The 57,671-nt window shown below is 60.6% G+C and carries 45 protein-coding genes, 1 tRNA gene, 2 rRNA genes and 2 pseudogenes (2 of these 50 cut by a window edge); 30 read left to right on the top strand and 20 right to left on the bottom strand.

Annotation, left to right across the window (positions count from 1 at the left end; genetic code table 11):
- The 5 genes from KSAC_RS11505 to KSAC_RS11525 all read left to right on the top strand — a co-directional run.
- Positions 1 to 1,568: ribosomal RNA gene (locus KSAC_RS11505) — 23S ribosomal RNA — on the top strand; it begins 1,171 nt to the left of the window's first position.
- 113 nt (positions 1,569 to 1,681) lie between these two features.
- Positions 1,682 to 1,797 (top strand): 5S ribosomal RNA (rrf, locus tag KSAC_RS11510).
- A 21-nt stretch (positions 1,798 to 1,818) separates the two neighbouring features.
- Positions 1,819 to 1,895: transfer RNA gene (locus KSAC_RS11515), tRNA-Met, on the top strand.
- A gap of 414 nt (positions 1,896 to 2,309) precedes the next feature.
- Positions 2,310 to 4,718, top strand: a complete 2,409-nt coding sequence (locus tag KSAC_RS11520; protein ID WP_132305473.1) for a recombinase — start codon at positions 2,310 to 2,312, stop codon at positions 4,716 to 4,718.
- A gap of 234 nt (positions 4,719 to 4,952) precedes the next feature.
- Positions 4,953 to 5,738: a siderophore-interacting protein gene (locus tag KSAC_RS11525; protein ID WP_132305475.1), complete on the top strand. Its 786-nt coding sequence runs from the start codon at positions 4,953 to 4,955 to the stop codon at positions 5,736 to 5,738.
- A 97-nt stretch (positions 5,739 to 5,835) separates the two neighbouring features.
- Here the strand turns inward: KSAC_RS11525 and KSAC_RS11530 are convergent, their stop codons facing one another.
- Positions 5,836 to 6,729, bottom strand: coding sequence for a LysR substrate-binding domain-containing protein (locus KSAC_RS11530; RefSeq protein ID WP_082084895.1), 894 nt, complete (start codon positions 6,727 to 6,729; stop codon positions 5,836 to 5,838).
- A 92-nt stretch (positions 6,730 to 6,821) separates the two neighbouring features.
- Here KSAC_RS11530 and KSAC_RS11535 point away from each other — a divergent pair, with 92 nt between their 5' ends.
- The 5 genes from KSAC_RS11535 to KSAC_RS11555 all read left to right on the top strand — a co-directional run bounded on the left by KSAC_RS11535 (position 6,822) and on the right by KSAC_RS11555 (position 12,105).
- The gene (locus tag KSAC_RS11535) at positions 6,822 to 8,330 is read left to right on the top strand and encodes a UbiD family decarboxylase (RefSeq protein WP_132305477.1); all 1,509 of its coding nucleotides are present in this window, start codon (positions 6,822 to 6,824) and stop codon (positions 8,328 to 8,330) included.
- 99 nt (positions 8,331 to 8,429) lie between these two features.
- Positions 8,430 to 9,020, top strand: coding sequence for a UbiX family flavin prenyltransferase (locus KSAC_RS11540; protein ID WP_132305479.1), 591 nt, complete (start codon positions 8,430 to 8,432; stop codon positions 9,018 to 9,020).
- 10 nt (positions 9,021 to 9,030) lie between these two features.
- The gene (locus KSAC_RS11545; protein ID WP_132305481.1) at positions 9,031 to 9,750 is read left to right on the top strand and encodes a DUF554 domain-containing protein; all 720 of its coding nucleotides are present in this window, start codon (positions 9,031 to 9,033) and stop codon (positions 9,748 to 9,750) included.
- Positions 9,747 to 10,175: a PNPOx family protein gene (locus KSAC_RS11550; protein WP_110548304.1), complete on the top strand. Its 429-nt coding sequence runs from the start codon at positions 9,747 to 9,749 to the stop codon at positions 10,173 to 10,175. Before KSAC_RS11545 ends, KSAC_RS11550 begins: the two co-directional genes overlap by 4 nt.
- Positions 10,176 to 10,371: 196 nt before the next feature.
- The gene (locus tag KSAC_RS11555; protein ID WP_243705213.1) at positions 10,372 to 12,105 is read left to right on the top strand and encodes a tannase/feruloyl esterase family alpha/beta hydrolase; all 1,734 of its coding nucleotides are present in this window, start codon (positions 10,372 to 10,374) and stop codon (positions 12,103 to 12,105) included.
- Positions 12,106 to 12,169: 64 nt separating this feature from the next.
- On the opposite strand, the gene KSAC_RS11560 is transcribed toward KSAC_RS11555, so the two are convergent.
- Entirely contained in the window at positions 12,170 to 12,544 is a 375-nt protein-coding gene (locus tag KSAC_RS11560) for a VOC family protein (RefSeq protein ID WP_132305485.1), read from the bottom strand.
- Positions 12,545 to 13,233: 689 nt separating this feature from the next.
- On the opposite strand from KSAC_RS11560, the gene KSAC_RS11565 reads away from it, so the two are divergent.
- The 3 genes from KSAC_RS11565 to KSAC_RS11575 all read left to right on the top strand — a co-directional run bounded on the left by KSAC_RS11565 (position 13,234) and on the right by KSAC_RS11575 (position 15,663).
- Positions 13,234 to 13,875, top strand: a complete 642-nt coding sequence (locus KSAC_RS11565) for a TetR family transcriptional regulator (RefSeq protein WP_132305487.1) — start codon at positions 13,234 to 13,236, stop codon at positions 13,873 to 13,875.
- Positions 13,876 to 14,083: 208 nt separating this feature from the next.
- Complete coding sequence (locus KSAC_RS11570; protein ID WP_102324417.1) at positions 14,084 to 14,767, top strand: O-methyltransferase; 684 nt, start codon at positions 14,084 to 14,086, stop codon at positions 14,765 to 14,767.
- A gap of 32 nt (positions 14,768 to 14,799) precedes the next feature.
- On the top strand, positions 14,800 to 15,663 hold the full coding sequence (locus KSAC_RS11575) for an SDR family oxidoreductase (RefSeq protein WP_132305489.1): 864 nt from the start codon (positions 14,800 to 14,802) through the stop codon (positions 15,661 to 15,663).
- A gap of 189 nt (positions 15,664 to 15,852) precedes the next feature.
- Here the strand turns inward: KSAC_RS11575 and KSAC_RS11580 are convergent, their stop codons facing one another.
- The gene (locus KSAC_RS11580; protein WP_132305491.1) at positions 15,853 to 16,767 is read right to left on the bottom strand and encodes an SDR family oxidoreductase; all 915 of its coding nucleotides are present in this window, start codon (positions 16,765 to 16,767) and stop codon (positions 15,853 to 15,855) included.
- 221 nt (positions 16,768 to 16,988) lie between these two features.
- Here KSAC_RS11580 and KSAC_RS11585 point away from each other — a divergent pair, with 221 nt between their 5' ends.
- Positions 16,989 to 17,885, top strand: a complete 897-nt coding sequence (locus KSAC_RS11585; RefSeq protein ID WP_132305493.1) for an AraC family transcriptional regulator — start codon at positions 16,989 to 16,991, stop codon at positions 17,883 to 17,885.
- Positions 17,886 to 18,297: 412 nt separating this feature from the next.
- On the opposite strand, the gene KSAC_RS11590 is transcribed toward KSAC_RS11585, so the two are convergent.
- Positions 18,298 to 19,572, bottom strand: a complete 1,275-nt coding sequence (locus KSAC_RS11590) for an MFS transporter (RefSeq protein WP_207918686.1) — start codon at positions 19,570 to 19,572, stop codon at positions 18,298 to 18,300.
- A gap of 72 nt (positions 19,573 to 19,644) precedes the next feature.
- On the opposite strand from KSAC_RS11590, the gene KSAC_RS11595 reads away from it, so the two are divergent.
- The 3 genes and pseudogenes from KSAC_RS11595 to KSAC_RS11605 all read left to right on the top strand — a co-directional run bounded on the left by KSAC_RS11595 (position 19,645) and on the right by KSAC_RS11605 (position 22,717).
- Positions 19,645 to 20,214, top strand: a complete 570-nt coding sequence (locus tag KSAC_RS11595) for a TetR/AcrR family transcriptional regulator (protein ID WP_132305497.1) — start codon at positions 19,645 to 19,647, stop codon at positions 20,212 to 20,214.
- Positions 20,215 to 20,460: 246 nt separating this feature from the next.
- A pseudogene (locus KSAC_RS11600) lies at positions 20,461 to 21,804 on the top strand (IS1182 family transposase).
- A gap of 100 nt (positions 21,805 to 21,904) precedes the next feature.
- Positions 21,905 to 22,717, top strand: coding sequence for an IS5 family transposase (locus KSAC_RS11605; protein WP_132303502.1), 813 nt, complete (start codon positions 21,905 to 21,907; stop codon positions 22,715 to 22,717).
- Here KSAC_RS11605 and KSAC_RS11610 read toward each other — a convergent pair.
- Together KSAC_RS11610 and KSAC_RS11615 are read right to left on the bottom strand one after the other, a co-directional pair.
- A pseudogene (locus tag KSAC_RS11610) lies at positions 22,680 to 23,553 on the bottom strand (integrase core domain-containing protein). The gene KSAC_RS11605 and the pseudogene KSAC_RS11610 sit on opposite strands and share 38 nt — an antisense overlap.
- Before the next feature lie 366 nt (positions 23,554 to 23,919).
- Complete coding sequence (locus tag KSAC_RS11615) at positions 23,920 to 24,621, bottom strand: TetR/AcrR family transcriptional regulator (protein ID WP_243705214.1); 702 nt, start codon at positions 24,619 to 24,621, stop codon at positions 23,920 to 23,922.
- Positions 24,622 to 24,811: 190 nt separating this feature from the next.
- Between KSAC_RS11615 and KSAC_RS11620 the strand changes: the two genes are divergently transcribed.
- From KSAC_RS11620 to KSAC_RS11635, 4 genes are all read left to right on the top strand, one after another.
- Positions 24,812 to 25,954: an efflux RND transporter periplasmic adaptor subunit gene (locus KSAC_RS11620; protein ID WP_102324772.1), complete on the top strand. Its 1,143-nt coding sequence runs from the start codon at positions 24,812 to 24,814 to the stop codon at positions 25,952 to 25,954.
- Positions 25,955 to 25,960: 6 nt separating this feature from the next.
- Positions 25,961 to 29,086, top strand: coding sequence for an efflux RND transporter permease subunit (locus KSAC_RS11625; protein ID WP_102324771.1), 3,126 nt, complete (start codon positions 25,961 to 25,963; stop codon positions 29,084 to 29,086).
- A 4-nt stretch (positions 29,087 to 29,090) separates the two neighbouring features.
- A complete protein-coding gene (locus KSAC_RS11630; protein ID WP_102324770.1) occupies positions 29,091 to 30,587 on the top strand; it encodes an efflux transporter outer membrane subunit in 1,497 nt (498 codons plus the stop codon).
- 399 nt (positions 30,588 to 30,986) lie between these two features.
- Positions 30,987 to 31,652 (top strand): HAD family hydrolase, encoded by a 666-nt coding sequence (locus tag KSAC_RS11635; protein ID WP_102324865.1) that lies wholly within the window; start codon positions 30,987 to 30,989, stop codon positions 31,650 to 31,652.
- Positions 31,653 to 31,673: 21 nt separating this feature from the next.
- On the opposite strand, the gene arfB is transcribed toward KSAC_RS11635, so the two are convergent.
- Positions 31,674 to 32,081, bottom strand: coding sequence for an alternative ribosome rescue aminoacyl-tRNA hydrolase ArfB (gene arfB / locus KSAC_RS11640; protein WP_110548319.1), 408 nt, complete (start codon positions 32,079 to 32,081; stop codon positions 31,674 to 31,676).
- Between the two features lie 133 nt (positions 32,082 to 32,214).
- On the opposite strand from arfB, the gene KSAC_RS11645 reads away from it, so the two are divergent.
- From KSAC_RS11645 to KSAC_RS11650, 3 genes are read left to right on the top strand one after another with little or no spacing between them, the layout of a single operon-like run.
- Positions 32,215 to 32,499: a hypothetical protein gene (locus KSAC_RS11645; protein ID WP_102324768.1), complete on the top strand. Its 285-nt coding sequence runs from the start codon at positions 32,215 to 32,217 to the stop codon at positions 32,497 to 32,499.
- Positions 32,500 to 32,520: 21 nt separating this feature from the next.
- A complete protein-coding gene (locus KSAC_RS17330) occupies positions 32,521 to 32,676 on the top strand; it encodes a hypothetical protein (protein ID WP_162900393.1) in 156 nt (51 codons plus the stop codon).
- A 28-nt stretch (positions 32,677 to 32,704) separates the two neighbouring features.
- Positions 32,705 to 32,977 carry a hypothetical protein gene (locus KSAC_RS11650; protein ID WP_118962527.1) on the top strand — a complete coding sequence of 91 codons (273 nt, stop codon included), beginning with the start codon at positions 32,705 to 32,707 and terminating at the stop codon, positions 32,975 to 32,977.
- On the opposite strand, the gene KSAC_RS11655 is transcribed toward KSAC_RS11650, so the two are convergent.
- Positions 32,954 to 33,904: a glycosyltransferase family protein gene (locus tag KSAC_RS11655; protein WP_132305499.1), complete on the bottom strand. Its 951-nt coding sequence runs from the start codon at positions 33,902 to 33,904 to the stop codon at positions 32,954 to 32,956. The two genes, KSAC_RS11650 and KSAC_RS11655, sit on opposite strands and share 24 nt — an antisense overlap.
- Positions 33,905 to 34,101: 197 nt before the next feature.
- On the opposite strand from KSAC_RS11655, the gene KSAC_RS11660 reads away from it, so the two are divergent.
- The gene (locus KSAC_RS11660; RefSeq protein WP_132305501.1) at positions 34,102 to 35,454 is read left to right on the top strand and encodes a site-specific DNA-methyltransferase; all 1,353 of its coding nucleotides are present in this window, start codon (positions 34,102 to 34,104) and stop codon (positions 35,452 to 35,454) included.
- A 9-nt stretch (positions 35,455 to 35,463) separates the two neighbouring features.
- Here the strand turns inward: KSAC_RS11660 and KSAC_RS11665 are convergent, their stop codons facing one another.
- Positions 35,464 to 36,735, bottom strand: coding sequence for a histidine-type phosphatase (locus tag KSAC_RS11665; protein WP_132305503.1), 1,272 nt, complete (start codon positions 36,733 to 36,735; stop codon positions 35,464 to 35,466).
- Between the two features lie 182 nt (positions 36,736 to 36,917).
- On the opposite strand from KSAC_RS11665, the gene KSAC_RS11670 reads away from it, so the two are divergent.
- The 4 genes from KSAC_RS11670 (at position 36,918) to KSAC_RS11685 (ending at position 42,196) form a co-directional block, all read left to right on the top strand.
- Positions 36,918 to 37,586, top strand: a complete 669-nt coding sequence (locus tag KSAC_RS11670) for a hypothetical protein (RefSeq protein WP_132305505.1) — start codon at positions 36,918 to 36,920, stop codon at positions 37,584 to 37,586.
- 63 nt (positions 37,587 to 37,649) lie between these two features.
- Positions 37,650 to 39,107 (top strand): mannose-1-phosphate guanylyltransferase/mannose-6-phosphate isomerase, encoded by a 1,458-nt coding sequence (locus KSAC_RS11675; protein ID WP_132305507.1) that lies wholly within the window; start codon positions 37,650 to 37,652, stop codon positions 39,105 to 39,107.
- 243 nt (positions 39,108 to 39,350) lie between these two features.
- On the top strand, positions 39,351 to 40,361 hold the full coding sequence (gene pstS / locus KSAC_RS11680) for a phosphate ABC transporter substrate-binding protein PstS (RefSeq protein ID WP_165927348.1): 1,011 nt from the start codon (positions 39,351 to 39,353) through the stop codon (positions 40,359 to 40,361).
- Between the two features lie 167 nt (positions 40,362 to 40,528).
- Complete coding sequence (locus KSAC_RS11685) at positions 40,529 to 42,196, top strand: OprO/OprP family phosphate-selective porin (protein WP_132305509.1); 1,668 nt, start codon at positions 40,529 to 40,531, stop codon at positions 42,194 to 42,196.
- Positions 42,197 to 42,718: 522 nt separating this feature from the next.
- Here the strand turns inward: KSAC_RS11685 and KSAC_RS11690 are convergent.
- The 5 genes from KSAC_RS11690 to KSAC_RS11715 form a co-directional block, all read right to left on the bottom strand.
- Positions 42,719 to 43,261: a hypothetical protein gene (locus KSAC_RS11690; protein ID WP_132305511.1), complete on the bottom strand. Its 543-nt coding sequence runs from the start codon at positions 43,259 to 43,261 to the stop codon at positions 42,719 to 42,721.
- 582 nt (positions 43,262 to 43,843) lie between these two features.
- A complete protein-coding gene (gene holA, locus KSAC_RS11700) occupies positions 43,844 to 44,863 on the bottom strand; it encodes a DNA polymerase III subunit delta (protein WP_132305515.1) in 1,020 nt (339 codons plus the stop codon).
- Positions 44,860 to 45,696, bottom strand: coding sequence for an LPS assembly lipoprotein LptE (locus KSAC_RS11705; RefSeq protein ID WP_132305517.1), 837 nt, complete (start codon positions 45,694 to 45,696; stop codon positions 44,860 to 44,862). Before KSAC_RS11705 ends, holA begins: the two co-directional genes overlap by 4 nt.
- 2 nt (positions 45,697 to 45,698) lie before the next feature.
- A complete protein-coding gene (gene leuS / locus KSAC_RS11710) occupies positions 45,699 to 48,332 on the bottom strand; it encodes a leucine--tRNA ligase (RefSeq protein WP_132305519.1) in 2,634 nt (877 codons plus the stop codon).
- 107 nt (positions 48,333 to 48,439) lie between these two features.
- A complete protein-coding gene (locus KSAC_RS11715) occupies positions 48,440 to 48,973 on the bottom strand; it encodes a DUF3576 domain-containing protein (protein WP_102324862.1) in 534 nt (177 codons plus the stop codon).
- 297 nt (positions 48,974 to 49,270) lie between these two features.
- Here KSAC_RS11715 and KSAC_RS11720 point away from each other — a divergent pair, with 297 nt between their 5' ends.
- Positions 49,271 to 51,220: a glycoside hydrolase family 3 protein gene (locus tag KSAC_RS11720; RefSeq protein WP_243705216.1), complete on the top strand. Its 1,950-nt coding sequence runs from the start codon at positions 49,271 to 49,273 to the stop codon at positions 51,218 to 51,220.
- Between the two features lie 14 nt (positions 51,221 to 51,234).
- On the opposite strand, the gene KSAC_RS11725 is transcribed toward KSAC_RS11720, so the two are convergent.
- From KSAC_RS11725 to KSAC_RS11750, 6 genes are all read right to left on the bottom strand, one after another.
- Entirely contained in the window at positions 51,235 to 52,251 is a 1,017-nt protein-coding gene (locus KSAC_RS11725; RefSeq protein ID WP_174234134.1) for a transglycosylase SLT domain-containing protein, read from the bottom strand.
- 71 nt (positions 52,252 to 52,322) lie between these two features.
- Positions 52,323 to 52,766, bottom strand: a complete 444-nt coding sequence (locus KSAC_RS11730; protein WP_110546969.1) for a DUF1489 family protein — start codon at positions 52,764 to 52,766, stop codon at positions 52,323 to 52,325.
- A gap of 19 nt (positions 52,767 to 52,785) precedes the next feature.
- Positions 52,786 to 53,907, bottom strand: a complete 1,122-nt coding sequence (locus KSAC_RS11735; RefSeq protein WP_408884730.1) for a nucleoside hydrolase — start codon at positions 53,905 to 53,907, stop codon at positions 52,786 to 52,788.
- 52 nt (positions 53,908 to 53,959) lie between these two features.
- Positions 53,960 to 55,147 carry a radical SAM family heme chaperone HemW gene (gene hemW, locus KSAC_RS11740; RefSeq protein WP_207918688.1) on the bottom strand — a complete coding sequence of 396 codons (1,188 nt, stop codon included), beginning with the start codon at positions 55,145 to 55,147 and terminating at the stop codon, positions 53,960 to 53,962.
- 5 nt (positions 55,148 to 55,152) lie between these two features.
- Positions 55,153 to 57,153 (bottom strand): potassium transporter Kup, encoded by a 2,001-nt coding sequence (locus KSAC_RS11745; protein WP_102324754.1) that lies wholly within the window; start codon positions 57,151 to 57,153, stop codon positions 55,153 to 55,155.
- A gap of 124 nt (positions 57,154 to 57,277) precedes the next feature.
- Positions 57,278 to 57,671, bottom strand: the 3' portion of a protein-coding gene (locus KSAC_RS11750) for a YggS family pyridoxal phosphate-dependent enzyme (RefSeq protein ID WP_132305525.1). 293 nt of this gene lie beyond the right edge of the window; 394 of the gene's 687 nt are visible here — the last part of the coding sequence; its start codon lies beyond the right edge, outside the window; the stop codon is at positions 57,278 to 57,280.

Below are 57,671 nucleotides of genomic sequence, written 5' to 3' on the forward strand. Positions count from 1 at the left end.
GCGGAGCGTTCCGTAGGTCTGTGAAGGAGACGGGGTGACCCTCTCTGGAGATATCGGAAGTGCGAATGCTGACATGAGTAGCGACAAACAGTGCGAGAAACACTGTCGCCGAAAGTCCAAGGGTTCCTGCGCAAGGTTAATCCGCGCAGGGTGAGCCGGCCCCTAAGGCGAGGGCGAAAGCCGTAGTCGATGGAAACCGGGCAAATATTCCCGGGCCTGCCAGAAGTGACGAATACAATATGTTGTCGGGTCTTATCGGATTGATCCGGCTTTTGGAGTATTCCAGGAAATAGCTCTGGCATATAGACCGTACCCGAAACCGACACAGGTGGACTGGTAGAGAATACCAAGGCGCTTGAGAGAACGATGCTGAAGGAACTAGGCAAATTACTTGCGTAACTTCGGGATAAGCAAGACCCGTCAGTGGGCAACCATCGGCGGGTGGCACAGACCAGGGGGTAGCGACTGTTTAGTAAAAACACAGGGCTGTGCGAAGTCGAGAGACGACGTATACGGCCTGACGCCTGCCCGGTGCCGGAAGGTTAAGAGGAGGTGTGCAAGCACCGAATTGAAGCCCCGGTAAACGGCGGCCGTAACTATAACGGTCCTAAGGTAGCGAAATTCCTTGTCGGGTAAGTTCCGACCTGCACGAATGGCGTAACGACTTCCCCGCTGTCTCCAGCATCGGCTCAGCGAAATTGAATTCCCCGTGAAGATGCGGGGTACCCGCGGTCAGACGGAAAGACCCTATGAACCTTTACTGCAGCTTTGCAGTGGCATCAGAGACATTCTGTGTAGGATAGGTGGGAGGCTTTGAAACCGGGGCGCCAGTTCCGGTGGAGCCATCCTTGAAATACCACCCTGACTGTTTCTGATGTCTAACCGAGGCCTGTTAGCCAGGTCCGGGACCCTGCATGGTGGGCAGTTTGACTGGGGCGGTCGCCTCCCAAAGTGTAACGGAGGCGCGCGATGGTGGGCTCAGGCCGGTCGGAAACCGGCTGTCGAGTGCAATGGCATAAGCCCGCCTGACTGTGAGAGTGACAGCTCGATCAGAGACGAAAGTCGGCCATAGTGATCCGGTGGTCCCGCGTGGAAGGGCCATCGCTCAACGGATAAAAGGTACTCTAGGGATAACAGGCTGATCTCCCCCAAGAGTCCACATCGACGGGGAGGTTTGGCACCTCGATGTCGGCTCATCACATCCTGGGGCTGGAGCAGGTCCCAAGGGTTCGGCTGTTCGCCGATTAAAGTGGTACGTGAGCTGGGTTTAGAACGTCGTGAGACAGTTCGGTCCCTATCTGCCGTGGGTGTTGGAGACTTGAGAGGATTTGTCCCTAGTACGAGAGGACCGGGATGAACATACCTCTGGTGCACCGGTTGTCGCGCCAGCGGCACAGCCGGGTAGCTAAGTGTGGACGGGATAACCGCTGAAAGCATCTAAGCGGGAAACCCACCTCAAAACAAGGTCTCCCCAAGGGCCGTGATAGACCATCACGTCAATAGGCCAGGTGTGGAAGCGCAGTAATGCGTGCAGCTAACTGGTCCTAATCGCCCAATAGGCTCATTCCATCGCCCCCTCAAAAGGGCAACACACATGCACAGCAGTCATCCACTCTTCAACACAATAACAAAAACGCACCAACCCATCACATCCTCTCCCCATACCGGGGAGACTGGATGACCTGGTGGCTATGGCGGGGAATGATCCACCCGATCCCATCCCGAACTCGGCCGTGAAATGCCCCAGCGCCTATGATACTGTGCCTTAAGGCACGGGAAAGTCGGTCGCCGCCAGGTCTTCCAGTCTCCCCAAACAACCGCGGGGTGGAGCAGCCCGGTAGCTCGTCAGGCTCATAACCTGAAGGTCATAGGTTCAAATCCTATCCCCGCAACCATACGTATCCGTCTGAAAAGACTAAAGAAAAGCCACCCTTACGGGTGGCTTTTTTTGTGCCTGAATCACTCCGCAGGATGCACATAGGATGCAAATGGGAGTGAAAGCGCAGCGTAGGTTGGGCTGATTTCACGTGTGCGTGAGTATTTTTACAGACCTTCCCGGTGGCGATGACGTCGCGGCTATTGGCGTTCGAAGCGACCGACATGATTCTCCTAGCAGGCCGTCCAGCAGGAACCAAAAAAATCTGATCGTATATCAAGGAAAACTGCGGGTGACAGCGATCAGAAAAGTGCGACCCGCTATTTTGTTCGTGCAAGACACAACATCTGGTGTCACCATATCCATACACATACAATATGAGCGACTATGACCCCGAAGACGGGCCATACTCCCCGCAGAATGGAGCCGGTGCATGGATGGAGAATTTTCGCTGTTTACGGATGGGCAGGGCGGACGCGAAGCTGTTCGCAACCCGTTTGAAGAGGCTTTCGGAACCCGTCCGGTCCCCGCACGTCCACTGGATCGCGGTATGGGAGAGGCGGTCGGTCGCCGGACCGTGTTCCGGCCTTCCGACCGCGAAGATTTTGGGCGCGTGGCTGATCGTGTGGCCGCAGGCAATGCCGGGCTGCTGAATACGGTCGGTGATGCGGAGATCATGCAGCTTCGTAACGCCATCGCCACAGGGGCGCTGCTCACATCGGGCCGCCATCTGCAGCATGGCGACAGCACGCAGCCGGATCGCAACATGGAAATGTTCACCAACTGCGCCACGGCCATCTGCTCTTTTGCGAAATTCTACCTGTTGCTCAATGGCTCCGGCGTCGGGCGGGCCTATGACGACGAACTCTGCGTGGTGGACTGGGGGCAGGCCCCGGATCTGAAATTCGTCCTGTCGCCTGACCATCCGGACTATCCGCATGATCGTGCCAGCCTGTTGCGGTTCGGCCTTGAGATGCAGATACTGCCCTGGGGCACGGCGCAGGAAGCCTTCGATGCGGAGATGGAGGCACAGGTCCGTGCCTTTCTGGAAAGAACCTTGCTCGCCCGTGCTCCCGAAGGTGATGAACTTCTCCATGTCATCGAGGACAGCCGTGAAGGCTGGGGCAAAGCGGTCGAGACCATTGAGGCGATGGCCTTCCGTGGTGAACGCAGCCGCACGCTGGTGCTGGATTTCAGCGCCATCCGCTGCGCGGGCAGTCCAATTGCAGGCATGCAGGGGCGGCCAGCTTCGGGACCGGTCTCGTTGCTGCGCGGGCTGCTCAATGTGCGAGAGCATGTGATTGAGGCCGCGCGCGCAGGCGACATGCCGCTATGGGAACAGGCGCTACGGGTGGATCATTATCTGTCCGTCGAGGTGCAGGTTGGGGGTGCCCGTCGGGCCGCACGCATGGCGACCAAATCATGGCGGGATGCGGATGTGCTGCGCTTCATTCGCGCCAAGGAAGAAGGCGGGCTATGGACCGCCAACCACTCCGTCATGGTGGACGCCGAATTCTGGGATTACGTGAACGATCCGGCAAAGACCGGCTCGTTGGTCGACCATGCCCGCACGGTGTTTGCCGAGGCCACGCGGTGCGCGTGGATCAATGGCGAGCCCGGTTTTATCAACGGTGACCGGCTGGAAGATAACCGCACCGGCAGCGCACGGCTCAAACAGGTGCATGCGGATGGACGGGACTTCCGTTCGCACCGCTATCAGGCCACCGAGGGGGCAGCCCTGCTGGCGGATTTGGCACAGCGCGCCACCTCGGCACATTTCCCGGTCACGACCAACCCGTGTGGCGAGATCACGCTGCATGTTACAGGCGGCTATTGTGTGATTGGTGATTTTGCTCCGCTGCTGGCCTGCCCCGTGGCGCTGGAAGACGTGACGCCCGGTCAGGTGCCGCCTGCGACGGTGGCAGTATGGGATGCCCGCGTGCGGGATTCCGTGCGGCTGGGTGTGCGCTTCCTGCTGCGTGCCAACCGCATGGACGCGTTGTATGGCGAGGAGGTGCGGCGGACCAACCGTATCGGCATCGGCCCGACCGGCCTTCATGAATGGGCATGGGTGCGCTTTGGCCTCGACTTCCGCGATCTACTGGATGAGGAACGCGCAGCTCCTTTCTGGAACGCTGTGAGGGAACTCTCCACCATCGCCAAAAGCGAGGCGGATGCCTATGCGCACGAGACCGGCACCGCCCGACCGATTGCGGTTACAACCGTCAAGCCCGCGGGCACCACATCCAAGTTGTTCGGTCTGACCGAAGGAGCGCATCTGCCCGCACGGCGGCAGTATCTTCGCTGGGTGCAGTTCAAGGGCGTGCGGCGCGAGGACGGCACATGGGAGGCAGGAACCGATCCGCTGTTGCCCACCTATGAGCGCAAGGGCTATCCCGTGCGTTCGCTGCGCAGTTTTCCCGGCATGAGCATTGTGGGCTTTCCGACCGTGCCGCTTATCCAACGTCTCGGCATGGGCGAGCGTGTGGTGACAGCACCCGAAGCCTCGCCGGAGGAACAGTATCGCTGGCTGGAACTGCTGGAGAAATACTGGATCGGGGCGGAGCAGGGCAATCAGGTGTCCTACACGCTCAAGGTCTATACCGACCGGCATAGTCTGGACAGTTTCCGCGCCATGGTGGCGGCCAACCAGCCGCATGTACGCTGCTGCGCCGTGCTGCCGAGCCGCCCGGATTCCGGTCTTGGTTATGAATACCTGCCGGAAGAGGAAGTCTCGGCAGGAAAATTTACTGCCATTACCGCCATGATTCAGGATGACGAGGTGCGCGAAGTGGTGGACTGGGCGCATCTTCAATGCGCCAGTGGCGTCTGTCCGATCTGAGGATGCTGTGGTCAGGCATTTGGATAGGAGGGCAACAGGAGGATACTGAGAAACCCGTTGACAGACTCTGCCTCCGAAAGCTTTGATCATGACAGCTAGTGCGGTCTTCGCTGATCGTACTTTCGTATGCGTTAACGTGAAACAACGCACAGAAACTGACAGCAAAATGCTGGCAGCCTGTGCGTCTGTGTATCCACAGTCACCGGTCTGTCGGCACGACAAGGATACACAGTCATGAAACTCTTCCAGTCCTTTTTAAATCGGGGTGATGGTCCCGAGGTCCGACGCGTAAGGCACGAACTTGTCAGACGCAGTCTTGAGGTCCGCGCCGTTGAGCGCCTGACTCCGCACATGATCCGCATCACGCTGGGCGGACCCGAACTGGCCGGTTTCACCAGCCCAGCGCCGGATGACCACATCAAGATCTTCATTCCCGGTCTGGACGGCACACCAACCCGCCGTGATTACACGCCGCGCCGCTATGACCCGCAGAACGGTACGCTGCTTCTGGATTTCGTCAATCATCATGGTGGACCAGCGGCTGCGTGGGCAAGGGCCGCCAGACCGGGAGATCGGCTGGAAATCGGCGGTCCACGTGGATCGCAGATCATTGCCGGACCGATTGACCAGTGGCTTCTGATTGGCGATGAAACGGCGTTACCCGCGATCGGTCGTCGCGTGGAGGAACTGCCAGCCGACACGCCTGTCACAACGCTCGTGGCTGTGCCGGGACCAGAAGATGAGCAGGTCTTCGCCACGGTCGCGCGCCATGCTGCCCGCTGGGTTCATCGTTCCATGGATCAGGCGGATGAAGCCACGGGCATTCTTGCTGTTCTGAAAAATCTGGAGATCCCTGACCGTACTTTCGTCTGGGTCGGTGCTGAGGCCCGCGTGGCGAAGGCCGTGCGTCAGTATCTTCTGGATGAGCGTAAGGTTCCGGCCCAATGGGTCAAGGCATCCGGCTACTGGGTGAAGGGACAGGCCGATGCTTCCGTCAGGGATGTCGGAGATGTGCGCTGAACGAGATGAAGATGACTGGTTATTTATGCTTTTCAGTAATGAGGTGATTCGAGTGACCTAATTTAGCGATGTCCGGTTCACAGATTATGGAGGCATTTCAGGAAAGCTCAATGAACTTCTGTAATGCTGGCGAGACCTGCTCTCTGTTCCACAATAGAAACAGGGTTGATTCTGCGTCAGGTTCACTCAGGGGGAGGGCGCTCAGACCGGCAGGCAGAAGTGCTGTCACACTCTCGGCAACGATTGACAGGCCAAAACCTGCGTGAACCATTCCGAAAATGCTGCCGATATTGGTAACTTTCCATGATGGCTCAAGGGAGAGGCCGTTTTTTTCGGCTATTTGTTGCACAATACGTGCGATGCCGACTTCGTCCGGATCCTGAAAACCAATCAGGGGAGTGGCATGGATTGCCCGTATGGAAAGGTCGGTTCGGGATGCAAGGGGATGGTTTTCCGGAAGTAGAACAAATAGCTTTTCCGTTATGTATCGTCGTGTGCTGCAGATGGAAGGAACAGTTTCAAGATCTCGTACCAGAGCAACATCGATGTCCTTTTTTGTGACAGCAGTGACAAGATCCGAGATGGATTTTTCAGCCAACGTGATCTGCACTTCAGGGAAGTGCTGTTTCATTCTCTGTAGATGGTTGGGGAAAATCCGCCCCGCCAGGGCCGATCCGACATGCCCCAGAACAAGCTGGCCCATCTCACCACGGGCAATGCTTCGCACCCCGTCGATCAGGTTGTGATGGCTCTTTAGGAGGTGCTGTGCCGCCTCCCGGCAGGCATGGCCAGCACTGGTCAGGTCAATGCCCCGCTTGCGACGATGGAACAGCTGGGCACCAAGAGCCTCTTCCAGAGCCTTGATCTGCTGGCTGAGCGCAGGCTGTGCGATGTCGAGCTTTTCAGCCGCACGAGCGACGTGGAGGGTTTCGCACACAGTGAGAAAGACAGCCAGCCGGCGTAGAGAAACAGACGTCAGATGTTCATCCATAATATTTGACTTATCAATAATGCCGTATAGTGAATATGGAACATATTATGGTGGCCGGATAGCCTTCCTTTTGCGACAGGAAGGACAATGTCATGGACAGGACGGATCACACAGCCAGCCCACCGGTCATCGACCTACGCTCCGCTCTGGTTAGACTTGAGCAGTCTCCAGATGAACTGATTTCAACAGACCATGAGATCGACCCACGTTCCGAACTGGCGGGTGTTTATAAACGTGTCGGGGCTGGGGGTACCGTCATGCGTCCGACCAGAACTGGTCCGGCGATGATGTTCGAGAATGTGAAAGGCTACCCCGGTGCACGCGTATTGGTTGGCCTTATGGCGAAACGCGAGCGCGTAGCCTTACTGCTTGACAGCAGACCCGAAGAACTTGGGCGGCGGATGGGCGAGGCGGTCCTTAACGGGATTGCTCCGGTCGTCCTCAAGGGGCAGTCCGCTCCGTGTCAGGAACAGGTCTTTCGGGCTGATGACCCGCACTTTGACCTGCGTAAGCTTCTCCCGGCCCCAACCAATACGGAAGAGGATGCTGGTCCCTATTTCTGCCTCGGCCTGCTACTGGGTAGCGATCCGGATAACGGCCATACGGACGTGACCATCCATCGTCTGTGCGTGCAGGGGCGCGATGAACTCTCGGTCTTTTTCGCGCCTGGCCGCCATATCGATGCCTTTCGTGCCAAGGCGGAAGAGCGGGGCGAGGCATTGCCCATTACCATCAATATGGGTCTGGATCCTGCCATCCCGATCGGGGCGTGTTTCGAGGCCCCCACCACACCTCTGGGCTTTGATGAACTGACCGTAGCTGGCGGTCTGCGTGGTAGAGCGGTTGAACTCGTAGATGCTGTGACGGTGAAAGAGCGCTCCATCGCCAGGGCCGAAATCGTGATTGAAGGCGAGATCCTGCCGGAACGTCGGATACGGGAGGATGTCAACACCAATACGGGCCATGCGATGCCCGAATTTCCCGGTTATAACGGTCCTGCCAATCCGTCCCTGCCGGTGATCAAGGTCAAGGCCGTGACCATGCGGAAGAACGCTATTTTGCAGACATTGGTCGGGCCGGGTGAAGAGCATGTGAATCTGGCAGGCATTCCAACGGAAGCCAGTATTTTCAACGCCTGTGACAAGGCGCTGCCGGGGTTTGTAAAAAACGTTTATGCGCATAGCGCGGGTGGAGGAAAGCTGCTGGCGATCCTTCAGGTCTGCCAGCGTAGTGCGGGCGATGCGGGTAAGGCGCGTCAGGCCGCGCTGATTGCGCTGGCAGTTTATCGTGAACTCAAGAACGTCATCATCGTGGATGATGATGTCGATCTGTTTGACAGTAACGATGTGCTCTGGGCCATGCAGACCCGGTATCAGGGCAATGTGGATACCATGTTTCTGCCCGGGGTGACGGGCCATGTGCTCGATCCCTCGCAGGTGCCGGAGTACGATCCCTCAATCCCTGCAAAAGGCGTGTCGTGTAAGACGATCTTTGACTGCACCTATCCGTGGAAACTGAAAGAGCATTTTGTGCGTGCGCAGTTCCGCGCAGTCGATCCGCATCCGTTCGCACCTTCGATCTTTCCCAAAGCGGGCATGTAATGCCGCAGGAACCTGTCTGCCGGTCCGTCATCCCGCGCAGGCAGACAGGTTCTGTACTTCTGCCGTCATCAGGAAATATCTTCAGAACGGGAGCGTTCCATGGTCCAAAAACGGATTGTCGTAGGCATTACGGGGGCATCGGGCTTCCAGTATGGAGTTGATGTCTTGCGTCTATTACGGGAAGCGGAGATCGAGACGCATCTCGTCATGTCCCGTGGTGCGCAACTGACGCGTGAGCATGAAACAGATCTGTCGGCTGAGGACGTGTACGCCCTTGCCACCCATATCCACTCACCAGGCGCGCTAGGCGCGCCCATTTCAAGTGGGTCTTTTCGTACCGAAGGCATGATTATCGCCCCGTGCTCCATGCATACGCTTGGTGCAATTGCATCGGGAGTGACGGATAATCTTGTCACGCGCGCGGCCGATGTCGCGCTCAAGGAAAGACGGCGTCTGGTGCTGATGACGCGTGAGGCGCCACTTCATCTGGGTCATCTGCGTAACATGCTGGCCGTAACCGAATATGGCGGTATCATTTTCCCGCCTGTTCCCGCCATTTACGCGGCGCCGCGCACAAGTGCTGATATCATCCGCCATAGTGCCGCGCGCGCCCTGTCCCTGCTGGGCGTGGAAGTGCCTGACATGCCCCGGTGGGGCGAAACACTGTCTGCCGTCTCAGCGGAAAAATAGGAAAACAGCCATGCTGATCGGCTCATATACAGATGCAGGCGTGGTGCTGACGGGCGGCATCCTCGGCGCGGCCCTGAGTGGGCATATTCCACAACGCCTGAAAGATGGTCTGCCTATGATGTTTGGTCTGGCATCCATGGGAATGGGTGTTTCGCTGATTGTCCACGGCCATGCCGTTGCCGTGATGGTCTTATCCCTGCTGCTTGGTGTCATCATAGGGGAAAGTTGCGCTTTGGAGACTCATCTGGGCGCGGTTTCCACATGGGGGAACCGCTTGGTGGGACGCTTTGTGCCTATGCCTGCAGATCTGATGCCAGAGGTATTTCTCGAACGCTTCGTTGCCCTTACCGTTCTCTTCTGCGCAAGCGGAACTGGCATATTCGGTGCCATTCATGAAGGTATGACGGGAGATCCCTCCATCCTGCTGGCCAAATCTGTTCTGGACTTCCTGACCGCCGCCATTTTTGCAACAACGCTCGGCTTTGCCGTTGCGGCCATATGCATTCCTCAACTGGCAGTTCTGCTGGCCCTTGCGACAGGTGCGACTTACCTTGCCCCGCTGACAACCCCGTTAATGAATGACAATTTTGCAGCCGTAGGGGGTGTGTTGATGCTGGCAACCGGCTTCCGGATATGCGGCATTGTCAAATTCCCGGTTGGTAACATGCTGCCCGCACTGGTGCTGGCCATGCCCATGACCACCATATGGTTAAGGTTTGTCGGACCATGACCATATTTACCCCCCGGATTGATGCCCTAGTAGCAGAATTCCATGTCATGTCTCTGGCGGTTTGCGCCGGGCATCAGCACTGGGCAGCGCCTATATTCTATGTTTTTGACCCACTACGCGCACGTCTGCTGTTTGTGACAGACCCTTCGACCCGCCACGGCATTCTGCTGGGGCAGGCAGGGCGAGGGGTAGCAACAGTCAGTGGTCAGGACAGCTCCATTCCTCTCCTGCGTGGATTGCAGATGGAGGGGCCTGTGCGGAGGCTGTGCATTGAGGACCGGGAACTGGCAGCAAATCTTTATATGGCCCGGTTTTCTATTCCAGCCCATCTTCAGCCTGTCTACTGGGCGTTTACGCCGCTTTACATCAAGGCGACCGATAACAGGAACGGGTTTGGCTACAAGGAAGAATGGAGGGCGGAGTAACGGGTTGCGGGGGGCTTTGAATAGTTGCCTTTATTACAAATCCATACATTCTGTTCGACGCGCCATCGCGTGAATCCGGTTAATGAACCGCATCGAACGATTGACTGAACGGGGCATCTTACCTGCGATGAAAAGAATACTTCTAAAGCTGACCGTCTTTTTGTGGATTGTGGGGCCGGCAATCAGCCTCCTCTCTGTGTTCTCGAACCCGGCGCGGGCCTCGGATATCGCCAGCCTGTCGGAGGTAAAGCCCGTTACCTCCTGTGAGGCGCTAGGCAATGTCGATCTTGCGCCCGCCGTGGGCGCTGCCGTTCACGGCCAGAAAGCGGCTGTGCTGGACACTCCAAAGGGTAAATTCTGCAAGGTCACGGGGCAGATCGCGCCTGCGATTTCCTTTGAAGTCGATCTGCCCATGGAGCACTGGACCCAACGCTTTCTGCTCGGCGGTTGCGGTGGCCTGTGCGGAATGACGCAAGTGGGCGTCAGCAACGCGGGAGCATGTGTTCCGGCGCTAAATGGCGAATTCGTCATGGCGGGCGATGATATGGGCCATACTGGCTCCATGATGGGGCTGGCGCAGGGCGAATTCGGTAAAGACCCGCAAAAACGCATCGATTTCGCCTATCGCGCCAACCATGTCACCGCTCTGGCGGCCAAGGCCCTGACAGCGGCCTTCTACGGCCAGGCCCCGAAATATTCCTACTTTGTAGGATGCTCCGATGGCGGGCGTGAAGCCCTGATGGAGGCGCAGCGCTACCCCGAGGATTTTGACGGGATTTCCGCAGGGGCTCCGGCCGCACTGTTTACCGTGCAGAACTCCTTTTACCATGCGTGGAACGTGCGCGGGAACCAGCGTGCCGATGGCACCAATATCCTGCTGCAAAACCGTGTGGGGGTGCTGCATGACGCCGTTATCCGTCACTGCGATACGCTTTCGGGTGTAAAGGACGGCATTCTGGAAGAACCTCGCGCCTGCCATTTCGATCCCGTGTGGGTACAGTGCGCGGCAGGCCAGAGTGACACATCGGACTGCCTGACAGCGGAAGAAACGCAGGCGGCGCTACGGCTTTACAAGGGGGCCACAGATGCGGCGGGGCGCCCATACATCATCGGTGGTCCACTGCCGGGTTCAGAACTGCAATGGGCGCTGCCTGCCACAGCACGCGGAGAGTCCATGAGCCAGGGTATTGCCGCTTCCGCCATTGCCTATGTCATTCCGCTGCAGGTGGATGAAAAAGCGGCTGACCTGACCCGCTTTCATTTTGATGACGCGTCCTTCGCCACCATGACCAAGCTGGCACCACTGTATAATGCCGAGAACACAAACCTCCGTACGTTCCACCAGCACGGTGGCCGCTTGATCCTGTGGCACGGGTTGGCGGACCAGTCGATCTCGCCCCTGAACACCATCGCGTATTATCAGGGTGTGCAGCGGGAAATGGGTGTGGAGCAGACTGACAGTTTCCTGAAATTCTATCTGCTGCCCGGTGTGGGACATTGTGGAAACGGTGAGGGCTTCCCGCAGGTCGATTTTCTGTCCCCGCTCATGGCCTGGACGGAATCTGGCATTGCGCCCAACGCTATTCGTACGGAAAAGACAGCCCAAGGTGATGGGCCGATGGGACCGCCGCCCGGAGGGCACGGCAAGCCGCCGGCTGGTGGCCAGATCCACATGGCCCCCATGCCCAGCCAGCCTTACGCCCGGCCGGATGCGGTAGCGATCGCCAGCCGCCCGGTTTATCCCTACCCCTACATTGCGCAGTATGTCGGGGCAGGGGATGTGAATGATGCAGGGAATTACCGCCCCGTAAAGTCACCCGTCTTCCTGCCCATGACGTTTGCAAGCCATGCCTCGTTGCTGATCGGTCCGGATAATCAGAAGCAGTATGGCGTCCGGGACGGAAAGCTTGCCGTAGAAGACACGAAGTAACCGGAACAGTTTGCCACCCGGCGTCAGATGCCGGGTGGCGTGAGGCAGGCGACAGGCGCGATAGTCACGCCGGTTCCTGTGCACTGACCTCAATCAGCAGGTCGTCACCTGCGGGGTGATAGAACAGGGTCCAGCGATCACGCCCACGCGTCATGACCTCTACCGGTCCCGGCAGATAGCCGTCAGCGCACAGGCTGGCATGTCGGGCGCGCACCTCCTGCGGATCATCGAGAATGAACCCGATATGGAAATTGCGCGGGTAGGGCTGGGGCATTTTGCTCATGTCCATCAGGACCAGCGTCATGCCATCCGTGCCCGTAAGCTGGGCAAAAGCGTGCTGTCCGCGTGTTTCTTCAAGAATAAACCCGAAGTGTTTTTCAAGCAGGGAAGACAGTGCCAGCACATTGCTGGTGCAGAGGTTGATATGGTTCAGCTTCATCCGAAAAGCCCTGTATCATGCGTTGCAGGCGGATCTGTGAACGGGTGATCCATCCTGTTCCCCTTGAGGACAGGACGCGCGACAGCCGTCACATCATGGCGTCTGAACCATGTGATCCGGCCGCGGGATCTGCTCTGGCAGGAGAGCATGATCAGAACCATGTTCAGGGCGTCGGGCTTACCAAACCGACATACGTCTTTTTCGGCGCTCTCTTTCTGCCAGACTGCGTTCTGGCCGTAAAGCCGGAGGCTGGAGCAAAGACGTGGGCCACTTTACAGGTTTGTATGTGTGCCTTGGCTGGAAAACGGTATAATATCTTTTGGAAAGTTGGAGATCACAGGTGGCGCTGGACCGCCATATGGAAAGCACGCACCTGATGACATGTGAGCAAGGCTCGGGCGGTTCTCCTGTCTCCCTGCCTGTCGCGGCCATTACGCTCTCGCCAGCGTTTGATACACGTTCGGTCAGGGACGGGTCTTGCCCAGATTGGACCTGGCCGCCCGGATGGACCAGTTGTGTGGGAGTATGTCGGTAACGCGAGCGCCTAGTTGGGACGAGTAGAGACGCCACTGGCCGGAACCAGGCTTTCCTGCGGCCTGATGCAGGGAATTGGCCGACTGGCTCCGCTTGCGCGGGACTGGAAACACGATTAATTCGTCACATTGCTTGTTCGCGTTTTACGGAGTGGCATGACCGATCGTCCCAAGCCTCGAATTTCGGCCCGAAAACAGCCCAAGCAAACCCGCTCCGCCGGGCTTGTGGCAACCATTCTGGAAGCCGCAACACTGGTGCTGGCGGAGGAAGGTGCCACCCGCTTTACGACAGCGCGCGTTGCCGAGAAGGCAGGCGTAAGCGTTGGTTCACTGTATCAGTATTTTCCCAACAAGGCAGCGATCCTGTTCCGGCTCCAGGCCGACGAATGGCGGCGAACGACAGGAATGCTGCGCGATATCCTTGAGGATAAGCGTCATCCGCCCCTGGAGCGTTTGCGCGCGGTCACTCATGCCTTCATACGCTCCGAATGCGAAGAGGCGGCAGTTCGCGTGGCGCTGGGCGATGCGGCTCCTCTTTATCGGGATGCGCCCGAGGCCTCGGAAGCACGGGAATCCGGCGACCGGATCATGCTGCATTTCATGCAGGAGCTTCTCCCGGACGCGCCAGACCGAACGCGTGAGCTGGCGGCTGATCTGATCACGATGACCTTCAGCGCGGTCGGCAAGGAATTTTCCGGGACTGCCCGGACAATCGCGGAAATCGATGCCTATGCGGACGCCATGGCCGACATGTTCTGCGCCTGGCTTGTGAAGATGTCGGCCGACTATGCTGTTTGACCGAGAGCGGTAACTGCTCTGCCTCCCATGTGGGAAATGCGAACCCGCTTGATGAGCCCGACGGTGCGCTCCCAATATTTCTGATGAAAAACACTGAGTATTTCAAAGCCGTTCTGTGGGCGGCGCAATGCGAATAGTGGAGGTGACGGATTCGTCGTATTTTTGTGGGGCGCACGGAAAGCGCGAAACCTAGTGCGGAGATCACCCCATGACCGCCCCCGTGACCCTCGAAAAGACCTCGACGCTGACCAGCGCGCCTGTTGCGCCTTTGCTGGATCGCCTGTTTGCTGAGGCAGACGCCGCAACAAGCCCTGCCGTCTCGGAATTGCCCCGTGAGGAATTGCAGCGCCTTGCCGGAAGTCGGACCGACTATCGGAAATTCTATGGTCTCGCAAAAGACCTGTGGCTCCCTGTTTCGCGTGAGACGGGTACGCTGCTTTACATGCTGGCACGCGCCAACTGGGCGAAAGGCATTGTTGAGTTCGGAACGTCCTTCGGTCTTTCCACCATCCATCTCGCCGCCGCGCTGCGCGACAATGGCGGTGGCAGGCTGATTACCACCGAGTTTGAACCCTCCAAGATTGCCCGCGCCCGGCATCATCTTGAAGAAGCGGGTCTGGCCGATCTTGTGGAGTTCCGCGAGGGCGATGCCCTGCAGACGCTGGCGACCGGTCTCCCCGAGAGCATCGATCTCGTACTGCTTGACGGCGCCAAGCCGCTCTATCCTGATATTCTTGATCTTCTGGAGGACAGGCTGCAGACCGGAGCGCTGATCGTCGCGGATAATGCCGATCACAGCCCTGCGTATCTGGCGCGCGTCCGCTCTCCTGCCGCCGGGTATCTCTCCGTACCGTTCGCCGGGGATGTCGAACTGTCCGTAAGGCTTGGCTGAACATAATTCCAATATCTGAAGAGGACGGAACCATGCATGTCTTCGTAACAGGGGCCACCGGCTGGATCGGTTCCGCCGTGGTTCAGGATCTGATCGGTGCCGGGCATCAGGTGACCGGCCTGGCCCGGAATGATGAAAAGGCGGCTCGCCTGGCCGCGTCCGGTGCTACGGTCTTACGCGCCACGCTCGATGATCTGGACGCGCTGAAAAACGCTGCCTCAGAAGTCGATGCGGTCATTCACACGGCGTTCAATCATGATTTCTCGAAATTCCCCGAAAGTGCGGCGCAGGATCAGCGTGTGATCGAGGCGTTGGGCAGTGCGCTGGAAGGATCGAAGCACCCGCTACTTGTCACGTCCGGTCTGTCGGGCCTGCCTGCCGGCGCAACGGAGGCGGATCTGCCTGATCCGACCTCTCCGCGCAGGTCTGAGATGGCCGCGCGGGCGCTGAAAGAACGCGGTGTCCGTGTTGCCACGGTGCGGCTCGCGCCGTCAGTACACGGCATCGGCGATCACGGGTTCATTCCGATTGTCATTCGTCTGGCACGCGAAAAGGGGGTATCAGCCTATATCGGTGACGGCCAGAACAAATGGTCCGGCGTCTATCGACTGGACGCAGCAAAAGTCTATCGGCTTGCGCTCGGACAGGGTGTGACCGAGGCCGTCTATCATGCGGTCGCCGATGAAGCCGTACCGTTCAGGGACATTGCCAGCATCATTGGTCGTCGGCTCAACTTGCCAGTCGAGCCGAGAGAACGGGAGCATTTTGGCTGGTTCGCCACCATGGCGGGCGGTAACATGGCGGCTTCCAGTGCACGAACGCGTGCGCTTCTCGGCTGGAACCCGACAGGCCCTTCACTGCTCGCCGATCTCGAACAGCCTGCTTACTACGCCTGACGTTCATCAAGCGGGCCGCTCACGGCCTGTAAGGTGCCTCGGATACCGGCGTAATCTGGAACCGCACGATCGGTATTGACTTCAGCAACCTGTTCTACGGACTCAAATATGAAATCCCGCGATTTTGGCCGTGGACGGGGGCGTAATCGTCAACGTCTCCAGTGTGTTCGCCGATTGTGGTGGCCCTGCTTACCCGAACTGCACATGGGTAAGCTGTTCGGAGATATCCCACAGGCGGGCAGCATCCTGCCGGTCTAGTGCGGCGGGGGGTATTTTGGCAGCGGTGGGATACCCCCGCGTCTCGCTCAGCCTGTCGGGGCCATAATAGCAGCCACCTTTTGCCTCCGATGACGTCGCGGCGAAAAGTGTCGGGAGTGCGCCCTGGGCGGCCGGCTGGAAGAGAAACCACAATATCCGCCGCGCAAGGCCCAATATGCTCGAAGCTCCAGCCCCGTTCGGAAGCAGATCCGTACGTGAAATGCCGGGATGGGCTGCGATGCTGGTGATCCCCCAGGTTCCCGCTTCGCTGCGACGTTGAAGTTCCAACGCAAACATCAGGCAAGCCAGCTTGGACTGGCTGTAGACCGGCATGGGCTTATAACTATGTGTTGCCTGAAGATCATCAAACGCGATCCGACCGTCACGCGCTGCAATGCTGGAGAGTGTTACAACGCGCGGATGGTCCCCCTTGCGAAGCAGGGGCAGCAGATGCGCGGTGAGGGCGAAATGTCCAAGATAATTGGTTCCGAACTGAAGTTCGAAACCATCCGAGGTCACTTTGCGTGTGGGGGGCATCATCACGCCAGCATTGTTGATAAGCACGTCGAGATGATCATGTTGGCTACGCAGACGTTCACCAAACGCGGCAATTGACACAAGATTAGCCAGATCAAGAGCTTCAAAGCTGATGGCTGCCTTGGGGGCTTCTCTTTTTATCCGTGCGACGGCGTCCGAGCCCTTGGCTGGATTTCGTCCGGCGAGAATGACCGTTGCGCCAGCATGTGCGAGCGCCAGCGCATCCTCAAACCCAAGGCCGCCAGTCCCGGTCACGACGAATGAGCGCCCGCGAATGTCTGGAATGTTTGATGTCGTCCATTTTCTCATGTTGGGCTCCTGTATACGCAAGGAATTCTCTTCGGGGAGAGGAGGCCGGTATTTCGACGGCAGCTCGCCATTGATCCCGGCAGATACCCGATATTTAGGCGTACACGGCGACAGGACGAATGTCCGAACTTTCAAATTTCTTGCCCGATCCTGCAATGGTCTGGCTCAGGCCAGGCGCAGGGTGTAGATTGGAGGTGTTGGAATTTGGGCCGGAGCAAGGCATGTCTTCATCTCTCGTCAGAGCTGTAACCTGCTATCTGGACGCGCAGGGTTGTGGCGCGAATGGGCTTTGCACGACGTCGTTCGACGGTCTGAATATCATCAGACTGAGCGAAAAGACGCCGCCGAGTGGCATGGTCTACAAACCCTCGCTCTGCATCACCCTGCAGGGTGCGAAGGCGGTAGAGTTTGGCGATGCCATTTTTGAGTATGGCGCCATGGCGTTCCTGCTGGTCAGCATCGAAATACCCGCTCTTGGCCGCGTGACGGAAGCGAGCCCTGAATGTCCCTATATCGGCATCACCCTGGATCTGGACGCAGGTATCCTGCGTGAGGTCATGTCGGAACTCGCTCAGCCGCCCGTTCCCTCGAATGATCAGGGTATCGGGGTCTTCATCGCCGATCTGTCCGAAGATCTGACGGATTGCATTCGACGCCTTATACGACTGCTCGATAATCCTGCGGCACTCCCGATCCTCTGGCCTGCGATCATGCGGGAAATCTGTTTCTGGCTGTTAACGGGACCGTATGCGGGCGAGGTCTGTAAACTCGTCCTGCCTGACAGTCACATGCGACGGATCGCAGAGGCCATTCATCTACTGCGTGCCAACTTTACGAAGCCGGTAAGGATCGAGGATCTTGCCGCCACGGCGGGTATGAGTCTCTCGTCTTTCCATCAGCATTTCAAAATGCTGACCTCCATGACACCGCTCCAGTATCAAAAACAGTTGCGTCTGCTTGAGGCGCGCCGCCTGATGGTATCAGAGGACGTCAACGTTTCGCACGCGGCGTTTGAAGTTGGTTACGAAAGCCCGTCGCAGTTCAGTAGGGACTATGTCCGCAGGTTCGGGACCGCACCCAAACGCGACGTGATGGAACTTCGGTCCTTTATCATCTGATCATGCAGCTCCGTGTGTGAGGCTCTGCCCATCGGACTATGTCAGATTTTGTGGTTCCAGCAATCGCCGATCCACCGGCTAAAGATGCCTGTCCACCGGGTGAATTTAGCAGACAGGCAGCAGGGCCTCCATGGCGGACGTCCACTCCCATGGTTATGATGCCGGAATGCGGACGTTCCGTCCATCGGCACGATGCGATCGACGCGCTCCGTTTACCGTCGTCTCATCATGTTTTACCACGCCGTGGCGATGAACGCGCGCCGCATCGCTCGGGCGCTTCCGTCGCGAGTGATCGTGGAGGGAGAGAGAGTTCTCGGGAAGGTTGGCGACCGATACGCCAGAAAGCCCTGCCGAGACGCGGGCGAAGCGCACGGCCGGTCGGGTGTCGGCATCAACCATGCATCGGCTCGCCTCACTCCGCAGCGACGGCGACGCCCTGCGCCGGGGACCGCCCGATCCGCAGCGCCATCAGAGCCGCGACCACCCCGGCGATCCCACCCATTACCAGCATGTCACGATAGCTTCCCTGTGCTTGGCGCAGCACACCCGCGAGCGACGCCGCGAGGGCCGCGCCGATTTGATGACCGAACACGATCCATCCAAATACGACCGGTGCGCGTGCCTCGCCGAAGGCGGCGTTGGCGAGCCGAAGCGTCGGCGGCACCGTTGCGATCCAATCCAAGCCGTAGAACACGCCGAACAGCGCCAGACTGACGCCGTGGAAGTCTACGAATGGCAGCGCCATCAGCGACAGGCCGCGCAGTCCGTAATAGGCGAAAAGCAGCCGCCGCGCATCCATCCGGTCGGTGAGCCAGCCCGAGGCGGTGGTGCCGAACAGGTCGAAGAGCCCCATGAGCGCGAGATACCCAGCTGCCGGGACTTCATCGACGCCGTGATCAGCGCAGATCGCGATGAAATGCGTGCCGATCAGCCCGTTCGTCGTGAAGCCGCACACGAAGAACGTCAGGAACAGCAACCAGAAATCCCGCGTCGCCATAGCTTCGCGCAGCGCCGACACCGCGATGCGCAGCGGATGGCGCGACGGACGTGCGGGAGGGGCATAACCCTCCTGCGCCCCGTGCGGCACCAGTCCCAGACGCTCGGGGTGCTCGGGCAGGAATAGCACGACGAGCGGTACGAGGCCCAGGCAAACGACCGTCACGGCGATGATCGGCCCTCGCCAGCCATGCGTCTGTGCGAGGGAAGCCAGTGCCGGCAGGAACAGCAGTGACCCCGTCGCCGTGCTCGCCGCGAGCAGCCCCATGACCGTGCCGCGACGCGCCACGAACCAGCGATTGACGACCGTCGCTCCGAGCACCATTGCGACTGCCCCAGTGCCGAGACCGGTCAGCAGGCCCCAGGTGAGAAAGAATTGCCACGGCGCGGTCATGAACAGCGAAAGTGCGGACGATGCGCCGATCAGCAGAAGCGCACCGATCAGCGTGCGCCGGATACCGATCGACTGCATCAGCGCCGCCGAGAACGGTCCCACGAAACCGTAGAGGAAAATGCCTAACGCGGCGACCGATGAGACCGTGGTCCGGCTCCACCCCAACTCCATTTGCAGGGGCATCATCAGGATGCCGGGTGTCGCGCGCACGCCGGCCGACACCAGCAAGGAAAGAAAGGTGAGTGCTACGACCGCCACGAAGACGGTACCCTTGCGGATGTGAAGGTTTCTGCTCATATGACTGACCGGTAAGTTACAATACATTCAGCGTAGGTACCGGTCGGTAACATCGTCAAGCGGAAATATGTCATGAAGCGACCCACCAGCGGCGTCAGCGCCGCCGAACGTATCCGGAAATCAGCTCGCGAACTGTTCTACAGCAACGGAATACGCGGCGTCGGTGTCGACGAGATCGTGCAGAACGCGGGCGTCACCAAGCCGTCGCTCTATCGTGCCTATGAGTCCAAGGATGGCCTGGCTGCGGTCTATCTTGATGAATTCTTCCGGACCTGTCGTACGCGCTTCGAGGAGGCCGAGGCCGCCTGTCCTGACGATCCGCGCGGCCAACTCCTCGCCTATTTCGATGGTCTGGCTGAACGGGCCTCCCGTCCGGCCTATCGCGGCTGCGGGCTGACAAACGCAATTCTGGAGTTCCCCGATCGCGACCACCCGGTCCGCCAAGAGGCCGCGCGACTGAAGCAGGCGATGGCTGACTGGATCGCCTCGCGCGTCGCGCTTCTGGACGCACGTGACCCTGAGCCTCTGACCTCCGGTCTGGTGCTGCTGATGGAGGGGGTATTCGTCGCGGGACAGGCCTTCGCGCCGCCCGGCCCGGGCGCTCACGCCGGCATGGTGGCCCGTCTCCTACTTGATGTGTAAACGTTATGAAGCGCCTCTGAGCATTGGGCTCTAAGCTTCTGCTCTCGCCTTCATCCTTGTCATTCAATCAGGCTTCATGGCTTTGCAAAACCGGATGTGGCCCGAAATTATCCTTCCCGATCAGGTTACTCCGTTAGTTGTTTAGTTCCGTGGTTTGATGGGTTGGTTTGGTGATGAATCTTTCTGGCTCTAGCAGCCTGTCGGGTTGGGGTACCCTGTGAAGGGGTGAGGTTGTAAGGTGGTGAGATGAGCAGCTTCATCCCGTTTGACCGGTCTCAGCCGTATCTTCTGCCACCTGATCTGAAGTCGTGGCTTCCGGCTGATGATATGGCGCATTTCATTGTCGCAGCCGTTGAGCGGGTTCCGATGAATGCGTTCTGCGTGCCAGTGCGCACGGGAGGCAAGGCGCAGTATCATCCGCGCCTGATGTTGGCCCTTCTGATCTTCAGTTACGCGAACGGGTTGTTTTCCTCACGCCGGATCGAGAGGGCGACATATCGCGACATCGGTGTGCGCTTCGTGGCGGCGAACCTGCATCCGGATCATGATACGATTGCGACCTTCCGCCGGACGAACCGGACAGCCATTGAAGCTGCATTTGCGCAGGTCCTGCTTCTGACGCGCGAGACAGGTCTGCTGCGTCTGGGTGTCGTATCGATCGACGGCACGAAAATCGATGCCGACGCTTCGAAATACCGTTCCCTGCGTTACGACCGGATCAGGGCGCTGCGCAAACAGCTGGCGGTGGATATCGCGAAACTGCTGGAGCAGGCGGAGCACGCAGATGCCACAGATAGCGATCCGCAGGCATTGCCGGAAGAGCTGGCCCGACGGGAAATACTGAAAGCGAAGCTGGACGAAGCCTGCGCCCGGCTGGAAGCAGATGCGAAGGCGCAGGCCGAAGCTGCACGTCCGGCATACGAGAAAAAGAAGGCGCGTATGACGCAAAAACAGGGCGTCGCGGCCGGGCGCCCAAACCGCCTGATGATGAACCACTACCTGAGCGGCAGATCAGCCTGACCGATCCCGACAGCCGCCTCATGCGGCGTTCGGACGCCCACGAGTTCCGGCAGACTTACAATGCCCAGGCCGTGGTCTGCGCCGAAGGCAGTCAGCTGATCGTGACAACCGACGTTGTCGCCACGTCAGCGGACGCGCCGTCCTTTGCCAGCACCGTGCTGTCGATGGAAAACACGATCGGTCTCCCAAATACAGTGCTCGCCGACACCGCTTACGCCAACGGGCAGGCGGTCCGGGACCTGCGGAAAAAAGGCATCGATCCGCTGGTCGCCATCGGACGACCTCGCGCCCGCAGACCATATGATTTCCGCCCCCCCTCCTGAAAACAGGGAGCCGCGCTGGATAACCGAACCCTGGCGGCTTGCCATGAAGGACAGGCTGGAAACCACAGCTGCCGGAGATGTTTACAGACTACGAAAACAGACCGTTGAACCGGTCTTTGGAATTATCAAAAGCATCATGGGGTTCAGAAGATTCAGTCTGCGCAGCCTTGCAAAAGTCACGACCGAATGGACACTCGTCGCTCTCGCATACAACTGCAAAAGAATGGCACGGCTTCACGCAGCATAAGCCGGGTCAGCCTCGGTGTTATCAGCCGCAAAATGCCCAACCCGACAGGCTGCTAGAGGGTGTTATGTACTTTTTTGTGTAATTGTTGCAGAATATGTGGATGAATACTGCTCGCAAACCGTATCCGTCTGATATCAGTGACGAAGAGTGGTCTCTGATTGTTCCCTATCTCCTTCTGATGAAAGAGGATGCAGAGCAGCGACATCATGATCTGAGAGAGTTGTTCAACGGCCTGCGGTATGTGATCCGTTACGGTATAGCATGGCGCGCGATGCCGAACGATCTGCCACCGTGGACTGCGGTTTATCAGCAATCCCGGCGCTGGATGGACGCAGGATGTTTCGAGGTTGTCGTCCACGATCTCCGGGCCGTGCTGCGTCTGGCTGCAGGAAAGCAGGCCGAGCCGACAACGGCGATTATCGACAGCCGGACACTGCGCTCAACCCCTGAGAGTGGTTCACGCGCCGGGTATGATGGCGCGAAAAGAAAAAAGGGATCGAAGCTGCACATGGCGGTCGACACCCTAGGGCATCTTCTGGCCCTGCACGTCACCCCGGCAGACAGAGATGATCGGGCAGAAGTCGCTCCGCTCGCGCAAGCCATTCAGCAGGCAACAGACGGTAGCGTTGAACTGGCATGGGCTGATCAGGGCTATACCGGATCAAAACCGGCGAAAGCTGCCAGAGAGCAGGATATCACCCTCGAAATCGTCAGGCTGCCTCAGGCAAAGCGGGGTTTTGTGCTGCTGCCCCGACGATGGATCGTGGAGAGATCGTTCGCATGGGCGACACGGTGCAGAAGGCTCGTAAAAGACTACGAGCGCTGCGCCTCAACCCTCGCCGCAATGCACACCATCGCCTTCGCTGGCTTCATGCTCAGAAATGCCGCTCAACTGCTCGCCCAAAGTGCATAACACCCTCTACATTCCAGATCTTGCAGATGTATTCATAGGGTGTGAGACTGTTGAGGGTCCTGAGCCTTCGCCCGCACTTATAGGCGGCCATGAAATCATTGAGGTGCGTCCTCAACTGCTCATGACTGTTATAATGGAACCGTTTAACGGTTGCTTCCCTGACTGTACGACACGTCCGTTCGACCTGCCCATTGGTGCAGGGGTAATTGGGTTTCGTCAGGCGATGCTCGATCCCGTTGGTCTCGCAGATCATGTCGAAACACATGGAACGTGACCATGCCATACCGTGGCTACGAGGCTGCTCGGCGAACTGGATGTCATTGTCGGTCAGGATGGCATGAATCCGGTAGGGCACGACACGCAGAAGATGTTCGAGAAACTCCCAGGCTGTTCTTCTGTTGGCCTTGTCCGCGAGCTGCACCACCGCAAACTTGCTTGTCCGGTCTATGACGATGAAAAGATGCTGCTTGCCTTCAGTGGTCTGGACCTCGGCGATGTCGAGGTAGAAGAACCCGATCGGGTAGCGTTTGAAGCGCTGAGCGTGTCAGATGCGGGATGGTGGCCTGCAACGCATAAAGGCAATCATCCAGAGGCAGTAAAGCATGTCGACGAAAAGCCACGATCATCGTTTCGTCCGTCTCGGACAGGACCGTTGAGTGCGGCTCTCTGGGGCCGGTCTTCTGATCCCGGCCAGTCTGAGGCTTCCGCCACTTCGCCACCGTTTTTGGATTGATCCCGAATTCCGCGCTCAGCACCGTGAGCGAGGTTTTCGATCGCTGTATTGCTGCTCGCTTGGCGTGCGTATAGGAAAAAACAAGGATGTGTATAGGATGCAGTTGGAAAGTGTATTCCCGCGTAAGCAAGGGTGGAGCAGCGTAGGCGCGACAAGTTCGACCGAAAAGTCATCTCTAAAAAGTGATGGTGGTGGTGTAAAATTGGTGGTTTTGGCGTAAATCAGGCGATCAGGTCGTAGATCGGGACTAAAGGCTCATAACCTGAAGGCCGCAGGTTCAAATCCTGCCCCTGCAACCATACGTATCCGTCTGAAAAGACAGAAGAAAAGCCACCCAATCGGGTGGCTTTTTTGTTGTTCATAATGTGCAGCAGGAAACTCCTCTTCGGAGCCGGAGGCAGAAACGTCCTGTTGGATCACAGGGTGCCTCCGGATAACAGGCCTAATCTGATCGAAACGAATACCGGGTTCAGGCAGGGACACAGGGGCAGTTGCACCCCTGCGCGAAGCCCGCCAGAAAAATGCGTACCGCACGCTGGAAGCGTGGTCGCATGTTCTGTTCGACCCACGAGGTTTCGGATGCGCAGGCAAGGCTCTGGAGCATGAGATCGCCAATGGTCATGCCAAACAGCATATTGCTGTACATGGATATGTCGTTCACCACGTACTGCTTGTGATGGACATAGCGATCCAGCCATGTGGTCAGGATGTTGTCCTTTCCCCCCGCGCGCAGGGTGGTCAGGATGCGACGGATGTCCTCTGATTCCTGTGATTCCGTAATCAGCGCCCGGATCAGGCTTATACGGTCGGGGCGCAGGATGACGCTGCCCAGGTTCAGGAGCAGCTCCGTCAGTTCCTGTGCCGGGTCATCCATGTGGTGACACTTGTCAGGGGTGACATTGAACAGCCTGCTGCTGACCAGAGTATGAAACAGGTCCTGCTTGGATTCGAACATCTGGTACAATGTCCGCTTCGACATGCCCGAAAGCTGGGCCACCCTGTCCATGGATGCGGCGTGATAGCCACATTGCTGCAGGGCCATGCAGGCAGCATCCAGAATCCGTTCCCGGCGTTCGCATTCTTCCATTTCAGGTGGCCGACCGGGGCCGCGCCGTCGGCCGTCGCAATTGTGCGGGGCGGATAACCGCGCTTCGTGCCCGTTCTTGCTCATTCGTAATATGCTCCGACCGCTTTTGGATGGATGCGCTGCTTGACCGCCTTATGGAGACGATATAGTTTTCCATTCATTGAAAACCAAATAGTTTCGTTATTTGGCTTTCTTATGGCGGCCATGTGCAGCAGTGAGCACGGCTGTGATTCAGAAACATTTTATATAACGGCATGCAAGCCGGTTGGTGACCATGATGCAATATTCCCGTGTCGTAGCCCCGGCGGCTCTGATTCTCGGCCTTGCGGCCTGTCAGCGGCACGCTGCGCCCCCCAAAATGCCCCCACAGCCGGTCAAGGTTGTAACACTCAAGACCCAGCCGGTGGAAATTCATACTCAACTGCCCGGTCGTACCGAAGCGTTCGAAATCGCGCAGGTCCGTCCGCAGGTCAGCGGCGTTATCATGAAGCGCCTGTTTGTCGAAGGCACGGATGTCGAGGCCGGGCAGCAGCTTTATCAGATCGACCCCCGCATTTATCAGGCCGCGGTGGACGCGGCGCAGGGCCAGCTGCTCCACGCGCAGGGCGGTGAGATGACGGCACGCGCCAAGCTGAACCGTTATGGCCCGCTGCTGAAGGCCCATGCCGTCAGCCAGCAGGAATATGACGACGCCCTCGCCGCTGAACGTGAGGCCCAGGGCGATGTCGAGACGGCCAAGGGCCAGCTTGAGCGCGCCAATGTCGATCTGGGCTATACCCACATGAATGCGCCCATCAGCGGCCGTATCGGCCGTTCGATCCTGACGGTCGGCGCGCTGGTCACGACGAACCAGACGAACAATGTGGCGATCGTGACCCGGCTTGACCCGATCTATGTGGACGTGAACCTGCCCGCGACCGAACTGCTGCGCTTCCGCCGGGAACTGGCGCAGGGCAGGCTGACACGGGCGGGCGACAATGCCGCCAGCATCACCATCGCGCTGGAAGATGGCACAACGTACGAACATGCCGGTCGCATGGAGTTTTCGGAAGTAAACGTGGATGAAGCCACGGCCACGGTTGTCGTGCGTGCGGTCATGCCGAACCCGGAACGGCTGCTGCTGCCGGGCATGTATGTCCATGCCCAGCTTGCCGAAGGCGTGGACCCCGCAGCCCTGCTGGTGCCGCAGGAGGCGGTGCAGCGCAATTCACACGGTGATCCGCAGGTCTGGGTGGTCGATGCCGACAACAAGGTCAGTATCCGGTCAGTGACGGCACAGCAGGCCATTGGCACGAACTGGCTTGTGACCGACGGGATCAGGAATGGCGAACGCGTTGTCGTCGAAGGTGTGCTCAAGATCCATCCCGGCGACACGGTGACACCCATCGATGTGTCCCCGCAGGCCAAGGCAGGATAATCCCCCATGTCTCTGTCGCGCTTTTTTATCGACCGGCCCGTTTTCGCGTGGGTGATCGGTCTGATCATCATGCTGGTGGGTGGGGTGTCCATCCTGCGCCTGCCCATCGCGCAGTATCCCGCCATCGCACCGCCACAGATCGCCATCACCGTTACCTATCCCGGTGCGTCCGCGGATACGGTGAACGATACGGTGGTGCGCCCGATCCTGCAGCAGATGTTCGGGCTGGATCATCTGGAATATATTTCCGCGCAGTCCTACGCATCCGGACAGATGGAAATCGACCTGACCTTCGCGCAGGGGACCAACCCCGACATTGCGCAGGTGCAGGTGCAGAACAAGCTTCAGCTTGCGCAGCCCAAGCTGCCGACGGAAGTGACGGCGCAGGGCCTGAGCATCACGAAGGCCGTCAAGAACTTCATGATGGTTCTTGCTTTCATCTCGACCGATAACAGCATGAGCGGCGCGGATATCGCCGATTATGTGGCCTCGAACATTTCCGATCCGCTCAGCCGCGTGACCGGCGTGGGTGACCATACGCTGTTCGGCGCGGAATACGCGATGCGGATCTGGCTCGATCCGTCCAGGCTGTACAAATACAACCTGACCGTGGCTGACGTGCAGACCGCGATCCAGACACAGAACATTCAGGTTTCATCAGGTGAGCTTGGTGGCCTGCCCGCATCTTCCGGTGCGCGGCTTGACGCCACCATCATCGGGCCGACGCGCCTGCATGAGCCCGGTGAATTCGAGAAGATCCTGCTGAAAGTCCAGCCCGACGGCTCGCAGGTGCGCATTCGTGATGTCGCCCGCGTGGAACTGGGACCGCAGACCTACAATACCGATTCCTTCTACAACAACATGCCCGCTTCGGGCATGGCGCTGAAACTGGCCCCCGGTGCGAACCAGCTTCAGACGGAAAATGCGGTGCGCGCCCAGATCCATGAACTGGAACAGTTCTTCCCACCGGGGCTGAAAACCGTCTATCCGCTGGATACGGCGCCCTTCATCGTTCTGTCGATCAAGGAAGTCATCATCACGCTGATCGAGGCGATCGCCCTTGTGTTCCTTGTGATGCTGGTCTTCCTGCAGAACTTCCGCGCCACCCTTATTCCGACCATCGCCGTGCCGGTAGTACTGCTGGGCACGTTCGGCATTCTTGCCGCCCTTGGTTTCTCCATCAATACGCTGACCATGCTGGCCATGGTGCTGGCGGTTGGCCTGCTGGTGGATGACGCCATCGTGGTGGTGGAAAATGTCGAGCGTGTGATGACGGAAAAGAAGCTGTCTCCACGCGACGCCGCCCGTCAGTCAATGGATGAAATCTCGGGCGCGCTGGTCGGCATCGTGCTGGTGCTGACGGCGGTGTTCCTGCCCATGGCGGCCTTTGGTGGTTCGACAGGGGTGATCTACCGGCAGTTTTCCATCACCATCGTCGCGGCCATGTGGCTGTCGGTTCTGGTGGCCATGGTCATGACGCCCGCCCTGTGCGCCACCATGCTCAAGCCCGGCACCCATGAAAAGACCACGGGGGCCGCAGGCTGGTTCAACCGCCATTTCACGCGCCTGACCAACGGCTACCAGAAGGGGGTGACCCGCGTGCTGGGGCATGCCGGGCTGTCCATGCTGGTGTTCGTGCTGATTACCGCAGGTGTGGGCTGGCTGTTCATGCGCCTGCCCGGTGGCTTCCTGCCCGATGAGGATCAGGGTCTGATCTTCGGTCAGGTGACCATGCCTGCTGGCACGCCCATGGAACAGACGGCGGCCGTCAACCGCAAGGTGACCGACTACATCCTCAAGACCGAGGGCAAGAATGTTGAATCCGTTTACGCCATGAACGGGTTCAACTTCGCGGGGCAGGGGCAGAGTGCCGGCGCCTTCTTCATCCGCCTGAAGGACTGGGATGACCGGCCCGCCGCATCCCAGACATCGGCGGCGATCGCCATGCGCATCATGATGCATTTCTGGATGGACCCGGTGGCGCAGATATTCGCCATCAACCCGCCCGCCGTGCTGGAACTGGGCAACGCCACCGGTTTCGACCTTGAACTGGAAGATCGCGGGCATCTGGGTCATGCCAAAATGCTTGAAGCGCGTAACATGGTGCTGGGCATGGCCGCAAAGGACCATCGCCTGACCGCCGTGCGTCCCAACGGTATGGAGGATGCGCCCCAGTTCCATCTGAATATCGACCGTGAAAAAGCCAACGCGCTGGGTATTACCATCGCGGACATCAACACCACGATCGAGGGGGCGCTGGGTTCCATCTACGTCAACCAGTTCCTGCGCGATGACCGTGTGAAGCAGGTCTATATTCAGGGCACGCCTGATTCACGCATGATCCCCGATGACCTGAACAAATGGTATATCCGCAACATCACGGGCGGGATGGTGCCGTTCAACGCCTTCATATCCGGCGAGTGGATCGTCGGGCCGCAGAAGGTGGAGGATTATAACGGTCTCAACGCCTTTGAAATCCTCGGCCAGCCCGCGGCGGGTTACAGTTCGGGCGATTCCATTGCAGCCATCAAGGAAATCCTTGCCAAGCTGCCGCCGGGTGTCGGCTATGAATGGACGGGCCTGTCCTATGAACAGATGGCGTCGGGCGCTTCCACCGGTCCGCTTTACGCACTGGCCCTTGTCGTGATCCTGTTCTGTCTGGCCGCGCTGTATGAAAGCTGGGCCATTCCCTTTGCCGTGCTGCTTGTCATCCCGCTGGGCGTGCTGGGCGCGATCGTGGCGACCCTGCTGCGTGGCATGGCCAATGACGTCTATTTCCAGGTCGGGCTGCTGACTACGGTGGGGCTGGCAGTGAAGAACGCGATCCTGATCGTGGAATTCGCCAAGGCATTTTTCGAGAACGGCGCGACGCTGGAAGAATCCGTGCTGGAAGCCGGGCGGGAGCGGCTGCGTCCGATCCTGATGACGTCCATCGCCTTCGTGGTGGGTGTGTTCCCGCTGGCCATCGCCAGTGGCGCAGGCTCCGCCGCGCGTGTTGCGATCGGCACGGCGGTGGTGGGCGGCATGGTTACGGCCACGCTGCTGGCCGTATATTTCGTGCCGCTGTTTTTTGTGGTCGTGCTGCGTGTGTGCCGGGTGCGGCGCATGTCCGAACGCACGGTGGAGGAGTAAGCAGATGACCGTATTCCCCACCCTTAAGCGCGCGGGGGCGGCAGGCATCGCGGCTGTCCTGCTGGCCGGATGCACCATGATCCCGCAGTACAAGCGCCCGGCGCCACCCATGGCCAAGGCGTGGCCTGCCTATGCCAATACCGGTCAGCCCGTGCTGGAAAACCAGTTGGCGGCGGATCTTGGCTGGGCGGATTTCTTTACCGACCCGCGGCTTAAGGCGCTGATCGCCATCGCCATTCGTGAAAACCGGGACCTGCGGCAGGCGGCGGCTGACATCCGGCGCGCGCAGGGGCAGTTCGATATCCAGCATGCCGGACTGTTTCCGGCCATCGGCGGCGGTGGCGAGGCCATATTCCAGGGGCCGTCCGGTGCGGCCGGTCTGAGCTTCGCGCCGGGTCTGGACACCGGCAATCCGCCAACATTCAAATATTACCAGATGGGCATAGGCGTCTCGTCCTACGAAATCGATCTGTTCGGGCGTATCCGCAGCATGTCGCGTGAAGCGGCGGAACATGCGCTCATGCAGCGTGAAAACGCACGGGCCATGCTGATCAGCATCATCTCGCAGGTGGCGACGGCCTATATCTCATGGCTGGGGGATCAGGCATCGCTGCGCCTGTCCAATGATACCCTGGCTTCCCAGCAGGAAACGCTGGATATGGTCAAGGCCCGCTTCGCCCATGGCGAAACGGATGAGATGACCGTGCGGCAGACGGAAACGCAGGTGGCGCAGAGCGGGGCGTTCCGTGATGAGTCGCTCAGGCGCGTGGCGCAGGACGAAAACCTGCTGACGCTGCTGATCGGTCAACCGATCCCCGATAACCTGCCTCCCGCCCAGCCGCTGGGGCAGCAGACCATCATGAAGGACCTGCCCCCCGGACTGCCTGCGGACGTGCTGGAACACCGGCCCGACATCCGGGCGGCCGAGCATGACCTGCTGGCCGCCAATGCCGATATCGGTGCCGCCAAGGCCGCGTTCTATCCGCGCATCACGCTGACTGCGTCGGACGGGATCAGCAGCCTTCAGCCGCACAAACTGTTCACGTCGGCCGCGACGACATGGGGTGTATCGCCACAGTTGCAGGTTCCCCTGCTGAACTGGGGACAGAACAGCGGTAACCTCAAGGCGTCACGCGCGATGCGCGCTTCCAAGGCGGCGGCGTATGAAAAGACGGTGCAGTCCGCTTTCCGCGAGGTGGCGGATGCGCTGGCGGCGCGCGATACCTATCGTGACGAAACCGGTCGGATGGACACATACGTGACCACGACATCGGATGCGTACAGGCTGGCCATGCTGCGGTACAGGGCGGGGACGGATTCCTACCTGACCTCGCTGGTGTCGCAGCGTTCGATGCTGCAGGCGCAGCAATGGCAGATTTCCATTGCGGTTTCACGCTACCAGAACCTTGTAACCCTCTATCGGGCGCTGGGCGGCGGGTGGACCGAACATACCCCCACGCCCGTTGCGGCCAGAGGGCAGACGCCCACCCGCAAGGGATAGGAAACCGCATCCGGGTCCGATCGGTCCGGCATGGCGTACATTACGGCCCGACCATGTTATATACATGGCGGGCCGTAATAGTATTTAAGTAAATTCAGAACAATTAACAAAACATAAACATAAAATTACTTTGGATTTGTTTATGTAAACGATAAATAAACATCTAAATGAAATAAATAATAAATATCTGCTGATATTTAATATATTACGAAAAAATGTAAATTTTATCCTTCCAATCCAGAAAATCGTACCATATCTATAATGCATGGCTTCTGTCGCAATATGATTTGTTTTCCGGCGTACAAGAAGTGCATGAAAGGTAGGGTCTGAACTTTGAATTTACATAGCAAATCCGATAATCAACTGCCTGCGGCCGTGCGCCCCGATGGGGAATTGCGCATGGTTATTTTCGATTGTGACGGGGTTCTGGTCGACGGGGAATATCTGTCCACCTGCATCATGGCCCGGGAAGCCCGGAAATATGGCTGGAACATTACGGACGAGCAGGCCAATAAAATGTTTACCGGTGGCGAACTGGCCAAGATTCGCGACCGTATCGCACAGGAGAGCGGTGCGACGCTGCCCGATGACTGGGACATGCATGTGCAGAACCTCATCGTGTCCATGATGAAGACCGACGCCCAGACCGTTGATGGCGCGGAAGATATGCTCAAGGCGACACTGTCGCTCGGCCTGCCGGTGCGTATCGGTTCCAATTCGTCCATGGCGGAGATGGAGGCCAAGTTCAGCAGCACGGGTCTTGACCAGATGCTCGATGAAGAGCGCATTCATTCCGGGCGCGACCTGAACATGCCCAAGCCCCGGCCCGACCTGTATCTGTATGCGGCCGAACAGGACAATATCCCGGCGGGCAACTGCATCGTGCTGGAAGATTCCAATGCCGGTGTCGAAGCCGCCCGTCTGGCCGGTATGGCCTGCGTGCTGCTGCGTGATCTGGACAAGCCCGCGCCGGAATGGCCGGGGCTGTACCGTATCGGTCATCTGTCGGAATTCGTGCCCCTGCTGCGGCGCATCATGTCCCGGCAGAAGCGCGAAGCGGCCTGATACGTCAGGACGCGGCAGGTATCAGTCAGCATGGGGCGTGCTGCGCCCCTGCTTGATGCGGCTGCGATGCTGTTTGCTGTCCAGCCGCTTGCGCCGCTGGCTGCGCGACGGGCGCGTGGGCACGCGGTACGCCTGTACCTGACTGGCCTGTCCGATCATTTCGTGCAGGCGTGCCACCGCGTCTTCCCTGTTGCGGATCTGGCTGCGAAAGCGTCGGGCGGTCAGCACGATCACGCCATCCCCTGTCATCCGGCTGCCCGCCACCTGTATCAGGCGCTGCTTGATACGTGCGGACAGGGAAGGGGAGTTGCGGGCATCGAAACGGAGCTGGGCCGCTGTTGCGACCTTGTTGACGTTCTGCCCGCCGGGACCGGATGCCAGGATGTAGGTCACATGTAATTCATCATCGGGGATGGTGAGGGTCGACATGGCGGTTTACGGTCCTGATTGACGAATGGGGCGGCGTGCAGTGTTGGGCCGTCCTGCATGGGCCGCATTGCTGTGCAGGCTGTTTGCTATCACCATGCCTGTCCCATGATGACAAGAGCGGAGTAGCACAGCCATGAACGATCAGGCAGTCCCGGACCAGTTGCGCAAGGCCCTGGCGCAGGCAGCGGGTGATGCAGCACAGGCCAAGGTGATGCCCGTGGTCAAGATGATTGCGGCACAGCAGATCGTGGTCATGGACCTTATGCAGATGCTGGTGGATGCCAAGGTGCTGCACGCCGATGAAATCGCGGCCCGCATGCGCCATCATATCGACCATACCGATACGAAGGACATGGCGGCGCGAACCCTGTTTGAACAGGTGCGTTCACGCTTTGCATCTGCCACCCAGACGTCATGATGTTGAGGAAAGGGTTTCCCAATGGCTGATCATCCACCCGCCCTGCGCGCGGAAATCGTGGCGCTGAAGGCAGAACTGGCCCGCGTGCGCGATGAACTGGCCGCAGCACGCAGGACCATACAGGACCTGAACCTGAAACTGCGGCGTGAGCAGACACGCAGCCCCACCGCGCGATAGTTCCGACCGCTGAGAAGGTATTTCCATTATGACTGATGAACGCGATGCCGCCGGACGGCTGGTTGTCTACCCTACGGTCAGTTGTGGCGCGGAAGCGGCGCAGGATACCGTTGTGGTGCTGGACCTGTTCATGGCCACGGCGCCCGAACATATGCCCAAGGGGGACAGGCGGGTTGTAACCGTCCTGCCGCCGGAACTGGCGCTTAACCTTGCCGACCAGCTTCGCGCCGCTGCCGAACGGGTGCAGGCCGCGCATGGAGCGGACAGGGCAAAGACTTCAGGCAGCGCCCCGGCTGGCTGACAGCCTGCGCAGGCCGCTATAGCGCAGGTTGAGGGATACTTCCCCACCCGTCACGGTCGGGATGGGCATGGTGTTTTCCAGTGCGGTGCGCATGGCGGTCTGGGATGCCATATGCACTATGCCCACCGGTGCGTGCGGAAAGAACAGGTTGGCCAACTGGCCCGTCGTGCTGTCCAGCAGCCACGGGCCGATATAGTTATGGCTGTTGTCCAGAAACGTGACGGGCTGCCCGTCAATATACACTGCTAGCGCAATACAGAGCTGGTCCTGCGTAAAGGCCATGCCGCGCCGGGGCAGGATCAGGGCCTGCCAGCGGCGTAACACCGGCCAGATCGTGGCGTCCCGGCGCAGGCAGAATACACCGGCATTGAGCAGCGGCTTGGCCCCGATACGCTTGCGTATGCCAAAGGGCAGTCGCGCACGGCTGGCATTTTTATACAGGAAGGAGCGGATCTGCATCCAGCCGGGGCAGATCCAGCGTACACCCAGAAGATTGGCGATCTTGGCCCCGATTTCGGGCACGATCGCCAGTGTGCCGCCCTGTGCGGCAGCAAACATCCGTTCGATGGCCTGTCCGTCCTGCACCCATGCATCGGCATCGATCCACAGGATCAGATCGAAATCGGGCAGCATCCGGTCCAGCCATAATTTGCAGATATTGATCGCAAGGCTGGGCCTGCGTTTTACGGCCCGCGCCGGGGCGTAATCCGGGAGGTGGGGCGTGATGACCCGTATGCCCCGCGCCCGCAGCCATGCAAGCTGTTCACGGTCTATGCCGCAATCGATCACGCCCATCGGGGTATCGGTATGGTCGCGCACGGATGCGATCAGTTCCGTAACCAGTTCAAAATAGGCGCGGTCACATCCCGTCACGATAATCCGGCGGGCGGTGTCTGGGCTGTCGGGCGGTGTCATGACCACCATCATAGGCGCAAGGCCGCAAAGCGGAAATCGTCCATTATCAGGCTTTGGTATGGTGCTGTGTCACGCCCGGTTTTACGCGTTTTTCGCCAATAAATTATCACCCGTAATAGATATGCTATTATGGGTTTGCGTAGAAGCCTCCCCTTCCGTCACAGGGTGCGCGATAGTAGCCGGCACAATGCAGCAGGGATGGAGGGCACGTGGCCACGCTGGAATGGGAGGGCAAGCACGCGGTCGCGGCCTATGTGGAGCGGATGGTCCCCGGCACCCTGATGCACGATCCCGTCCTGTCATGCGGGAAGGGACGCGACCGGATCATTCAGGGCGATAATCTGGCGATTGCGCATACGTTGATGCCCGATCATGCCGGGCGGGTGGATATGGTTCTGATCGACCCGCCCTATAATACCGGGCGGCGGGACTGGCTGTATGATGACAGCGCCAGTGCGCCCCCGGCCCTGCGCTGGCTGGATGCAGCACTTGGTCCGGCTGCGCGCACCCTGTCGCGTCAGGACAGGTGGCTGTGCCTGATCTATCCGCGCCTGATCGCGCTCAAGGGCCTGCTGGCGGAAAATGGCGTGATCGCCTGCTGCATCGATGACCGCGAATATCCGCGTCTGCGCCTGCTGATGGAGGACGTATTCGGCCCGGAAAACTTCCTCGCCACTTTTGTCTGGATCAATGCGGGCAATATCGACAATCACAGCCGCATCAAAACCAACCACGAATATGTAGTGGTGTTCGCGCGTGACGCACGGCGCTTCGTGCCGGGGCGGGTGCTGGCCCCGCAGGTGGGCGCGCGCAGCAAGCTGCGGCGGCCGGTCATACGCAATACCATTATCAAGAACGGCCCCCGTAATCCGGTATCCGAACTTGTGCTGCCTGCGGGCTTTCCTGCCGCTTTTGAAGATGGCGATATCTCTCCACCCCGGCATGCAGGGTTCTGGCCGCGTTTTGATGTCCCCATGGTGGTGCGCAACAGCCGTCTGGTCGCACCTGTCGTCCTGCGCAGTGGATGGAGTTCACGCAGGCAGTGCATGGCGTTCATTGCCGGTGGCTTTCGTGACATTACGGACCGGAGGGGCCTGAAAACCCGTTTCTACCTGACCCCCAGCGGTGCGGTTTTCATGGAAAAGGACCGCAATGAGGCATCAAGCCATATCCTGACCGTGCTGGAAGGGATGGGAACCGTGCAGCAGGCGGCGGCCGATCTGGCGCGGCAGGGCGTGCGTTTTGATTACCCCAAGCCCGTACCGCTGGTGCGTTATCTGCTTGGTGCTTTATGTCCCAATCCGCATGCGCTGGTGCTTGACGCCTTTGGCGGGTCAGGCACGACCGGGCAGGCGGTCATGGAACTGAACGCCGCTGATGGCGGGACACGGCGCTTCATCCTGATGGAAAGGGATGAACGGATCGCCACCACCGTTACCCAGCCCCGTCTTGCCCATGCACTGGCGGAACAGGGCCAGCAGGATGCGGGTTTCCGCTTCTGCCGACTCGTGCCATCCGCCAGCCCCGCCTCTTCGGTCATTGCCGCGGCAGGAACGCCGTAACAGCGCGTTTTACCGGATACGGGCGGCATCCAGTCGGGCATTGAAAATCCGGCTGAAATCATCCAGTGAACAGCGTCCGTCCTGTCCGGCATGGCACGCAGTCATGGGCAGGATATCGGGCTGGGCGGTAATGGCCTGTCCCTTACGCAATGCTTCCAGCCCCTGATGAAAAATGACGGCCCGCACGCGCCGCGTCCCGTCGGGCATGCGCCATGTTTCGAATCCCAGCGTGGTATCCGGGCCGGTCGGGTCCGGCAGGTCGGGGAAAGACCAGTCCAGCCCGAAAATGGCCGCCAGCATGTCCAGTGTGGTGTCATGCCCGGCGAATACGATCATCCGCGTAGCGGCGGCAACCGGACTGCCATCGGGCAGGGTCGCAGCGTGAGCGGAGACCAGACTGGTTATCATGCGTGCAAGCCCGTGCCCGCGCGCAAACGCGAAAACCGGCATCCGGCGTAACAGGCGGCTGGCATGGTTATGGGCAGGCATGACGGCATCAATGATCCGGCGTGGCGTATCGTGCCCCCATACAATGGCGGACACAGGCAGGCCCTGCGCGTATTCCAGCAGCATGTCCTCCGCCATCTCGGCTGCGTCCTGCAGCCCCCCTGTCAGGCGGGGAGCGTCCTTCTGCCACGTTGCACCGTCCGGGGTGGTGAAGCAGGGGCCGCCCGCTTCGCATCCGTCGGGGTTTATCACGGCCTGAAGCACGCCTGACGCCCGGTCCACATCGGCGGGGCGCGTGGTACGGTCATGTGCAATAGCCATGCGGAGGTCCGTCATGATTGCGGCCTGAAGGGAGGGAGAAACCGGATCTGGCAGGCTGTTGAATAGCGGGTCATGTGTGCCTGCGGGCAGGCTGGCACCTGATACGGGACAGTCGGGTGCCATCGCATGGCCCATGATGGCGCCGCTTTCCATCGTGCGGTGCGCCGCGCTGTCAGCCCATACGTTTATCATCAGGGGCGTGCATCCCTGCCGGGGCAGCAGCCCTTCGTGCCGGTAATGCTGGCCCAGTGCCGCGGCCATCAGTGTCAGGTCGTCCCTGCCATGTGCGCTTATCTCACCTGGAGGGACCGGCCATGCGGGCCAGATCCGATGGGTCCGGGCATCAAGGTCCGTAATCGACCGGGTCGGACTGCGGATGCCATGGCGCGCGATCAGAACCACCCGTTCAAGTGTGGGGCGTGTGTCGTCCGCCGCCATCGCGGCACATGGCAGGACGCATGGCGCGCAGGCCAGAATCAGCAGGGCGGATAGCAGGAAAGCAGGCTTGGGCATGCAGCCTTATCCCACACAAAAGGGCACGGGATGGGCAGGAAATGATCCACGCATGACACGATAAGCGATGTTCTGCTAACGTGTCGTAGCTGAAAAAACGGCGCGTCCCCTGTGGGGCGGGAAACGCTTCGCCGCGTGATGCATTCCTGTTGGCGCGCGGCGCGGGCAGGGGGAAGCGGTTTATGGAACTGGTATGGACAGATCGACCCACGGGAATTGTGGCGTTCATCCGGCGGCACTGGTGGGCATGTACGGCAGTGCCGGTCCTGCTGGGGCTGGTTGGTGGTGCTGCGGCCTACCTGAACTGGACCAGCCAGAGCGACGTGAACTTCGCCCGTCATAACATCCTGATAAAACATTCGCAGGAAGAAGCGGCCTATGCCCGCCAGCTTGCCGATGATGACCAGACGATCATAAGGGACCGCCGCGTTTTTCTTGACGTGACCCGTCAGGATTTCGACCGGATCGCCCCACCGGCCCAGAAGGCGTGGCTGCTGCAGGAATATCGCAAGTTCGATATCAGCCGCGTCAAGGTTTACGACGGGCATGAAATACGTCCATTCGTGCCCGCGCCGTGTAACGTTGAATTATGTTTTGTACCAATCTTTCTCGAAGAACTGCACGACGACCCCATTCACAATACCAAATATGTGCAGGTTGGCGCGCTGGAAGACATGTCCCGCACGCTGATTATGGACGCTGAACAGTTCTGGCGACTGCGCAAACTGGTCATTCATGTCGATGCCATCCTGTTTGCGGACCGTCACCAGCAGATTGCGGATTTTGAACAGATGATGCAGCTTCGCGCCTCGCTTGATGTTCTGCGCAGGACCATGCAGAAAGTACAGTGATCGCCGCGGCGCAATATGGGTTGTGCAAATAGTTCCCAGGTCTATCCTTTTTCAGGAGTAATAATGCCCTCCTCCACTACGCAACTAGCGGAACAGCATCTGCCCGAGCCGGTGGTTCCGGTTATCCTGTCGGGCGGAAGTGGCAGCCGGCTCTGGCCCGTGTCGCGCAGTTCCTATCCCAAGCAGTTCTGGCCGCTGGTCTCGCAGCATACCATGGTGCAGGAAACGGCGCTGCGCAGTCATGGCCCCGGTTTTGCCGCGCCGATCGTGGTCTGCAATAACGAACACCGCTTCATCATGGCCGAGCAGTTGCGTGAAGTTGGCGTAACCGGCGCGCGTATCCTGCTCGAACCCATGGGACGCAATTCCGCCCCCGCCATCGTCGCCGCCGCCCTTCTGGCGGCCGAGACCGATCCCGACGCGGTCCTGTGGGTCATGGCGGCGGATGCGGCGATGATGAAGCCGGAAAATATCCGCCCCGCCCTTGATCTGGCCGTGCGCGTGGCGCATGCCGGGCGCATCGTGACCTTCGGGATGATGCCGACCAAGGCGGAAACGGGTTACGGCTATATTGAAAAGGGCGAAAGCCTGCCCGGATATGACGGCGCGTTCGCTGTTGCGCAGTTTACCGAAAAACCGGATGCGGCCCGCGCGGCCGCCATGTTTGAATCCGGCCGGTTCCTGTGGAATTCCGGCATGTTCGTCTTCACCGCCCGCACGCTGCTGCAGGAAATGGAGAAATTCGAACCTGCCATTGTCGCTGCCGTGGGGCAGGCCATGGCCGGGCGCAGGACGGATATCGATTTCGACCGGCTGGATGCGGAGGCATTTGCTGCATCGCCCGAGATATCGATCGATTACGCGGTGGCGGAACGTACGGATCTCATGACCGTCATCCCCGCCGATTTCGGCTGGTTCGATGTCGGTAGCTGGGATGCGCTGTGGGAGTTCAATCCCAAGGACAGGAACGGCAATGTCGTCAGCGGTGATGTGGTGATGAACAACACAACCAACAGCTACGTCCGGACCGATGGTATCCTTACCGCCGTCGCCGGGGTCAAGGACCTGCTGGTGGTCGTGAATGAAGATGCGGTTCTGGTTACGCATCGTGACCACGCACAGGATGTGAAAAATATCGTAGCCGAACTCAAGCGGACCCACCGCAAGGAAGCAACAGCCCACCGGCGTTGCTATCGGCCATGGGGGTTCTATGAATCGCTGATTGAAGGCAGCCGGTTCCAGGTCAAGCGGATCGTGGTGGAACCGGGACAGAAACTGTCGCTGCAGAAGCATTTCCATCGCGCTGAACACTGGGTGGTGGTGGAAGGCACGGCGCAGGTCGTCCGTAACGAGGAAACGATCCTCGTGCGGGAAAATGAAAGCGTGTACCTGCCGCTGGGCGCCGTGCACCGGCTGGAAAATCCCGGTCGCATCCCCCTGACCCTGATCGAGGTCCAGTCCGGCCCATATCTGGGGGAAGATGACATCGTGCGACTGGAAGACGTGTACAGCCGCTCCTGATCCCTTCCGGGCACAGGTGGAAAGGGGGTACGATGTGGCGACAGGCCGTGCGTGCCCCCTTTTTTATGGCCATGGGATGCGCGGCACCGGACAACTGTTGCCATGACGGAGGGGTTCATATTTCCTTCATAAAACTGTCATGGACATATCATTTTTATTTATACATCCCCTTATTTATTAATTCGCGTGTCTGCTGGATAGCCAGACATGTCTGTCTTCTTCATGTCGGAGAACATGAGTATTATGTACTTTCCTGCTCGAATTCTAACATGTGCCCTGCTGGCAACCGCCCTGCCGGTCATGGCGCATGCTGCGGATATTACAGGTGCCGGTTCCAGCTTTGCTGCACCCATCTACGGAGCCTGGGGGGCAGACAGTCGCAGTGCTGCTGGCGTTAACCTGAATTACCAGACAGTCGGGTCCAGCGCGGGCCAGAACCAGATCCTTGCCGGGACAGTTGATTTTGGCGCGTCCGACGTGCCGATGGAAACGCAGAAGCTGGAAAACGCCCATCTGTTCCAGTTCCCCACCGTCATGGGCGGCATCGTGCCGGTCATCAACCTGCCCGGCATCAATGCCAATCAGATCCAGCTTGATGGCCCGACGCTGGCTGCCATCTACCGTGGCGAGATCGAGCAGTGGAACGACCCCAAGATCGTGGCGCTGAACCCCGGCGTGAAACTTCCCGATACGGCCATCGCCACGGTGCATCGCGCCGACGGTTCGGGCACGACGGCAGTGTTCACCGGCTATCTTGCCCATGTGTCGCCTGAATGGCGCGAAGGTCAGGGCACGGGCGCTTCCATCGCATGGCCCGGCGGCATCGGCGCGCGTGGCAATGACGGCGTGGCCGCTTCCGTGCGCAATACCGAAGGCGCGATCGGCTACGTTGAATATGCCTTCGCCGCCAACGCGCACATGACCACCGTGAAGCTGAAGAACCACAGCGGCGCTTACGTGGCCCCCGGCATGGACAGCTTCAGCCGCGCTGCCGAAGCTGCGGACTGGAAGGATGCGTCCCACTTCGCCGTTGACCTGCTGGACACCAATGGCGCGGGTGCGTGGCCGATCGTGTCCCCCACCTATGTGCTGGTGCCCGTGCCCACGGCCAAGGCTGAACATGGCGCGGCGGTGCGCAAGTTCTTCGGCTACGCGCTGCAGAATGGTGATGCGGCTGCGCTGCGTCTGGATTATGTGCCGGTCCCGGCAAATGTTAAGACTGACATCCTGCGTCAGTGGGACAGCGCCAAATAATAATCCGGCAAAACCGGAAATAATAAGGAAATCCGCCCGTATTCCGGGCGGATTTTTTTATGCAATCGGCGTGTCATAAATCCTTCATAAAACTGTATTGGAAACATAACACACAGAATTGTGCGCCCATTCTAAATGAACCCATCCTTCATTACGGAATGGTTAATATGATTCGCCGGTCTGCTGTATCGCTTCTGCTGGGTTCTTCTGCCATCTGGGGTCTCTCCTCGATCAACCAGGCGTATGCGGCATCCGCGTCGGATGCGCAGATCCTCGCCCTGCAGCACGAGATGCAGGAAATGCGCCGTGAAATGTCGGGCCAGATCAGCGTGCTGCGCCAGCGCCTTGTCCGTGCGGAAGCCCACAACACCCCGGCGGTCAATGCAGCCCAGGCCCGCCGCGTGGCGGCCAGCAAGGGCCAGCCGCTGCCCGACAGCTATGCGCAGGACATCCATATCGGCGGCGACAGCGGCATGGGCGGAAACCTGGGCAGCGTGATGCAGAAGGCCGACCTGGGCACCCCGCCGTCGGATCGTGGCGTCTCGTCCTCCTGGGCGTCCTTCCGGGCGGCGAACGAGAAGGAAGAGGCCGTGCATATGGGGGGCATGATGATCGGCTTCCCCGGTGGCCGTCCCACCATCTCGTCCGAGGACGGGATGTATGCCATGTCCATCGGCCTTGCCTTCCATGAGGATATCGGCGGCTTCATGGGCATGTCGCCGCGCCGGGGCGAAACCCGTGGCGATTTCTCCAGCCTGACCGAAAACGCCCGTCGCCTGCGTATTCCCATCTCGTTCCGTTACAAGGACTGGATCGCCAACATCACGCCCGATTTCGGCAACGGCTCGGCGGACGGGTCGACCACGCTGTATGAAGCCAACGTCAACTATGCCGGTTTCCACAACACGATCCTGACGGCGGGTTACTTCCAGCCGCGCGTGACGGAAGAAGATTCCGAAAGCTCGAACGAGTTCGAGATGATGGAACGTCCCGCCATCACCGATATCGTGCGTAACATCGCGGCAGGCGATGCGCGCATGAGCATCGGTGGCCTGCATTATGACAAGCGCTGGTGGATCGCCGGTTACCTGACCGGGCAGAGCTATGGCGCGCGTAACGGTACCGGGGTGACGGACAGCCAGACGGGGGCGACCTTCCGTGTCGCGGGTCGTCCGTACATGTCCAAGGACATTGACGTGCATGTCGGCCTGTCGGCCATCAGCGCCTTCAAGGTTGCGGAAAAGAGTAATGGCCGCAGCTACGCCTTTGCCGAAGGGCCGGAAGTCAACCTGACGACGACGAAGTTCCTGAACCAGACTGTGGGCAATGTGGGCAGCATCTGGTCGGCGGGTCCCGAACTGGGCTTCCGCTGGAAGCGGCTGGTGCTGAAGGGTGAATACTACCATATCGGCGTCACCCGTGGCGACAATACCGGCGGCAATGTCGGCAACCAGCAGAGCGTGAACTTCTCCGGTTATTACGGCGCTGCCAATTATACCCTGTTCGGCAAGGGCCGAAGCTACAACATCAAGGAAGGCGCCTTCGCGGCGCCGGGTGTGGACCATGTGTTCGACCCGCTGCACGGGTACTGGGGCGCGCTGGAACTGTCCGCGCGGTACAGCGTGGCGGACCTGAACAGTGGCCTGAACACGGCAGGCGCCGTGCGCGGTGGGCAGCAGACGGTCTGGTCGGCGGGGCTGAACTGGTATCCCAACCGTCACTTCCGCTTCATGCTTGACTTCAACCACATCATCGTCAGCCGCAACAGCCAGCTTTACGATCTGGTCGGGCGGGACGGAAACTCCGTCGCCGGACGTATTCAGGCCGCTTTCTAAAATATTGTCTGAAAAGAAATATTCATAAAAAACGGCGAAATATTTTGGGTGTTGCCTCTTTTTAAAGAGGCAACACCTTTCGAAATTTTTTGAAAAAGCTTCACAAAAAACTTTATTATGATTTCTGTCTGTTTTTTTTGGATATAATATTTAATGTGACCATGTAAAATGGTCCCATGATGTAAGTATATTTCCGTCTGTTAAAAGACAGGTGGGAGTATTGTCATGATACGTCCGTATGATACCTTGGATGGACTGGCATTACGTAGCATGGGAAGAGCGTTTCCTATAACTGCGGATGCACCATCGGGCCGGGCTACATTCTTTCACCTGCCGCGCCGTGGCATTTTTGGTCCCGCTGACGACCCGGATTCCGGGGGCGTGTCACACAGGGGCAGCCTGTCGCACAGTCCCTCGTGTCCGCTATGTTGCGCGGCTTGGGAGCGACCAACCGGCTACGGAATGCCCGATCCGGGTGGTTTAAGTCCCGTCACCGAAAAAACTGTCGTCAGTAACAGGCGTTTACTGCAGCCATTCCTGCTCGTCATCAAGATCATGCAGCAGGGCCTGCGTCAGGGCCTGATGGGATTGGATCAGTTTCACATTGTCCCGGTTAAGCGCAGGTGCATCCTTTCTGGATCGAGGTGTTTCCTGCATCCGCGCGGCGGTCATTTCAAAGGTGGTCAGCGCCATGACAAAATCCTGCGCCGACATGTTGTACTGCTGAAGGATGGGCTGAAGTTCCGGCATGGCCTGCGTGCGGCGGATGGTCGTCGCCAGCGTCATGTTCTGGGTCTGGGTCGGGGCCGTGATATGGGCGCGCCTGATCTGGCGGACCATGGGAAGCATGCGGGCAAAGAAATCCGTAGGCAGTCTGTATTGCGCCACGGTCTGTATATCGTGCTGGAGTGCTTCATGCACGGCGCGCTGGATTTCCGCCTTCTGTTCGGCGGTCGGCCCACGCTGTTCGGTCTGCTGGGCGGCAGCAGGGCCAACCGGCAGGCTGGTCACCACAAGGATAAGGGCCGTAACCAGAAGGGGCAGGCGCGGGGAATAGGCAATCATGATCGGTCGTTCCATTCGCCCCGGGCGACGGGGGCACAAATATCATCATGGCTGATAGCATCCATGCTGATTTTGCGGGACCTGATCGTCCAGTCAATACGGAAGAAACCGGGGATAATACGGATCGGTTTTTCGGATCATCATTCAACGTGGCGGCGCATATTCCGGCGCTCACGTCAGGCCATAAAGCCTCGTTCCGAAAGGTGGTGTCCGCGGCGGGATTCGAACCCACGGCCCCAGGATTCATACCACTTCGACTTTCGCCGCCGCCATGAAGCCATGGCGTTCGTGGTCTGGACTGTCCCTTCACCATGGGCCGCGAACGGCCTGCAGGTGCTGCCCATCCAGTCTCTACACCTTGCCGGGTGAACCGGCCTTGGCTCGGGATTGGCACGGTATGAAACCAGAGCGTTCCCCGAATTTGAGCAGATCCGTCACGTGGTTTCCCGTCGTGACGCCCAATTGAAAACCAGGAATCCTGTGCTCTATCCGGCTGAGCTACGCGGACACACACAGGCGTTTTCTAACCGAGAGCACGCACCCCGGCAAGGTGTTTCAGGGCAGGGTGGGCATATTTCGCACTTACCGCCGCCTGCGGTCCTGCTGCGCCTGCGCGCACAGGCGGGCGACATGGCGCAGGCACAATACGATATCGGGGCTGCCGGTCTGTTTGCAGGCCAGTTCCAGCGCCTGCGTTTCTTCTGCCGCGCGCAGCAGGGCGGCAGCGGACCAGTGCCCCAGCGCCTGCGTGAAACTGTCCGTGCGCTTGAAAAATACCGGCGGGCGCAACTGGCGCATGGCATCGGCCCGGCTCATGCCGCCATCGACGGCAATCCGCGCGCGGCGCAGGCGATGGATGTGCGACAGCAACGCGCGCGCAAGGGCGATGGGGCTGCTGCCATCGGTGGTCAGTGCCCGTTCGGCTGCCGCGTCCGCCGCCTTGCGATCTCCCGCCATGGCAGCAAAGGCCGCGTCTTCCAGCGAGACCCCGGCGGCATCGCCCACGCAGGCGCGCACGTCCTCAAGCCCCAGCCTGCCACCCGCGCCCGCGAACAGCGCCAGCTTTTCCACCTCGCTGCGGGTCGCCGCGCGGTCCGGTCCGGCGCGTTCAACCATCCATCCCAGCGCATCGGGGTCGATGCCAACATTCTGTGCTGACAGCATCTGCCGGATCGCGCCCTCAAGTGCGCGACCTTCCTCCGGGTAACAGCCGATGATGCCGCACAGTCTGTCCTTTTCTGCAAAGGCGCGGAGCCTGGCGCGCGCGGGCAGTCCTGCTGCCTCCACGATGATCAGCGTATCGGATGGCTGCGCCAGACTGCGCTGAAGCGGGGCAAGCAACCCATCACCCGCGTCACGCACCCAGATCACGCGACGGCCACCAACCAGCGAAAGGGCGGTGACTTCCTCCTCCAGCCGGTCATGCTCGTCACGTCCCAGCACGGCAACGCGGAAGGGATCGTTCAGGTCGGGGCAGATCGCCCGGGCGGCGGTCGTGGCGCGTTCGCGGATCAGGCCCGCATCATCCCCATGCAGGATGATGGCCCGCAGCGCGCCCGGCGCCTGCAGGGTTGCACTGGTGGCGCGGGCGTCGATCTTCACTGGTTTTCGTTGCCCCCGATACTGATGCCCGATGTGTCATTATCATTATCATCGGACCCGGCATGGCTGCGGGCAGGCGTTGTATCCGTCGTCGTGCCGGACCCGGTGGACACGTCCATATCTTCGTTATTCTGTTCGTTAAGCTGTGCGTCGGTCCGGCCTGTCGCCAGCGCGGGCAGGCCATCGGCGCCAGGTGCCTGGGCGGGCATCTGGTTGTTTGGATTGACGATGGCGTTGGGGTCGGTATAGCGCGGCTGGTTCCTGCCCGCTACCGACCCGTTGACGGCTGGCTTGGCATGTGTGCGGAACCACACGCTGACCTGCTGTGTAATCTGGTCCGCCATGTTCTTCGCAACACGGGTGCGGACGTTTTCCAGATTCAGCGTCAGGGCGAAATACTGTTCGTAATTGTTGTTGACGCCATCCACCACCGAGGCATCGCCGCTGGCCAGAAGCTGCGGGTCCTCCGCAATGGTGTAAAGCTGCCAGTGGGCGAAGGCTGTGGTGCGGGTCCGGCCACTGGTGTTGTCGGCATGGATGTCGACGGCTTCGTTCATGAGGTAGGTGCCGATGTGCAGCGAGTACCGGGTGGGGTTTTCAGGCCCGTCGCCCGACATGTCCTGCTGCAGGAACTGGCGTAGCTGCTGGCCGTAGCGTTCCTTGATCAGCGGCACGTAAACCTGCTTCAGTTCCGCCAGCACGTTCCCCACGGTCGGCTTGCCGTCCGCGCCCAGATGGGTGCCCGTCGTCTTGTACATCGGGGAAAAGCCGCAGCCTGCCAGCGCAAGCAGCGTGCAGATCAGGCCGGTGTAACGGACGACGGGATGGGCCATGTCTATTTCGCAACCACGAAGTTGACGATACGGCCGGGCACGTGGATGCGCTTTACGATCCGCGCACCTTCCAGCAGGCGCGCGACATTCGGTTCCGCCTGCGCCAGCGCAATCACTTCGTCCGCGGGCATGTCCGGCGGGACGGCGATCGTGCCACGCAGCTTGCCCATGATCTGCACCGCGATGGTCAGTTCACTGGCCTTGAGCAGTTCGGGAATGGCGGTCGGCCATGTCCGTTCCACCACCGGCTTACCCGCCGGTTCCAGCAGCGCCATCATGGCTTCCGCCTGATGCGGAACCATGGGGGCTATCAGAAGGGAGATGACACTTGCGGCTTCGCGCCGGGCAAACGCCATGCCGTCCTCGCCCGCTGTCTTTTCCGCATCGGCCAGGGCGGAGGTCAGTTCATGCAGGCGGGCCACGGCCACGTTGGCGCTGAAGGCTTCCAGCGCGTCCGTTACCGCAACGATGGTGCGGTGCGTGGTCCGGCGCAGGCTGTCCGCCGCGCGGGACAGCGTATCGGGGCATGCGATGTCGGCGGATGTCTGTTCCGCCACGGTGCGGACCACGCGGAACAGACGCTGCAGGAAGCGCGCGGCAGCCGCGACACCGGCTTCCGTCCATTCCATATCGCGTTCCGGCGGGCTGTCAGACAGCACGAACCACCGCGCCGTATCGGCGCCGAAGCGTTCGATGATGGCGACAGGGGCAACCGTGTTGCGCTTGGACTTGGACATCTTTTCCACGCGGCCGATAGTGACCGGTGCGCCGGTGTCGCGGCGGACGGCGGTATCCCCCCGGCGCTCGACTTCATCGGGATAGAGCCAGTTGCCTGCGGCGTCACGATAGCTTTCGTGATTGACCATCCCCTGCGTGAACAGGCCGGCAAAGGGTTCATCCACATGCAGGTGCCCGGTCTCGTGCATGGCGCGGGTGAAGAAGCGCGCATAAAGCAGGTGCAGGATCGCGTGTTCGATGCCGCCGATATACTGGTCCACCGGCAGCCAGCCATCTGCCGCGGCCGGTACGGTCGGGGTGGCGGCATGCGGGGCGGTGAAGCGGGCGAAATACCATGAACTGTCGACAAACGTGTCGCAGGTGTCGGTTTCACGCAGTGCGGGCCTGCCACAGGACGGGCAGGCCACATGCTTCCATGTCGGGTGGTGTTCCAGCGGGTTGCCGGGACGGTCGAAGGTTACGTCCTCGGGCAGGGTGACGGGAAGCTGGTCGTCGGGCACGGGCTGCGCGCCGCAGTCGGTGCAGTGGATGACCGGGATGGGGCAGCCCCAGTAGCGCTGGCGCGAAATGCCCCAGTCACGCAGCCGCCAGTTGACGACACCCTGACCGATCCCCATGCCTTCCAGCCGGGAAATGGCTTCCTTTTTGGCCGCATCCGTGTCCAGCCCGTCCAGAAAGCCGGAATTGAACAGGGTGCCCTGTCCTTCATACGGTTTGTCCGTCGTGGTGAAGGTGGCCGCTTCCTCGCCGGGCGGCAGGATGACCGTGGCGAAGGGAAGGTTGTATTTGCGGGCGAAATCGAAATCGCGCTGGTCGCCGCAGGGGCAGCCGAACACGGCGCCCGTGCCGTAATCCATCAGCACGAAATTCGCGATCCATACCGGGAAGGACTGATCGGGCAGGAAGGGGTGTGCTACGCGCAGGCCAGTGTCAAAACCACGCTTTTCCGCCGTCTCGATCGCTTCTTCCGATGTGCCCAGCCGGTGGCATTCGGCAATGAATTCCTGTGCGCCCGGATTGTTGGCCGCAACCTTGGCCGCGAGCGGATGGTCAGCGGCAATGGCCAGGAAGGACATGCCGAACAGCGTATCGGGACGGGTGGTGAATACTTCGACCGAATCAAGGTCGGTGTCGAAACCTGCCGGGGGTTCATGCAGCCCGAAGCGGACTTTCGCCCCTTCCGATCGGCCGATCCAGCGTTCCTGCATGGTCCGCACCCGTTCGGGCCAGCGGGACAGGGTGGACAGGCCATCCAGCAGTTGCGGGGCGAACTGGGTGATCTTCAGGAACCACTGCGAAAGCTTCTTCTGTTCGATCAGCGCGCCCGAACGCCAGCCGCGCCCGTCCACCACCTGTTCGTTGGCCAGAACGGTATTGTCCACCGGGTCCCAGTTGACCCAGCTTTCGCGGCGTTCAACCAGCCCGCCACGCAGCATGTCGATGAACAGCTTCTGCTGCTTGCCATAGTATTCCGGCAGGCAGGTTGCGATTTCGCGGTCCCAGTTGAAGGAAAAGCCCAGCCGCTTGAGCGTGGCGCGCATGGCGGCGATGTTGTCCATCGTCCACTTACCCGGATGCACGCCGCGTTCGCGCGCCGCGTTTTCGGCGGGCAGGCCGAAGGCGTCCCAGCCCATCGGGTGCAGTACGCTGAAGCCGCGCGCGCGCTTGTAACGCGCCACCACATCACCAAGCGTGTAGTTGCGCACATGCCCCATGTGAAGCTGTCCCGACGGGTAGGGGAACATCTCCAGCACATAATATTTGGGCCGCTCGGCGGGGGGCACGTCGGGAACATCGAAGATGCCCGATGACGCCCAGCGTTCCTGCCACTGCGGCTCTGCCGTGTGGAAATCGTAGGCGGGGGCGGTGCTGTCCGGTGGGGTGCTGGTTTCAGTCATCTTCTTCTGGTTCGGTATGCGGTGGCAGGCGACGGGGCCTGCGGGAAAGGGCGCGGGCAGCCCGGTGGGCTACCCGGCGGGAAAAAGGAAGTGGCGGCGCCAGAGGATCAGTGCTGTCCGCTATCGGTGCGGAGCTGGCGCGCGCGGGTCAGGATGCGGGCGGTGATGTCGGATACGGTATTGGCCGCAACGGGGGTATCGACCCACTGGCTGTTTTCATAAACCTGACGGAAAACCGATACCCGCAGCGCATCCGAACGCAGGCTGCGCGACAGGATGAAGCAGGTGATCTTGAAGCGTTCGTCCTTGGTCGCAGGCGGGGTGTACCAGTCCGTCAGGATCACGCCCGCCACCGCATCGGCTGACGAGAACGGCATGAAGGACAGCGTATCCAGCGCCCCGCGCCACAGGAAGGCGTTGACCCCGTCATTTTCCAGCGGGGTGGAGCCGCCATTGGCGCCGCGATCTTCTTTCAGCAGGCGATTCTGCGGTATGGCCAGCCCGCTTTTGTCATGTTGCGGTGCGCTGCCGCAGCCCGCCAGCACGGCGGTCGCCAGAAGGGCGGGCAGGGCCGCGCGGGGTAGCAGGCGGCGGCCCGCATGCGTGGCGGAGGGGGCGGGATAGGACGGGCGAAGGGTCATGATGCCTCTGTGGACGCCGGGGATGGCCCCCGCATGTGGTAATCCGGCCATGCGCCTGCCCCGCTGGCGATACCGGGCGGGATGCGTTCTGGCCTGTCGCATTGTCTGTTCTTCATATCCTGCCCCGCCTGTCCCGCCAAGTCGCATGGCCATTTTACCTTGCGTTGCGTGACAACCGCGGCATTAAGGCGCAAAAATAAGGGGATTTTTCAACAGTAACGGGACAGGATGAAACATTCAGCCAGATGGCGTGCAGCCATGCTGTGCGCGGTGAGCCTGCTGGGGGCCGGAACCCCAATGTTAGCCCATGCAGGCGTAGGAAATGCTCAGGGCGCCGTGCATGCCGCGGAGATGGCCGCGCGCATGCAGCCTGCCGAACAGCAGGCGGTGGTGCAGGCGCGCCCGACGGGTGCGGGCGGCAGCGGGCTGCTGGCATGGCCCGGCGTGCCCCGTCTGGGTCTGCCCGTCCTGCGCATGCCGGATTTTTCCGCACCCATGCAGTCGGGTGCGGGCAATGCCAGCCCGATGCTGCCATGGCTGGCCCTGGCCGCGACATGGGACCCTGATCTTGCACATCGCGCGGGAACGGCACGGGCACGGGCTGAATGGCAGCATGGCCGCGCGGTCGTGCGCGTGGGCGGGGTGGACCTGCTGCCCTCGGGCCGGCTTCAGGCTGGTGAGGATGAAGTCCTGTCCGGCACGATGGCGGGGGTGATCGGCGCGGGCCTGCTGGCGGGGCATGTGCTGCCGGTATTCGGTTCGGTCGTGGCGGAGGAACAGGCACGCGCCGATGGCACCGTGCCCGCGCGCGCGCAGCCTGTTCCCGCCGCCCGGCTTGCGTCCCATAGCCTGCTGGGGGTGGCCATGGCGCTGGAGATCGCCCATGGCGGGGCCATATTATGCGGTGGCATGGCCCCATGCCCGACCGTGACCGAGCTGGGCGCCATGGTGCATGACGCATGGCGCTTCCCCGGCATGGTCATCGCCCCGCCCGGTGGGGCAGGCCGCTCCATGAAGGAAGATGACGCGGACCCCGCAATTGCCGCCGTCGCGGCCGGGGTCGATATGGAACAGGTCGCGGCCGGTGAAGACGGGCATGATGTGTTCGGCGCAGTCCTGCGGCAGGCGGTGCAGGCCGGTACTATAAAGCCCGCGCAGGTACAGGCCATGGCGACCCATATTCTGGCGTCTTTTTACATGGCGGGCAGCCTTGACCATCCCCCGCCATTCGCCAGCACGCGCAATGCGTCAACGCCGCCGGGAACTAACGATACGCTGGTGAGCGATGTGGAGATGGAGGGCGCCGTCCTGCTCCAGAACGAGAACCGGGTCCTGCCTTTCGATCCGGCCCTTGGCCCGGTGCTGTTGCTGACACGTAATGCCATGCGTCCTGCCGGTGATCTGCTGGCGGCGGCCCTGCGCCATGCGGGACTGACTGTTACCACCGCCACCGTGCCGGATGGCCCGGGCGCATCCCCGCCGCCCGCCGCGACACAGGCCGCGCGGATACTGATGCTGACCGGCAGTAATGATGATAACAGGCTGATTACCACACTGGCCGATCTTGGCGGTCATGTCGCGGTGGTCCTGACTGCCGATGACCCGGACCGGCAGATGCCATGGCTGGATATGGTGGACAGCGTGGTGCAGGCCTGGGCATGGCGCGATGAATATGCCCAGGCCCTTGCCGCCCTTCTGTCCGGACAGCAGGATTTTTCCGGTCATCTGCCCGTAACCCTGACCGGCGGGTTCTACCCGCCGGGCATGGCTGATGCGGATTACCGGGCCTTCGCATCTGCGCATATCGTACCGCTGTTTCCCTTCGGCTATGGCCTGTCCACGCGCAGTCACCTCACGCTGGGCGATCTGCATGTAACCCGTGAGGGCAATCACCTGCTCGCCAGCTTTTCCCTGACCAATCCAGGGGGCGGGCCGGTAAGGGCGACGCCGCAGCTTTATGCGGAAATGCCGCCTGACATGCCCGGTGCGTCGCGGCGGCTTGCGGGGTGGCGCAGTATCATGGTTGCGCCGGGCCATACGGTGCGGCTGGGCGTGCCCGTCAGCCTGCGACTACTTGGGCAATGGGAGCAGGGGAGCGGGAACTGGAATGTGGCGGCGGGGGACTACACGCTTTCGCTCGGCTTCTCATCCGTCATGCTGCTGCGCCATGTCACCCTTCACCTGCCCGCGCTGCATGTGCCGGGCGCGCTGGAAAACGCGCCCCTGCCGGGTGTTGCGGCGGAATAAGGCTATGGGCCGCCCTACTGCCCCGGCCTGATGACGGAACAGGGTAGCCCCTGATTTTTAAGCGTGGCGCATGCCGATACCGCCGCCACCTGTGACAGACCGGCCAGACGGGCGCGATAGATAACGCCAGCCGGTCTGTTGACCGGTATGACCATGCTGCGCGCGCCCTGTAGCTGCGCAAAATCGCCCTGCCGCGCCATGGTGGTGGCGAAGCGGGCCTGTCCCTCCGCCGAGAAGGCGCCGACCTGCACCATCCATGTCCCGTAATCCACGCCCGTGCTGGTCGCGGGCGGTGCGGCGGCGCGGGTGTCGGTGCGGCAGTTGGCCGTGCCGGGCTGGTACGCAAGATTTGCGTCCTGTACACAGGCGGTGCGGTGCTGCACGGGGGCGGGCGGGTTAAGTGTTGCGTACTGGATATAGGTATGGTCCGGCTGGACCGTGTTGCCCCTGCCCAGCGGGGGCGGGTTGGCGCTTACCGGCTGCGACGGCGCGCCGTAGACCGCCAGCGGGCCACTCAGGGCGACCTGCGTGCCAAGGTTGGGTGTGATGATCCGCAGGTAGCGCACCGTCTGGCTTGGCAGCGGACGGCCGTTTTCCAGATAGTCGTTCAGTCGTTCCGTGCCCGCGTTATAGGCCGCAAGGAACCCCGGCGCGCCATACAGGCCGTAAAGGATGCGGATATAGGCCGTTCCCGCCAGAATGTTGTTGTGCGGGTCATACGGGTCGGAGCCAAGGTGATTGCGGCGCTGCATGTCGGCATAGGTGGGCGGCATGAGCTGCATGAGGCCGATTGCCCCGCTGGCCGAACGGGTCAGGTGGCCATCGATATATTCATGGCCTCCCGATTCCTTCTGGATAACGGCGCGTATCCATTCCGGCGGCACCGAAAAGCGGTTCGACGCATCATTGATATAGGGCTGCCACGGGTCTGATGGGGGACCGGGGGGGCGGTAGGCGGCCTTGCCTTCGTAATAGTTGCCGTAGCGCGAACCGCCGGAACTGGCGCACCCGGCAAGGCCGAGCCCCGCCATGCCCAGCAGCAGCAGGCGTGTCAGGCCGCGCAGTGTCGGGGCGGGAAGCGGGGCAGGTCGTGGTGGCGCGATCAGATCAGACACAGTTCAGCCAGTTCGTTGCGTAAGGCTTCGGGCAGCACGTCGCCGGTATGGCCATTGGCGGTCAGGTCGGGTGGCGCGTCCTCGGGGCGGAGGTAACGCCAGCCCTGGAACGGACGCATGGCGCGGGGCGAGACCGGGATGATTTCGGGGTCCATCACCACCAGCGCGCAGGATGCGCCATCATCGCGCGTGTCGGGACGGATTGCGGTAATGCGCTGCCGACACAGGATACGGCCCGCGATCACGCGGTAGATGGATCCGCCATCGACAATTTCCGCCGCCCTTCGTGGATACATGCGGGTGCGGAACCACGGCATGCCCGTGGCATCCGTGCCGTCAAGGTCATCGACCGGCGGTGTCTGGTGGGACTGGCGGCGGGCCAGATCCTCGATCGACTGGATACCAACCGCCAGTTTGACCATGTGCAGCATGCGATGCGCTTCCCCGTCCTTACTGTGTGTGGGCGGGCAGGTCCGTCTGTGCCTGACGGAGGAACATTTCCCGGAACCGGTCGCTGTCCACCGTGCGTACGATATGGACCGGACGCATGGGGCTGTCATGCGGGGCCAGTGCGTCCGGCACGACAAAGGCATGGCCGTAATGCGGGCCACGGCTGGTGTCGATATCCATGCGCGCATCCACGGCGGAGGTGATCAGCGTGGGATCGGTCGCGATGGCGGTGGTCAGTTCATCCCACAGGGGCAGCGGGTCGTAGTAACGGCCGATATAGGCGGTAAGCGGTGTCTTTTTGCTGGTGATCCGGTCCAGATATGCGCGCGACAGCATGAGATCGTTCGAAACGCTGCCGACACCCGTAATCGCTTTCCATGGCGCGGTCAGCGTGATGTGCGCGGCTTCGGGGTCGAAGATCATATTGAAATCGGAAGCAAAATCCGCATTGCCGGTAATGGACATCATGCTCGTATCCAGCATGCCGCCCATGAAAATAAGCTGCTTCGCCGTGGCAGCGAAAGTCGGGTCCTGTCGTATGGCAAGCGCCAGATTGGTCAGCGGACCCGCGGCAATGATGGTCACTTCATGCGGGTGGGCATGCACCTGTTCGATCAGGAACTGCGCCGCACTCTGCGTCACGGGGGCAAGATGCGGCGCTCCTTCCTTCATGGCGGGAATGGCGGGCTGCACGTCAGGCGCCTTGTCTATGGAACCAAGGCCACCCCATGCGCCTTTCCATGGTATGGCGCCGAACTGCTGTTCATGCACCCGCATCGCCGCGCGCGTGTTGACCAGCGGGTAGACCGCGCCATCGGCCACCGGCACATCGGTCCGGCCCACGATTTCCAGCAGGCGGCGCAGATGGGCGGATTCCGCATTTTCCCATCCATCGCCCGATACGACCGTAAAGCCCAGCACGCGCACATGCGGGTTGAACAGGAGCGGAATGGTGGAAAGCTGGTCCGACCCACCGGGGCCAAGGAAATCATTATCCTCGATCACCAGTTCGGGCCCGTCGGATGCCGGCGCGGGAGCCGCGAAAGCGGTGGAGGCCATAAGGGTCAGGGCTGCGGCGCAGGTAGCCAGCCGGGCGGGAAGCGACAGGATGGAAGAAAGCACGCGGTGAACTCCTTGCCGTGGATGCGCATCCGCCATCGTATTGCCTAAATTCCTAAAGCACCAGCGCGGCAAGCAGGCTTTCCAGCCGCAGGCGGCCCGCTGCCGTCGCGCGCAGTATGCCGGTGGCCTGATCGTGGACCAGATATTCTTCCCCGATTGCTGCGTGCAGTATGTCGGGATCGGTTGCGTCGAGCACGGTCATGCCGGTACGGCGACGAAAACGCGTGGTGGAAATGCCTTCGGCCAGCCGCAGGCCCATAAGCAGCATTTCCCGCGCGCGGTCGCGGTTATCCAGCCGTTCCTCGGGGTGGGCACCGGTACCGGTGCGCTCCACCCGTTCGGCCCATGGTTCGGGCGCACGGTGGCGGCGCGTGGCGAAGGTCGCGCCATTGCGCGTCAGCCGCCCGTGCGCGCCGGGGCCTATGCCCAGATAGTCGCCATAACGCCAGTATGTCAGGTTATGGCGGCTTTCAGCCCCCGGACGGGCGTAGTTCGAGATTTCGTAGCCCCGCAGCCCGTGCGTCGCCGCAACGTCCGCTGTCAGTTCATACAGGGCCGCGGCGTCATCATCATCGGGCAGGTGGAACCGGCCCTGACGGAACAGGCTTTCAAAACGGGTGCCGGGTTCGATCGTCAACTGGTACAGCGACAGGTGATCCGACACCAGCGCCAGTGCTGCATCCAGTTCCCGCCGCCATGCCTGCGCATCCTGCCCCGGGCGGGCATAGATCAGGTCGAAGGAAATGCGGCTGAACAGGGCGCGCGCGGTTTCCAGCGCCGCGATGGCCTGTGGCGCATCGTGTTCACGGCCCAGAAAGCGCAGGGCTTCGGGTTCAAGGCTCTGGATACCCATGGAAATGCGGTTGACCCCCGCATCGCGGAAGGCGCGCAGCAGCCCGGTTTCCACGCTGGTCGGGTTGGCTTCGAGCGTGATTTCCACGTCGTCCGTCATGCCGAACAGCGTGCGCGTATCCTCGATCAGTCCGGCGACCGTCTCCGGCGCCATGAGGGATGGCGTGCCCCCGCCGAAGAAGATGGAACTGACCACCGGGCGTTCCGCCCGTTCCCCAATCCGGCCCGCTTCATGCGCCAGTTCGCGCCGCAGGGCATTGCCAAAGCGCGCGCGGGGGATTTCCGCGCGTACATGGCTGTTGAAATCACAGTAGGGACATTTGGACAGGCAGAACGGCCAGTGCACATAAAGCGCCAGCGGTTCTTCCCTGCCCATCGGGCCATCCATGCGGATCAGATCCCCAGCCGCACGCCCAGTTCGACCACCCGGTCCGGCGGGATGCGGAAGAATTCCGTGGCCGGCGTCGCATTGCGCGCCATGAACAGGAACAGCGACATGCGCCAGCGCGAAAGCTTGGGCACGGACGAACGCACCAGCAGTTCCCGGCTGGTGAAATACGATGCCTGCAACGCGTCGAAATCAAGGCCGTTGGCCTTCAGGTCTTCCAGCGCGCGGGGCAGGTTTGGCATTTCCATGAAGCCGTAACGCAGGATGATCCGGTAAATATCGGGTGCAAGTTCCTGCAGCGCGACACGGTGGCCATGATCGGCTTCGGGCTGGTCCAGTGTCTGTACGGTCACGAACAGCACATGGTCATGCAGCACCTTGTTGTGCTTGAGGTTGTGCAGCAGGCACGCAGGCACGAAATCGGGGTTGCCGGTCATGTAGACGGCCGTGCCCGGAACGCGGATGATGCGTGACTGCGGCAGGCGCGCAAGGAACGAGTTCATCGGCATGCTGTCCTGCTTCTGCCGGTTCATGATGAGCTGGCGACCTTTTTTCCATGTCGTCATCATGAGTGTCAGGACAATGCCCAGCAGGACTGGCACCCAGCCACCCTGCGGGATCTTGAGCGCATTGGACGCGAAGAACGTCGTATCAAGCAGGAAGAAGCCGCCAAAGGTCGCAATCGCGGCAGGCCGCGACCAGTGGTACAGCCTGCGGAACACCACCATCGCCAGCACGCAGGTACACATGAACGTGCCCGTCACCGCAATGCCGTAGGCGGAGGCCAGGGCTTCTGAACTGCGGAAGCTCAGCACCAGCAGCAGCGCGCCGACCATGAGGAAGCGGTTGAATTCCGGCAGGTAGATCTGGCCCTCTTCCTCCGCATTGGTGTGGGTGACGCGCATGCGCGGCAGGTAGCCAAGCTGGATGATCTGGCGGCATAGGGAAAAGCCGCCCGAAATCCCCGCCTGGCTGGCGATGACCGTGGCCATGGTGGACAGGATGATCATCGGCACCTGCAGCCAGTGCGGACCGAGCAGAAAGAACGGGTTGGCCAGTGCCTCGGGGCTGGTGATGATCAGCGCGCCCTGACCCAGATAGTTCAGCGCAAGGCACGGCAGCACGCAGAACAGCCACGCATAGCGGATGGGCTGGCGGCCGAAATGCCCCATATCGGCATAAAGCGCTTCCGCACCCGTGACCGACAGCACGACGGAGCCAAGCGCGATGAACGAAAGCCAGCCGTGATAGACGATGAACTGCACCGCATAGGTGGGCGATATGGCCAGCAGAACCGTGGGGTGATGCAGGATCTGGAGCGCACCCAGTATGCCCAGCAGGCTGAACCATACCAGCATGATCGGCCCGAATATGGCCCCTACCTTGCCCGTGCCGTAGCTCTGCACGGAAAACAGCCCGACCAGCACCAGCAGCGCGATGGGAATGACAAGGTCGTGGGCGGCGGGAAAGCTGACTTCCAGCCCTTCCACCGCGGACAGGACCGAAATGGCGGGGGTAATCATGCCATCGCCAAAGAACAGGCAGGCCCCCGCGATTCCGACCATGCCAAGGCCGATGCGCAGCCGGTTGCTGGGGGCCACGCGTTGCGCCAGCGACATGAGGGATATGATCCCGCCCTCACCATTATGGTCGGCGCGCATGATCAGGATGACGTATTTTACCGTCACGATCAGGAATAGCGACCAGATGATAAGGCTGAGGACGCCCAGCACTTCCCACGGTTCGATCTTGTGGTGCTGCGATACGACCATGATGGTCGAACGCAGGGCGTAGATCGGGCTTGTGCCGATATCGCCGAACACCACCCCCAGCACCCCCAGCAGCGCGGCGAAGCCTACCGGGTTGGCGGCGTGTTCGTGCTGGTCGGCACCGTATTCGGTAATCTTGGACGGCGCGGGGTTCTTGTCCGCGGCGGCGGCGGTGTGGCCACCGCCATCCGGCGTCGTTGATGATCCGGGGGCAGAAGGCCCCGTGGGTTGCGTCATGTCGTGACGGCTCCGCGGCAATAAAGACAGAAAACCGGCATCAGATCGCGACCGGATAATCCCGCATTACCGTCTCGACCCATGCACAGCAAGGGCCGTATCTACGCAGGTGCTATTCACATCGTTAACAGGGGTGGGCTGGCCGTGCCCCGAAAATGGCGCTGCCCACCCGTACCAGCGTGGCGCCACAGGCAATCGCCTGCTCGAAATCGGCTGACATGCCCATGGACACGACCGGCAGGCCGTGGCGCGTTGCCATGTCGGCCAGCAGGCGGAAATGGGGTGTCGGGTCCTGATCGTGCGGAGGGATGCACATAAGCCCCCGCACCGACGGGCCGAAGCGGGTCAGGCTGTCTTCAATGAACCTGTCGGCGTCTTCCAGCCTTATGCCGGATTTCTGGGTTTCGTCGCCCGTATTGACCTGTACCAGCAGGCCAGGCAGCCTGCCCGCCTTATCCGCGCCGCGCGCGATCGCATCGGACAGGGAAGGCCGGTCGAGGCTTTCGATCATGTCCGCG

It is taken from the genome of Komagataeibacter saccharivorans (assembly GCF_004348195.1).
GTDB classification, from domain to species: domain Bacteria; phylum Pseudomonadota; class Alphaproteobacteria; order Acetobacterales; family Acetobacteraceae; genus Komagataeibacter; species Komagataeibacter saccharivorans.

Bases quoted from the DNA above. Each gene is read 5' to 3' on its own strand.
- KSAC_RS11620 (WP_102324772.1), top strand. From the start codon at position 24,812: ATGATGCAATATTCCCGTGTCGTAGCCCCGGCGGCTCTGATTCTCGGC.
- KSAC_RS11570 (WP_102324417.1), top strand. From the start codon at position 14,084: ATGACCGCCCCCGTGACCCTCGAAAAGACCTCGACGCTGACCAGCGCG.
- KSAC_RS11565 (WP_132305487.1), top strand. From the start codon at position 13,234: ATGACCGATCGTCCCAAGCCTCGAATTTCGGCCCGAAAACAGCCCAAG.
- KSAC_RS11720 (WP_243705216.1), top strand. From the start codon at position 49,271: ATGTTAGCCCATGCAGGCGTAGGAAATGCTCAGGGCGCCGTGCATGCC.
- KSAC_RS11580 (WP_132305491.1), bottom strand. From the start codon at position 16,767: ATGAGAAAATGGACGACATCAAACATTCCAGACATTCGCGGGCGCTCA.
- pstS (WP_165927348.1), top strand. From the start codon at position 39,351: ATGTACTTTCCTGCTCGAATTCTAACATGTGCCCTGCTGGCAACCGCC.
- KSAC_RS11535 (WP_132305477.1), top strand. From the start codon at position 6,822: ATGGACAGGACGGATCACACAGCCAGCCCACCGGTCATCGACCTACGC.
- KSAC_RS11550 (WP_110548304.1), top strand. From the start codon at position 9,747: ATGACCATATTTACCCCCCGGATTGATGCCCTAGTAGCAGAATTCCAT.
- KSAC_RS11725 (WP_174234134.1), bottom strand. From the start codon at position 52,251: ATGGCGGGGCTCGGCCTTGCCGGGTGCGCCAGTTCCGGCGGTTCGCGC.
- hemW (WP_207918688.1), bottom strand. From the start codon at position 55,147: ATGGATGGCCCGATGGGCAGGGAAGAACCGCTGGCGCTTTATGTGCAC.
- KSAC_RS11615 (WP_243705214.1), bottom strand. From the start codon at position 24,621: ATGAGCAAGAACGGGCACGAAGCGCGGTTATCCGCCCCGCACAATTGC.
- KSAC_RS11635 (WP_102324865.1), top strand. From the start codon at position 30,987: ATGGTTATTTTCGATTGTGACGGGGTTCTGGTCGACGGGGAATATCTG.
- KSAC_RS11745 (WP_102324754.1), bottom strand. From the start codon at position 57,153: ATGACGCAACCCACGGGGCCTTCTGCCCCCGGATCATCAACGACGCCG.
- KSAC_RS11670 (WP_132305505.1), top strand. From the start codon at position 36,918: ATGGAACTGGTATGGACAGATCGACCCACGGGAATTGTGGCGTTCATC.
- KSAC_RS11690 (WP_132305511.1), bottom strand. From the start codon at position 43,261: ATGATTGCCTATTCCCCGCGCCTGCCCCTTCTGGTTACGGCCCTTATC.
- KSAC_RS11730 (WP_110546969.1), bottom strand. From the start codon at position 52,766: ATGCTGCACATGGTCAAACTGGCGGTTGGTATCCAGTCGATCGAGGAT.
- KSAC_RS11520 (WP_132305473.1), top strand. From the start codon at position 2,310: ATGGATGGAGAATTTTCGCTGTTTACGGATGGGCAGGGCGGACGCGAA.
- KSAC_RS11605 (WP_132303502.1), top strand. From the start codon at position 21,905: ATGAATACTGCTCGCAAACCGTATCCGTCTGATATCAGTGACGAAGAG.
- KSAC_RS11715 (WP_102324862.1), bottom strand. From the start codon at position 48,973: ATGACCCTTCGCCCGTCCTATCCCGCCCCCTCCGCCACGCATGCGGGC.
- KSAC_RS11560 (WP_132305485.1), bottom strand. From the start codon at position 12,544: ATGAAGCTGAACCATATCAACCTCTGCACCAGCAATGTGCTGGCACTG.
- KSAC_RS11525 (WP_132305475.1), top strand. From the start codon at position 4,953: ATGAAACTCTTCCAGTCCTTTTTAAATCGGGGTGATGGTCCCGAGGTC.
- KSAC_RS11665 (WP_132305503.1), bottom strand. From the start codon at position 36,735: ATGCCCAAGCCTGCTTTCCTGCTATCCGCCCTGCTGATTCTGGCCTGC.
- KSAC_RS11655 (WP_132305499.1), bottom strand. From the start codon at position 33,904: ATGATGGTGGTCATGACACCGCCCGACAGCCCAGACACCGCCCGCCGG.
- KSAC_RS11650 (WP_118962527.1), top strand. From the start codon at position 32,705: ATGACTGATGAACGCGATGCCGCCGGACGGCTGGTTGTCTACCCTACG.
- KSAC_RS11575 (WP_132305489.1), top strand. From the start codon at position 14,800: ATGCATGTCTTCGTAACAGGGGCCACCGGCTGGATCGGTTCCGCCGTG.
- arfB (WP_110548319.1), bottom strand. From the start codon at position 32,081: ATGTCGACCCTCACCATCCCCGATGATGAATTACATGTGACCTACATC.
- KSAC_RS11540 (WP_132305479.1), top strand. From the start codon at position 8,430: ATGGTCCAAAAACGGATTGTCGTAGGCATTACGGGGGCATCGGGCTTC.
- KSAC_RS11530 (WP_082084895.1), bottom strand. From the start codon at position 6,729: ATGGATGAACATCTGACGTCTGTTTCTCTACGCCGGCTGGCTGTCTTT.
- KSAC_RS11625 (WP_102324771.1), top strand. From the start codon at position 25,961: ATGTCTCTGTCGCGCTTTTTTATCGACCGGCCCGTTTTCGCGTGGGTG.
- leuS (WP_132305519.1), bottom strand. From the start codon at position 48,332: ATGACTGAAACCAGCACCCCACCGGACAGCACCGCCCCCGCCTACGAT.
- KSAC_RS11705 (WP_132305517.1), bottom strand. From the start codon at position 45,696: ATGGCCCATCCCGTCGTCCGTTACACCGGCCTGATCTGCACGCTGCTT.
- KSAC_RS11675 (WP_132305507.1), top strand. From the start codon at position 37,650: ATGCCCTCCTCCACTACGCAACTAGCGGAACAGCATCTGCCCGAGCCG.
- KSAC_RS17330 (WP_162900393.1), top strand. From the start codon at position 32,521: ATGGCTGATCATCCACCCGCCCTGCGCGCGGAAATCGTGGCGCTGAAG.
- KSAC_RS11585 (WP_132305493.1), top strand. From the start codon at position 16,989: ATGTCTTCATCTCTCGTCAGAGCTGTAACCTGCTATCTGGACGCGCAG.
- KSAC_RS11685 (WP_132305509.1), top strand. From the start codon at position 40,529: ATGATTCGCCGGTCTGCTGTATCGCTTCTGCTGGGTTCTTCTGCCATC.
- KSAC_RS11630 (WP_102324770.1), top strand. From the start codon at position 29,091: ATGACCGTATTCCCCACCCTTAAGCGCGCGGGGGCGGCAGGCATCGCG.
- KSAC_RS11595 (WP_132305497.1), top strand. From the start codon at position 19,645: ATGAAGCGACCCACCAGCGGCGTCAGCGCCGCCGAACGTATCCGGAAA.
- KSAC_RS11590 (WP_207918686.1), bottom strand. From the start codon at position 19,572: ATGAGCAGAAACCTTCACATCCGCAAGGGTACCGTCTTCGTGGCGGTC.
- KSAC_RS11545 (WP_132305481.1), top strand. From the start codon at position 9,031: ATGCTGATCGGCTCATATACAGATGCAGGCGTGGTGCTGACGGGCGGC.
- KSAC_RS11645 (WP_102324768.1), top strand. From the start codon at position 32,215: ATGAACGATCAGGCAGTCCCGGACCAGTTGCGCAAGGCCCTGGCGCAG.